The organism is Corynebacterium sp. HMSC062E11 (genome assembly GCF_001811845.1).
GTDB classification, from domain to species: Bacteria; Actinomycetota; Actinomycetes; order Mycobacteriales; family Mycobacteriaceae; genus Corynebacterium; species Corynebacterium hesseae.
On the sequence record NZ_KV806839.1, the window covers coordinates 1 to 53944 of the forward strand.

The window sequence follows — 53944 nt, forward strand, 5'->3', positions numbered from 1 at the left end:
GAACAGGGGCCTAGCCCTCGTCGAATCAAACGGCGACACCACTCCAAACAGTCGGAAGGGAAAGAACCCAAGAACACACCCACCGTCGGAAAGAACGACGACCCCATAGCTCCAAGTGCCGAGCTCTACACTGACACCGTCGAAAAGAACGACGGGTAAAGCCCGTCGCTTGGGCAGAAATACCGAAGCCTTCCTACACGGCTCTTGCGTGTTAGGAAGGCTTGGGGAGGGGCAGGAAGAGTTATGCAGTCGTGTTGACCGGCTGTGTCTCGGGCTCGTCTGCGTCTTGGTCCTCGTTCATTATGTGTGAGACTCCGTTACCAGCAGCATCCCAGACGGCTTCGTCTTGAATGCCGGCGCGCTTGGCCACGATGGTGGCACACAGTGATTGGCCGGTGACGTTGACGGCGGTGCGTCCCATATCAATGATGGGTTCGATGGCCAGCAAGAGGCCCACGCCGGCGAGCGGAAGACCCAACGTGGAGAGCGTCAGCGTCAGCATGACGGTAGCGCCGGTCGTGCCGGCGGTTGCTGCGGAACCAATGACGGAAACGAAGATGATGAGCAGGTACTGGGTGAAGGAGAGATCAACGCCGTAGAACTGTGCAATGAAGATGGCGGCGATGGCCGGGTAGACGGAGGCGCAGCCGTCCATCTTGGTGGTAGCGCCCAGCGGGATGGCGAAGGAGGCGTATTCTCGGGGCACGCCCATGGCCTTTTCCGTAAAGCGCTGGGTAACTGGCATGACGCCCATGGAGGAGCGGGTGACGAAGCCAAGGGAGAAGACGGGCCAGACTCGCTTGTAGAAGCCAACTACCGGGATCCGGTTGAATGCGAGCACGGCGGGGTAGACCACGAAAATTACGAGTGCAAGGCCCACATACATAGCGAGGACGAACTTGCCCAAGGAGCTAAGCGCATCCCAACCATAGGTGGCCACGGCTTTGCCGATAAGAGCGGCGGTGCCAATCGGGGCAAGGCGGATGATCCACCAGAGGACCACCTGGATGACCTTGAGGAAGGATTCGGTGAAGCGCAGGAAGGGATCGGCGGCTTTGCCAGCCTTGACGGCGGCGATTCCCAGCACGAGGGAAATGACAAGGAGCTGAAGGGCACCGAAGCTGAGGGAGATTTCACCGTCGCTCAGCGAAGCGGTGAGCCCGAAGAAGTTGGCGGGGACAAGTTGCTGGAGGAAAGCGGTCCAGGAGCCGATGTGGGATGGGTCGGCGGCGGTGGAAGCATCGACAGTTGTGCCTACTCCCGGCTTCATTACTAGGGCGACCAGAATGCCGGCAAGCACGGAGAAGAACGCCGTAATGGCAAACCAGACCAGAGTGGAGATCGCCAGCGAGGCTGCATTAGCCACCTTGCGCAGGTTGGCAACCGAGGTAACGACGGCCGCGAAGATGAGCGGCGGGACCATCACCTTGAGCAATTGGACGTAGGCGCCGCCGACGCCGGACAGGGTATCGGAGAGCCACTCGGACTCCATGCCGGAAGCGATAAAACCGAGAATGAGGCCGATGATGAGACCGGCGATAACTTGGGCGCCAAAGCCGGTGGCCCAAGAGGGCAGCGTGCGCGAGGATGCACGAGAGGAAGTGTCTGACACGAGATTTTCCTTCTAGACAGTGTTGTATAGAAATGGACCATTTAGTTCGGTACTCTCGTACCGATCGGTTCACTTGAACTTATAACACCGTACGCTGCCCAGAAATTCCCCCGCAAATTATGGGATACGCTTGGTCCATTCATCGTTGAGGAATTTGGTGTCGACGAGGTGGCGGGCGGCGGCGAGGGAGTCGTCGGAAAGCTCGGCGTCGATGGCGCCATAGCGGGTGGCGAACTCGCGCGCCATGGTCTCGATGATCTTCTCGCGGGGCACGCCAGTCTGGCGGCGGAGCGGGTCGACGCGCTTCTTTGCGCTGGCAAGACCCTTGGACGAGACCTTGACCTTGCCGATGCGCAAGACCTCCATCATCTTGTCCGCATCGATGTCATAGCTCATCGTGGTGTGATGCAGTACCGCGCCCTTACGGCGCTTCTGGGCGGCGCCGCCAATCTTGCCGCCGTCCGAGGTGATGTCATTAATCGGCACGTACCATGCATTGACGCCAAGCTTGTTCAGCGCCGCGAGCACCCACTGGTCCAGGTATTCGTAGCTGGCCTCGTAGGAATAGCCGGCCACGAGCGACTCCGGGGCGTACAGGGAATAGGTCACGCAATTGCCACCCTCCATGAACATCGCGCCACCGCCGGAGATTCGGCGCACCGGAACAATGCCGTGCTTGTCGACGCCCTCCTGATCCAGCTCATTGGCATAGGACTGGTAGGAACCGAATACGACGGCACGATCTTCCCATTCCCAAAATCGGAGCGTGGGCCCGCGCTTTCCTTCAGCAACTTCGTTGAGGAGAACCTCGTCAAGTGCGACATTTACGGGCGTGGGGAGAACACCTGGGCGCAGGATCTCCCAGTGGTGGTCGGTGAAATCGGTGCCACCAGACAGCGCGCGCTTAACGGTGACGGCAAGGTGGTGGGTGTCAAAGCCATGGAGAGCTACGGGTGAATCGATTCGTGCAAGGGCTGCATCGAGGCGGGACTGGATCTCTTCTGTCGAGGTGGCGGTGGTGGTGCCGACCAAGGCGGGGGCTAGTGCCTCATAGGCCTCCTCAGGCTCGAGGAAGAAGTCACCGGAAACCTTCGCGGCAGTGACGGTGTTGTTGGTGTCTAAATCGAGGTCAACGACGAGCAACTTGCCGCCGGGGACCTTGAGTTCAAAGTGTTTATTCGTGCTCATGATGTTCAGGGTACCTAGGGGGGATAAAAGCGCACGTGAGGATATAGACCTTTAATGGAGTTCTGGCGGTGTTGGGGCTATTGGTGTTTTATTAGAATTTCCTGTGGAGGGGGTAAAGGCTTGCGTGGAAAGTGGACACTATTGCGAGAGGTTGGGGACAAAGGTTTTCTGATTGCTCTGTAGGGTGGCGATGCTTTGTTGCGTCGCTTCGGATTAGGGGGGCGAGAAAACAGGTCATTATGATGCATGGATGATTGCGTTATTTAATCGTTATAAGTCGTATGACCTGCGATAAGGGTGTGGAAACTGGTCAATTCGGGGCGCAACGGTGGCGCGTTGTTGATTTGTCCGTATTGTGGAGCGCGGAGCAAGCGAAAAAGCAAATCGCCACCCCTTTAATCTTAAGCTTTGGGGGTGGTGATTGGTTGGACGTATTTGCTGGCGACAGGTAGACCAATTATAGAAAGGTTTAAAGAACAATGGACAAGAACATCAAGTATCTCTTCGATGCAACCGCATACGACAAGGCCGGCGAGAAGCTTGGCTCCGTCAAGGAGGTCTTCGTCGATGAGCAGACTGGCCAGCCGACCTTCGTTGAGGTCAACCACGGTCTCTTCGGTATGAACTCCAGCCTGGTTCCGCTCCGTGGCCACGACTTCAACGGTGATGACCTCAAGCTGGCCTTCTCCAAGGACCGTATTGAGGATGCTCCGGACTTTGACTCCGATAAGCCGCTGACCCCGGAGGCTCAGTCCGACATCTTTAAGCACTACAACTTGGAGAACGCGCAGGACGTCACCACCTACCGTGACGAGCGTGCTGGTGCCACCGGCGCCGGTGTTGCGGGTGCAGGCGTAGGTGCGCACGCTAAGGACGAGACAGTCACCACTGACCGTGTTGAGACCGACCGCGCCGCTGCTACCGACACGACTGCAGGTGCTACCGCTGACCACAACGTCACCAACAACGATGGCGAGCTCATCCGCTCCGAGGAGCGTCTCGATGTGAATAAGGAGCGCGTTGCTACCGGCGAGGCGCGCCTGCGCAAGTACGTCGTGACTGACACCGAGACCGTTGAGGTTCCGGTCGAGCGCGAAGAGGTTCGCGTCGAGCGCACCCCGATCTCCGAGGCCGACGCAGCTAACTTCACCGGCACCATCGGCGACAACGCCAGCGAAGAGGCTTCTGTCACCCTGCATGAGGAGCGCGTCAGCGTAGAGAAGAAGACCGTGCCAGTTGAGAAGGTCAACCTGTCCAAGGAGGCCGTCCAGGACACCGAGACCCACACCGAAGAGCTGCGCAAGGAACAGATTGATACCGATGGTATCAATGACGTCCGCAAGTAAATCGGGATAAAGATAAGGGCTTGAAGCCTCAGGGCTTCAGGCCCTTTTTGTCGTTGTAGAGGGTGTCTAGCAAATAGACGTAGAAGGAAGTAGATTTGAGGGCATGTCTCGATTTAGTCCACTGAACTGGCCCGTCGTGCGCCAGATCCGGAACAAGGATGCCTTCGGTCGCGATGTGTCTACGCAGTCGGCTAAGAGCGAAGATCTGCGCGGACGCACCGTAGACGCGGACCGCGTGGTGCAATCGGTGTGCCCCTATTGCGCGGTGGGCTGTTCCCAGCGCGTCTATGTCAAGGATGACAAGGTCATCCAAATCGAGGGCGATCCGGACTCCCCAATTTCCCGCGGACGTCTGTGTCCTAAGGGCTCGGCCTCTGAGCAGCTCATTAACTCCTCGACTCGCGTCACCACGATCAAGTACCGAGCACCCTATGCCACCGAATGGCAGGAGCTCGATGAAGAGACCGCGATGAACATGATCGCGGACCGCTTCGTGGAATCGCGCGCAAGGCACTGGGAGGACGTCGATAAGCAGGGGCGTCCCCTTAACCGCACGATGGGTATCGCTGGGCTGGGCGGTGCGACGCTGGATAATGAGGAGAACTACCTCATTAAGAAGCTGTTTACTGCCACCGGCGCCATTCAGGTGGAAAACCAGGCGCGCATATGACACTCCGCCACCGTTCCTAGTCTAGGAACTTCGTTTGGCCGCGGCGGCGCAACCCAACCGCTGCAGGATATGGCGAATGCGGACTGCATCGTCATCGAGGGTTCTAACATGGCGGAATGCCACCCAGTGGGTTTCCAATGGGTCGTTGAAGCCAAGAAGCGCGGCGCGCGGATTATTCACGTTGATCCGCGTTATACGCGTACGTCTGCCTTTGCGAACCGCCACATCGGCATTCGCGGTGGCACGGACGTGGTACTGCTCGGCGCGATTATCAAGTACGTGTTGGATAATGACCTGTATTTCCACGATTATGTGGTGAATTACACGAACGCGGCGTCGATTATTTCGCCGGATTTCCAGGACACCGAGGATTTGGAGGGCTTGTTCTCCGGATACGACGCAGAGAAGGGCAAATATGTCACGGACTCGTGGCAATATGTCCAAAAGCCCGAGGGCTCCTCGTGGAACGTGGAGAAGGACATGACGCTGGAGGACCCGAACACGGTCTTCCAGATTCTCAAGCGCCACTACTCGCGCTACACCCCGGAGATGGTGGAGGAGACCTGCGGTATTTCGCCGGAGGACTTCTACTACTTGGCGGATTCCATTGCGCAGAATTCCAACCCGGAGCGCACGACGTGCTTCGCCTACGCGCTGGGCTTTACCCAGCACACTTTGGGTGCACAGTTCATCCGCACCGCGGCAATCCTGCAGCTGCTCATGGGTAACGTGGGCCGCCCCGGTTCCGGCATCATGGCGCTACGCGGGCATGCTTCGATTCAGGGTTCGACGGATATCCCGACCCTGTTCAACTCGCTTCCGGGCTACCTGCCCATGCCGCATGTGGACCAGGAAACCTGGGCGGATTACCTGGATTCTTTCCGCGCGGCGGACCAGAAGGGCTTCTGGCAATTGGGCGAGAACTACGCGGTCTCGCTCATGAAGTCCTACTGGGGCGATGCTGCTACCAAGGAGAACGACTGGGGCTTTAACCTCATGCCGCGCCTCTCTGGAGCACACTCGACCTATGAGACCTTGCTGGCCATGCTGCGCCATGAGGTAGAGGGCTACTTTGTCTTCGGTCAGAATCCGGCGGTGGCGCAGTCCAACGGTGGTATGCAGCGCCGCGGTCTCGCTTCCCTGAAGTGGCTGGTGGTACGCGACTTCCAAGAGATTGAGACCGCAAGCTTCTGGAAGGATTCGCCGGAGATTAAGAACGGCGAGCTGAAGACTGAGGACATTGCTACTGAGGTCTTCCTCATGCCGGCAGCTACCCACGTGGAGAAGTCCGGAACTTTTACCCAGACTCAGCGCATGGTCCAGTGGCGTTTCCAAGCGGTTCCGCCGCCTGGGCAAGCGCGCAGTGAGGCGTGGTTCTTCTACCAGCTGGGCAAGAAGATTAGGGAGCGCCTCGCGGATTCGACTGATCCGCGCGACCTGCCAATCAAGTCCGTAACTTGGGACTACACCGAAGATGAGCACGGCGATCCGAGCTCGGATGAGATTTTGCGGGAGATCAACGGTTACTATCTCGACGGCCCGAAGAAGGGGCAGCTCTTGCCTGCCTTTACAGAAATGCGTACCGATGGCTCCACCTCCGGCGGTTGCTGGATTTACACCGGTGTGTACAAGGACGGCATCAACCATGCCGCGAAGAAGGTTCCGGGTTCGGAGCAAAACGAGGTTGCTCTCGACTGGGGTTGGGTCTGGCCGGCCAATCGCCGCATCTTGTACAACCGTGCTTCCGCAAAGCCGGATGGAACTCCGTGGTCGGAGCGCAAGAAGTACATCTGGTGGGATGAAGAGCAAGGAAAGTGGGTTGGCGATGACGTGCCCGACTTCCCGTTGACGAAGCGCCCGGACTACGTGGCACCTGTCGACGCCATTGGCCCTGATGCCCTCGATGGCGACGATCCGTTTATCATGCAGGCCGACGGCCTAGGCTGGCTGTTCGCGCCGAAGGGATTGTCTGACGGCCCGCTGCCGACTCACTACGAGCCGCAAGAATCACCGGTACACAATGCGCTGTACAAGCAGCAGCAGTCGCCGACGCGTCTGACAATTAAGCGCGAAGACAACCTCTCCCGCCCGGAGCCGGGGGAGCGCGGTGCTGATGTTTTCCCGTTCGTCTTCTCCACCTATCGCCTGACGGAGATGTATACCTCGGGTGCGATGTCACGCCGCCTGCCTTATTTGGCGGAGCTGCAGCCGGGACTCTTCTGCGAGGTGGACAAGGAGCTGGCCGCCAAGCGTGGATTGGTCAACGGTGAGTGGGCCACCATCGTGTCCCCACGCGGTGTCATCGAGGCACAGGTTCTGGTAACGGACCGCATGGAGATGCTTACTATCAATGGTGAGGACTTCCACCAGATCGGTCTGCCGTATCACTACGGAGAATCGGAGACCACCGAGGTAGCCGGCGATGGCGCCAACGACCTGTTGGGCCTGACCCTGGAACCAAACGTATTCATCCAGAATTCCAAGGTGGGCGCGTGCGATATCCAGCCGGGCCGCCGCCCGCGTGGCGAGGCACGTCTTCAGCTCTTGCACGAGTACCAAGAACGAGCACACCTCACCGTGGACTCCGGCAACCGGATCCTGGATGTTGACGATGCCTTCAGCACTGAGAAAGCAGCTACCGAGGACAACACGGGTGATGATGCGACTGCTGGAAACGTCGCCGACTATGAAGGCAAAGAAAGCTAAGGAGGACCAATGGCTAATCTTTTGACCGAAAAGGCTGATAAGCACGGCTATGAGTCCTATCAGCGCATGGCTTTCTTTACGGATACCTCGATTTGCATTGGCTGCAAGGCCTGCGAGGTGGCGTGTAAAGAGTGGAACCGAAACCCGGTTGAGGGGTACGCGGTCACCGGTGACTCTTATGACAACACTGGTTCGCTGGGCGCCAATACTTGGCGCCACGTGGCCTTCATTGAGCAAAGCAACGAGCGTATTCAACAGGCTCGCGAGGAGGGACGGAAACTTGTTTCGCTAGGCATGCCCAAAGCTTCCGCCCCAAGCATGACCCCGGATACCGATGATTTCCGGTGGTTGATGTCCTCCGACGTGTGCAAGCATTGCACCAACGCTGGATGCTTGGACGTGTGCCCGACAGGCGCGCTGTTCCGTTCCGAATTCGGCACCGTCGTGGTCCAAGATGATGTGTGCAATGGTTGCGGGACATGCGTGGCCGGTTGTCCGTTCGGCGTGATTGAGCGCCGCGATGACGGCGGCGTGACGCTGAAGGCGGATAAAACGGCCACCGTGGACTACCAGGTTCCGGACCACGCGGGCGTAAACGTGTTGGCAAAGCTGAAGCAACTCAAGCCGCAGGGCCCCGACCATACACCGGGACAGGCCATGCCCATTAAGAATCTGGGCGTGGCCCAGAAATGCACCATGTGCTATGACCGCCTGAAAATTGGTGAGCAGCCTGCCTGCGCCAAGACCTGCCCGACGGACTCCATCCAATTCGGCCCCTACGAGGAGATGCTTGCCGCAGCGCGGGAGCGCGTGCGCGTCCTCCACGAGCAAGGGCTGACGGAGGCTCGTCTCTACGGAGCAAACTCGCAAGATGGTGTTGGGGGAACGGGATCAATCTTCTTGTTGCTCGACTCTCCTGAGGTTTATGGGCTGCCGCCGGATCCGCGCGTGCCCACGGCGGATTTGCCGCAGATGTACAAGACCGCAGCGAAAGCTATCGGAGGAATGGCGCTGGCTGTGGCCGGGGCATTCATGTTGGGAGGCCGCAAGTGAGCGAGTTTGATGAGTACCGCCCGCCGCAGGAGCCTAGGCGCAGGCGTGGCGGCGGCAAGAAGCGCCGGCGTGGACGAGTCGGAGCCGGCGCACAGGATGGTTCCAAAGAAGAGCGCATGGCCGAGGACTTCGAGTTCTCCTCGTATTACGGCAAGCCAGTAGTCAAGGCCCCGCCGTGGGAGTGGCCCATCGGCGGCTATTTCTTCCTCGGCGGCGTGGCCGGCGGTTCTGCGATGTTGGCCGCCGGTGCCCAGGCCACTGGGAACGCACCGCTGAAACGCTCGACGCGGTTGACGGCTTTCTCCGCGGCGTCGGTAGGTTCGGTCTTTTTGGTGCTGGACCTCGGCCGCCCAGAGCGCCTGCTCAACATGTTCCGCGTCTTCAAGGTGACCTCGCCGATGTCCATCGGCTCGTGGATCCTGGGCAGCTTCGCTTCCGCCGCGGCCCTGCCCGCGGTCGTGGAAGCGGACGAGCTGGTCGGTGGTGTGCTGCCGGAGCCGCTTCGCCGCCTCCTCAATAAGGCCGCGGGCCCAGCAGGCGCTGTCGCCGGCGTGCTTGGCGGACCGCTGGCGGGTTACACCGCGGTGCTGTTGGCCAACACATCAAACCCGACGTGGAATGACGCGAAGAAGCACCTGCCCTATGTGTTCGTGTCCTCGGCCTCGGCAGCGGCGTCGGGTGCTGTCATGGTCTTTACCCCGGTGGAGAATGCGGGCGCGGCACGAGCGCTCGGTATTACTGCCGCAGCGGCCGATCTGGCCGCGACCCGTGTCATGGAAGCGAACATGGAGCCTGAGCCTCTTCGCCCGCTGCACGAAGGCACGCCCGGGAAACTCATGAAGGCCTCTGAGGCGCTCATCGCCGCGGGTGGGGTGGGAACCGTAATCGCGTCGGCGACAAAGTCGCGCGCGGTGTCGGTGGTATCCGGCGTGGCGCTCATGGCGGGATCCGCGTGCACGCGCTTTGGCGTGCTCAACGCTGGGCTGGAGGCGGTGAAGGATCCGTCGACAAGCATTGGCCCCCAAAAGCGGCGCGCTGAAGCCCGCCGCAGGGCAGAGGGCCTCAGCCATTCGACGGTGACTAGCGGATAGAAATCCGTGCATCGCCCGGCACAGTCCGGCCAATGACTGGGTAGCCGGGAACCTCGCCGATGACGAGGAGTCCACCGGATGTTTGGGCATCGGCGAGGAAAATCAAGTCTTCCTCGCTCAAATCTGTGTCGAGGTGGGGGCGCACCCAATCCAGATTGCGGCGCGAGCCACCCGGGATGAAGCCATCCGCCAAGGCATCCTTGGCACCTTCAATCGCAGGAACAGCTGAGAAGTCCAGCTCTGCGCCTATACCGGAGGCGCGGCACATCTTGTAGAGATGGCCCAGAAGACCAAAGCCGGTGACATCGGTTGCCGCGCGCACCCCGGCCGCCACGGCTGCCGCAGAGGCATCCCGATTAAGCGCGGTCATGGAGTCCACCGCGGCCTGGGAGACCTCACCGGTGGTTTTGTGCTTGTTATTGAGGATGCCCACGCCAATCGGCTTGGTCAGCGTGATGGGAAGTCCAGCTTCGGCGGCGTCGTTGCGCAGGATTTTATCCGGGTGGACGATACCCGTGGCTGCCAAACCATAGGTGGGTTCCGGTGCGGTGATGGAGTGGCCGCCGGTAATGGAGATGCCGGCCTGAGATGCCACGTCCATGCCGCCGCGCAGGACCTCGCGCAAAATGTCGAGACCAAGCACCTCGCGCGGCCAGCCAACCAGGTTGATGGCGGTAATGGGGGTGCCGCCCATGGCGTAGACGTCGGAAAGCGCATTGGCAGCAGCCACGCGGCCCCAGTCGTAGGGATCATTGAGCATCGGCGTGAAGAAATCCGCGGTAGAGATGACCGCCAGGCCGTTGGGGATGCGCACGGCGGAGGCATCGTCGCCGTCGTCAAGCCCGACCAGCACGTTGGGGTCTGCGGTGCCCACGAGGCCTTCCACAGCAGACTCGAGCTCTCCCGGGGGAATCTTGCAGGCGCAACCGCCACCGGCGGCAAAGGACGTAAGTTTAATGTCAGTCATAAGTCCTACTTTAGCCCCGTGTAAGGTGAGCAGACGGAGGCGTACGTGTCCTGGTGGGCGCCCCGGTCTTCAAAACCGGTGAGGCCGAGCATCTCGGTCTGGCAGGTTCGATTCCTGTCCGTCTCCGCCATGTGCGCAGCTAGGAGGAACTTTGATGACTGACCCCCGCCGCTTTATCCCGAAGATGGATGAGATCCTCCAGTACCCGGCGGTGCAGGATGCCCACCACCGCCTGGCACCGCACTCGGTGCGCGCGATCATCGACGCCGTGCTTGCCGACGCCCGCTCCGGCTCCCTCGCCCCCTCCCAGATTGAGGAGGAGCTGGCCGCCAGGCTCGATGCTGTGCAGCCATATTCCTTGCGCCACGTCATCAACGCCACGGGCGTCATCATTCACACGAACTTGGGCAGGGCTCCTTTACCGCCGGCTGCGGTAGATGCGCTAGTGTCCGCGGCATCGTATACGGACGTTGAGATGGATCTGGACAGCGGCCTGCGCTCACGCGATAGGGGCCGCGCGGCCGTTGATGCGGTATTGGCTGCATGCCCCGGCGCGGAGGATGCGCTGATAGTGAACAACGGTGCCGCCGCGCTGCTGTTGGCTACGGCGGCCTTGGCCCCTGGCAAGGACGTCATCATCTCCCGCGGTGAGCTCATCGAGATTGGCGCGGGATTCCGCTTGCCCGAGCTCATCGAGTCCACGGCCACCCGCTTGCGGGAGGTGGGCGCGACGAACCGCACCCACCTGGCGGACTATGAGCGGGCGATGGGGGAGGACACGGGAGCCATCTTGAAGGTGCATCCCTCCAACTTCCTGATCAGTGGGTTTACCTCGTCGGTATCGGTTGCTGAGCTTCGTGCGCTCACCGACTCGCCGCTCATCGTGGATATCGGATCAGGGCTACTTAGTCCGGACAACGCGCTGCCGGCTGAACCCTCCGCCAGCGAGGCTCTTCGCGATGGCGCCGACGTTGTTCTCTTTTCAGGGGATAAGCTGCTCGGCGGCCCGCAAGCCGGGGTGCTCGTCGGTACAAAGGAAGCGATTACTGCGTGCAAGAAACATCCGTTGGCGCGGGCGGTGCGCATCGATAAGCTACGGCTCAACGCGCTTGAGGCCTCCCTGTCCACGCCCTCCAACGCCGTGCAGGACGCGCTCCACATTGATCCGCAACGCCACCGCGAGCGCACGGAGAAGGTGGCAGCGGCAGTTGGCGGTGAGGTCGTCGAACACGCCGGACGCGTCGGCGGTGGCGGGGCACCCGAGGTGCCGCTACCGGGGTGGGCCGTGGCGTTACCAGAAGAGCTAGCGCGGCCGTTGCGGTTGGGGCAGCCTCCTGTGGTGGCGCGCGTGAATCAGGGACGCTGCCTGGTGGATGTGCGCTGCGTGCCGGAGGTACAGGATGCAGAACTCATCGCGGCATTGCGGGCGGTGATCTAGGTGCATGTAGTGGCCACTGCGGGGCACGTGGATCACGGCAAGTCGAGCCTGGTCAAGGCGCTGACGGGGATGGAACCGGACCGCTGGGAGGAAGAAAAGCGGCGGGGATTGACCATCGACTTAGGTTTTGTGTGGACGAGGCTGGACTCCGGCGCGGACGTCGCATTTGTCGATGTGCCGGGGCACGAGAAGTTCTTGGGCAACATGCTGGCCGGGGTGGGGCCGGCATCGGTGGTTCTCTTTGTGGTGGCGGCCGATGAAGGCTGGCAGGCGCAGTCCACCGACCACCGCGATGCTCTGCGCGCTCTGGGAATCGAGCACGGCGTGGTGGCGCTGACTCGTGCTGATAGGGCTGATACTGCCCGCCGGGCTGAGGTAACCGCGCAGGTTCGGGCAGAACTGGCTGGAACAGCGCTTGCCGACGCCCCCATTGTCTACGTCTCCGCAAAGACCGGCGAAGGCGTGGAGAAGCTGCGTGCCGAATTGGATAGCGTGCTTGCTGCTATGCCTGCGCCGGATCCGCAGGCGCGCGTGCGGTTGTGGGTGGATCGCGCCTTCAGCGTGAAGGGCGCTGGAACCGTGGTGACGGGAACGCTGGCGGGCGGGACGGTATCGGTCGGCGATGACCTTGAGCTCAGTGGACAACGCGTCACGGTGCGTGGGGTGCACAGTGAGAACAGGGCAGTGGACAACGCTGCACCCGTCACGCGCGTGGCGCTCAACCTGCGCGGGGTGGCCGCGGACCAGGTTCATCGCGGAGATGCTTTGCTTAGCCCTGGATGCTGGCGCGTGCTCGACACCGTGGATGTGCGGCGAACGTTCGGTACTGACATGAGCGAGCTTCCGCAGAACCTCGTGGTGCACATCGGCACCGCGGGAGTGGGCGCGCGGCTGCGGCCTTTAAGAGGCGAGTTCGCGCGGTTGACTCTGGAAAGCCCGCTACCGCTTACTTTGCTCGATAGGTTTGTGGTGCGTAGTCCGGGCGGGCGGCACGTCGTGGCCGGTTTTGAGGTGGTCGATGTACACCCAGCTGAATTGAATAGGCGCGGCGATGCCAAGAAGCGCGCTGTTGAGCTAGAAACTTTAGAAGCAACGAACCCGGCCCAGTGGCTCAAGCGCTGTGGCTACGCGGAGCTGCGTGGTCTTGTGCGCGATGGCTTTTCGGTGACAGAGAAGCCGGCGGGAGTCATTGAGTTCCGCGACTGGTGGATCGCCGCCAGTCAGACCACTGCGTGGAAAGGGGCTTTGATTCAGGCTGTGGAAGCCCATGCCGAGGCGAATCCGCTCTCCCCGGGGCTGGCGAAGGCAGCGGCCATGGATGCACTGGGACTGACCGAGCCGACCTTGTTAGGCCTAGCGGTAGCAGCTGCCAAGCTCGAGACAGTTGATGGCGTGCTGCGCATGCCCGGGCAGACCGTCGACCTTGGCCCCGCGGAGAGGGGAGTGGCGGAGCTCGAGCGGCGACTGCGCGAGGACCCCTTTGCCGCCCCGGAAGCGGAAGACCTCAAAGAGCTGGGACTGGGGTCCAAGGAGCTGGCCGCTGCTGAACGCGCCGGGCGCTTGCTCCGGCTGGCCAACGGTGTGGTGCTTTTGCCTTCAGCTCCGCGCGAGGCACTCACCGTGGTCTCACAGTTGGAACAGCCCTTCACCCTCTCGGAGGCGCGCAAGGCACTTGGAACGACGCGCCGGGTTGCCATCCCGGTGCTGGAGCACCTCGACGCCACGGGCGTGACGCGCCTAGTCGACGGAAAGCGATGCGTGCGCGCGGCAGGGGCAAAGAAACCAAAGTAAAGGCACCATTTGTGGGCGGTTTCCGGTGAAACCCCAGGTCAGTGTATTAGCGTAAGCGCATAAGGTGCTAGCTAAAAGGTGTCTTTGGGGGAGACGAAAGCGCGTGGACCGGTCGGCAGCGGTGAGGCAAGGGGATCGGCCGGGGCAGTGAACTCCCAATCGGCATTAGGGTTGAGCACTGGCGGGATGGCAGGCTTGTTCGGGTCGATCGGCAACGGCGGGACTGCGGGGGCGAAGAGCGCTTCGGGGTCTATTGGAAGGTCCACGGCGATGCGGCCCGCGCCAGCATAAGCACGGGCAGCAAGGGAGGCGCCGGATTGGGAGGCGGCCGCGAACGCGGCGGCCAGCGCTGTGGCATCGGAGAGCTCCGCGCACGGCCCGAGGACGAGGTTGTCGTGGGTGGCGAGGACGGTGTCGTCGAGAAGCACGAGCGTCACGAAGAGCTGTTCCGTGCCCATCGTGCGGAGCTGATATGCGGTGAGCTCTCCTTCCGTGACGCGAACAAGTGCGCCCTGTCCGCCGTTGAGCAGCGCGGTTCCCGCCGGTTGGTTGTTGGCGGGAACCATCCACGGGTCGAGCCCCAAAGCGATGGCGATCTCCACCTCGCCGTCGACAATGTCGACGGTGGCATGCGTCGCCGGGTTCATTGCCGCCATGCGCAGTCGATTCAGGGCGGGATACTCTGCGGACTCCTCGCCATCGAGTGAGCCCAAGAAGCCGAAATCTGAATGCACGCGCCAACCCCCGGTGGTGGGGTCGGGGAGCAAGGAAACGTCGACGAGCGCAGGCTCCTGCGCCAACCCAGGGATGCTCAACGCGGTGGAGAAGTTCACGTGCTCAAGAACTGCGACGTGCTCGACACCAAAATAAGAAGGAGCTAGCGGATACAGCGCCATGGTTGCGACAGTCACCTCGTGGGTCAGATGGGAATCGACGGACTTGTCTCAAGCTTACGCAGGAGCCGGAACTCGGATACGGTCGATAGAAGACTTAAACAACAACATATCGAATAAGGAGTGAAGACCCATCACGGCTGATTCTCGTAGTTCGGTGAATAATACCGATCAGAGCAAGAAGCGTACGCGCGAGGCTAAGCGGATTCTTAAAGACATTATCTATCCGCACAACATCCATCCCGCCTTGGTTCCGGGCGTGTCCATCGAAGACCAAAAGGTGAAGTATGGGGTGGACAAACCCATTTTGATCGTCGTGGGCGGACTCATTGTGGCATTCGTTGCCTGGGGTGTCATCGCGCCCGAGCAGGTCTTTACCGCCTCCTCGGCGGCTTTGGATTGGGTCATGCGCAACCTGGGATGGATCTTTACCACGCTGGCAACATTCCTTATGTTCTTGCTCCTCATCCTCGCCTTTTCCAAATACGGAAAGATTCCCTTGGGCGTGGATGGAGAGAAGCCGGAGTTCTCTACTGTGAGCTGGGCAGCGATGCTCTTTGGAGCCGGCATCGGCATCGGAATTATCTTCTTCGGCCCCTTCGAGCCGCTGAGCTACTACCTGTCACCCCGGCCCGGCGCTTATGAGGCCGCCAGCGATGACGCCGTCATGGGTGCGATGGCTCAAGCAGCGATGCACTGGGGAATCAATGCGTGGGCAATCTATGCCATCGTCGGGCTGTGCGTGGCCTACGTGTCCTACCGCCGCGGGCGAGTGCCGTTGATGAGCTCTATCCTCATGCCGCTTTTTGGCAACCGCGAGACGGACTCCATGCCCGCGCGCACCATCGACGGGCTAGCAATCATCGCCACACTTTTTGGCACCGCGGCAACGCTCGGTATTGGAGCTTTGCAGATCGGTCGCGGCGTGGAAATCGTCAGCGGCTGGTCAACCACGGGCAACACGGCGGCACTGGTCATCATCATGGTGCTGTCCATCGGCACGATCTTCTCCGCGGTCTCGGGTGTATCGAAAGGAATCCGCTGGCTGTCCAACATCAACCTTGTTCTAGCGCTGGGACTCGCGGTCTTCTTCTTTGTCGTGGGGCCCACCGCCTTCCTGGCCAACATGCTGCCCGCCGTCATCATTGAGTACCTCGATGAGATGCCGAGCATGCTCTCCGCCAACATGGGACAAGGCGAAGAAATGGTGTCATTCTTGTCCTCCTGGACCACGTTCTACTGGGCCTGGTGGGTGTCCTGGGCGCCCTTCGTTGGTGTGTTCGTGGCCAAGATCTCGCGCGGACGTACCATCCGCCAGTACATCTTGGGCGTCTTGCTCATTCCTTCCGCCATCATCGTCTGTGCTTTCACCATTCTGGGCGGAACGACAATCTGGCTGCAGCGTCGCGACGGAGATATTGCGCCCGATGGAACGATTGACTCCATGCCGCCTGCAGAAGATATCTTCTTCACCGTTCTAGATCACCTGCCGGGGTCGCAGATCATGGCGCCGCTCGTGCTCGTCATGCTCATCGTCTTCTTCATCACCACGGCGGATTCCGCGTCCATCGTGAACTCACAGCTCACGCAACGCGGCAACCCGAAGCCGAAGCCTGGGGTCACCATCTTCTGGGTCATGTGCATGGCGGGAATCGCCGTAGTGATTCTTCTCGCGGGCGGCCGTAATGCGCTGCAAGGCCTCCAGAACCTCATCACCGTGACTGCATTGCCTTTCGCGGTCATCATTGTGCTCATGTGCATCGCGTTGATTCGGGAGTTGCGTCACGACCCCGCCGCGATCCGCACGTTCTATGAAGAACAAGCAGTGTCCAATGCCATCATCCACGGCGTGCGGGACCACGGCGATAACTTTGCGTTGGCCATTGAGTCCACAACGGATGATTCCGCCTACGCCACTGGTGCAGACTTTGATTCCACCGCGGCGGAAGTCACCGAGTGGTACGCGCGCACGGATGAAGAAGGACACGCCGTGGGCTATGACTACGAAACCGGCGAATACACCGACGACGACCCGACAGTCAAGGACGGCGAGTCACTTGCGCTACCGCCAGAGGACAGCACAGACAGGCTATAGTTTCCCACTATGGATCTAGCCACCATCGCCTTTGCTTTCAGCCTCGTGCTGTTGTCTGGCTTGTCGACGTCCATCGGTGCCGCCCTGGCCGTCGGCAAGCGCGAGCCCGGGCCGAAGTTTATGGCCGCAGCCCTGGGGTTGTCTGCGGGCGTGATGCTCTACGTCTCCTTTATGGAGATCCTGCCGCAGTCCCTAGAGAAGCTGGAAAGCACCCTTGGGGCAGAGGCCACTGCCACGTGGACGATGATGGCGGCGTTCTTCGCCGGCATTGCGGTCATTGCCATTATCGACCGCCTCGTTCCCGAGGAGATTAACCCGCACGAGCCGGCCACGACAGAGGAAGAAGCACGCCGCAAGAGGCTGATGAAGACCGGCATGTTCACCGCCTTCGCGCTGGCCATTCACAACTTCCCCGAGGGATTTGCCACATTTCTCTCGGGCCTCGAAGCCCCCGAGATTGCGATCCCTGTCGCCGTGGCCATCGCCATCCACAACATTCCGGAAGGTATTGCGGTTGCGGTTCCCTTGCGCAGCGCCATGGGATCGCGCACGAAGGCATTTTGGTGGGCCACGATTTCTGGGCTCGCTGAGCCTGTCGGCGCCATTATCGGATTCGCTCTGCTTATGCCGTTCATTGGCCCGATGACGTTTGGCATAAGCTTTGCCGTCATCGCAGGAATCATGGTGTTCATCTCCCTGGATGAGCTTTTGCCCACGGCGGAGGAGACCGGCGAACACCATTGCGCCATCTACGGCCTCATCGCTGGTATGGCGGTCATGGCAGTGTCCCTCGCGATGTTTATTTAACGCGCTCCGCGGTGGCCTTGACCGCCATGATGATGGTGACGATAACGGAGCCGAGAATAAAGCCGCACAACATGGACAAGCCGGTGTCCGCCAACCAGGCGAGCGCGCCGTTGTTGATGCTCTCGGTCACGTGATGGATGAAGCCATAGGGCTGCTCAGCACCGAACTCGCTCAAGCCCTTGACCACGATGTGGCCGCCGACCCACAGCATGGCGGCGGTGCCAATGATGCCGATGATGTTGAGCACGATGGGCATGCCCTTGACCAGGGCGGTACCCACGGCCGAATCGCCATCGTGGCGCTTGAGCAGGGCGAGGCCGATATCGTCCATCTTCACCAGAAGTCCGACGGCGCCATAAACACCTAAGGTCAAGAGAATGCCGACGGCAACCAAGGCGCCGAGGCGCAGCCAGAAGGGCTGGTCGATGACCTCGTTGAGGGAGATCACCATGATTTCGGCGGAGAGGATGAGGTCCGTGGTGATCGCGGATTTGACCAGGGAATCTTCGGCGTCGGGGCCCTTTTCTTCTACGGTCTGCTCCTCCTCCTCGCCGCGGTGGAGGACAGCATGGAAAATCTTTTCCGCGCCTTCGAAGCACAGGTATGTGCCGCCGCACATGAGGATAGGGGTGAGCGCCCAAGGAGCGATCCAGGACAGGATCAGGGCAATAGGCAGGATGATGACGAGCTTGTTGATGAGCGAGCCCTTGGTAATTCGCCAAATCATCGGCAGCTCACGCTGCGGTTTGACGCCTTGGACGTATTGGGGCGTGACAGCGGCGTCATCGACGACGACTCCCGCTGCTTTCACCGAGGTCTTTCCGGCCAATGCTGCTACGTCGTCGACGCTGGAGGCAGCGGAGCGGGCGATCAGGGCGACGTCATCAAGCAGGGCAAAAAGGCCACCGGCCATGGCTCACATCCTTGTGGTGTAGGGGTAAGTGTTTACCCTAGGCTACTCGGCAGGAACGAGCTCCACATTCTCTGCCCAAGTAAGGTCCATGCCCAGCGTGCGCAGCCAGCTCATGGCGTCATCGCCGTAGCGCGTGATGCCCTCGACGGCGGTAAGCGTGCGCTCCATGGCGCGCTCGGCCTCCTCGGCGCTGATGAGGCCGTTGGAGGTTGCGGCGGCTAGCTCGTCGATGTCGAGCACATCAACCGGCTCGCCGGAGGTGGAGACCAAGTCGACATAAAGATCGCGGGTAGTCCACACATCACCGTCGACGTCGATATCAGCGACGTCGATGTAGAAATCTTGGTGGACATCCACGCCCTCGCGGAAGTGGAAGATATTGGCGCGCAGGCCAAGGTCCGGCAGCAACCAGGATTCGAGGTAGCCGAAGCGCGGGTGGTTAGCGCCGCGGGCCATGTAGAGGCCAAAGTCGGTGACCCGGTAGGTGTCTACCTCCCGCTGAAAACCTTTCGGGTCGACGTTGATGTTGTCGGTGGTGTTAAAGGTTTCTTGCTTGACTGGGTGCAGGTCAGTGCTCATTAGTTAACCTCGAGGTAAGCCGCGGTAGGTGGGAAAGAACACGAGGATTCAGCAGTGTTGACCGCACCGGAGAGGACCGCCACGACGGTGCCCTTGCCCGTTGCTGCGCGGCCCGAGACCGTGGTCGGCCCATCGGCGTTGATGCCGTTGTTGAACAGGGGAGTGATGCCGAACTGGAAGGTATCCAGGTTGAACCACTGGACGCTCATGGCACCCTGCTGCTCAGCGGCGGTGGGGGTGCCCAGCGCGGTGAAGAGGAAGACGGTTTCTCCTTCGCCTGCGCCTGGGGCCGGCATATCGGTCGGGCCAGGCACGGCGATGGCGGAGCCCACCGAATCGCCCTGCCCGCCGATGCACTGCGCGGAGACCGTAGGCCAGTAGAACTGGCGGAAGCCGGGGTTGTTTCCCTCCGGCATGGCCACACCGCCTTCGCCGCCGTCACCGGCGGAGAAGTTAAGGGCGGTGAGGATGGCGCTGCGGGCCTCCTGTGGGATCCATGGCTGTGCCGCGAAAGCGCGAACACGCTCCTGCGTCTCCGGGGTGGGGCGGCCGAGGCTGTCCAGCGGGTTACTGCTCTGTGGAATGTTCACCAGCGAGGAGAGATCGGGGGCGCCGGCATGTGCTGGCGTGATGCTGAGGAAGCCCATCATCACGGCAGCAGTTAGTCCAGCGACGCCACGGCGGGCGGAGCGGGAAGAGCGCTGTTCGGAAAGGGCCATGGAAAATCCTTGTGTTTGGGTATGGGAACGTGGCGGCAGGAAACTAAATCACATGCGTCACAATAGTATCTGCTGCCACAATATTCACTTTTTTGGCGTAGTCAACTCTAAATAGAGACCTACTGTGCGGTATGTCGGCTGTTGATATCGTTTCGTTACATCGCGCGCTAAAGCGCGCGATGCGCACGATGCTGCACATGAAAGAGCTAGAGAGTATATTTAAGGGCCGTTCATACCGCTAACGCATCATGCTTTAAAGGAGCACCCCACACGTGAGTAATACTGAGTTCCGTAACGTAGCCATCGTCGCGCACGTTGACCACGGTAAAACCACCCTCGTCAACGGAATGCTGGAGCAGTCCGGCGCTTTCGGCGACCATGGCGAACACTCGGACCGCGTCATGGACTCCAATGATCAGGAGCGCGAGCGCGGCATCACCATTCTGGCGAAGAATACCGCCATTCACCGCAAGGGCCTGGGCAAGGATGGCGGTGACCTTATCATCAACGTTATCGACACCCCGGGCCACGCCGACTTCGGCGGCGAGGTCGAGCGCGGTATCTCCATGGTGGACGGCGTCGTGCTGCTTGTCGACGCCTCCGAAGGCCCCCTCCCGCAGACCCGCTTCGTGCTCACCAAGGCACTGGAAGCCAAGCTGCCGGTCATCATCTGCGTGAATAAGACCGACCGCCCCGACGCCCGTATCGACGAGGTTGTCACCGAAGCGCAGGATCTTCTGCTGGAAATCGCTGCCGGCCTCGAAGATGAGGAAGCAGCCGCTGCCGCCGAGGAACTCTTGGACCTGCCGGTTCTCTACGCTTCCGGCCGCGAGGGCAAGGCCTCGACCGAAAACCCGGGTGACGGCAATGTTCCTAACGCCGACGACCTGCAGGCGCTTTTCGACGTCATCTACGAGGTCCTCCCTGAGCCCTCCGCCAAGGTCGACGCCCCGCTGCAGGCCCACGTGACCAACCTGGACTCCGACGACTTCCTGGGTCGTATCGCACTGCTGCGCATCTACTCCGGCACCATCAAGAAGGGCCAGCAGGTGGCCTGGATGCACTACGACGACGAGGGCGAGATGCACGTCAAGCAGGTCAAGGTGGCCGAGCTGCTGCGCACCGTCGGCTTCGAGCGTCAGCCGGACACTGAGGCCATCGCCGGTGACATCGTGGCCATCTCCGGTATCTCCGACATCATGATCGGTGACACCATCGCCGACGTCGAGGATCCGAAGCCGCTGCCGCGCATTAAGGTCGACGAACCGGCTATCTCCATGACCATCGGCGTGAACACCTCCCCGATGGCAGGCCAGGGCGGCGGCGACAAGCTCACCGCCCGCATGGTCAAGGCCCGCTTGGACCAGGAGCTCATCGGTAACGTCTCCATCAAGGTGCTGCCGACTGAGCGTCCCGATGCTTGGGAGGTTCAGGGCCGTGGCGAGATGGCACTGTCCGTGCTCATCGAGAATATGCGCCGCGAGGGCTTCGAGCTGACCGTCGGCAAGCCACAGGTGGTGACCCAGGTCATCGATGGAAAGACCATGGAGCCCTACGAGATGCTCACCATCGACTCCCCATCGGAATTCCAGGGTGCTATCACCCAGCTGCTGGCCTCCCGCAAGGGCCAGATGCAGTCAATGGATGTCCGCGAGGGCGACTGGGTGCGCATGGTCTTCCGCGTCCCAGCGCGCGGCCTGATCGGTTTCCGCACCCAGTTCCTGACGGAGACCCGCGGTTCCGGTATCGCTAACTCCATCTCCGATGGTCTCGACGTGTGGGCCGGAGACATCAAGGCTCGCCCGACCGGCTCGCTCGTGGCCGACCGTTCCGGCCAGATCACCGCTTATGCTCTGCAGCAGCTGGCGGACCGCGGTGACTTCTTCGTGGAGCCGGGCATGGAGGCCTATGAGGGCATGGTCGTCGGTGCCAACAACCGTGATGAGGATATGGACATCAACATCACCAAGGAAAAGAAGCTGACCAACATGCGCTCCGCCACCGCCGACGCCACCGTCACGCTGGCTAAGGCCAAGACCCTGTCCCTCGACGAGGCTCTGGAGTTCTGTGGCACCGACGAGTGCGTCGAGGTGGGCCCGAAGGTCCTGCGCGTGCGCAAGGTTGAACTGTCTGCCACCGACCGCAAGCGCGCGGCCGCACGCGCTAAGCAGCTCAACAAGTAGGCCGCTGTGGGCGTCGCCAAGCGGCGCCCCACCGCTAGGACCACCTGCCCCGGGGTATTAAAATAGCGCGGAAGAGTTTTCCGGACGTAAAGGTTGTGTGGAGTGGACCGTTTCCTGCCCCGGCTCGGAGTCATTCTCGCAGCCGCCGTGCTGACTGCATGCCAAGCCAACCCCGGGCCGCCGCCGGTTGTGGACGAGGAAGATCGCAGCGCCACGCCCACGAACTCAAGCACCACCAGTCCGCCGCCGGAGAAAGCACCCGAGGAAGACGCACTGCCGAAGCGCAGCACCGTGGCCATTGGGGTGGACCCGCTGCGCGGCGGGCTTAACCCGCACCTCGTGGCGAATAATTCGGAACTGGTCAACCAAATCGCGGAGCTAGTGCTGCCCTCGGCCTTCCACGGGGACCAGATGGACACGGATGTCCTCGAATCCGCCGAGGAAATCGACGCTCCGGGCAGCATTGCCATGCGAGTGCGCTACACCATCGCCGCGCCAGCGCAATGGTCCGATGGGACGCCGATCAGTGGCTCTGATTTCAATTATTTGTGGTCGCAGATCACGCGCACTCCGGGTGCTAAAAACGTGTCCGGTTACCGGGCAATTTCGGCCGTGCGGACTTCCGGTAATGGGCGAGTGGTCACCGTGGACTTCGACCACCGCGTGGAGGACTGGCACAAGCTCTTTGCCCACCTATTGCCCTCCCATGTGCTGGAGGACAAGGACTTCACCTCGGCCTTAGCTGAGGGTATCCCAGCCTCTGCTGGACGCTACCTCGTAGAAGGGATGGACCGCGGGCGAGGGATTATCACGCTTAACCGCAATGACCGGTTCTGGGGAGAGGATCCCGCACATATCGACGTGATCCAATTGCGCGCTGTGCGCGATACCGCACAGGCGGTGAACATGCTGCGCTCGCACCAGATTGGGTTTGCTGACTTCACCCCGCAGCAGACCACCCTGGAGAATTTGAGCCTGCTCAGCAACGTCAATACCGGTGTGGTGACCCGGCAGCGTCAGCTCCGCCTGGAGATGTCGGCCGCCGAGGGCGCACTCGAGGAACAGCCGCAACGCCGCGCCTTGGCTTCGCTGCTCAACACCGACCAGCTGGCCCGGCTTGCCACCGGCCGCGCTTCGGAGCTCGAACCGGGGGAGAACCCCTTCGATAGCAACGCAGAACTTGCCCCGCTGCGCGAGCGTGCGGGCCGCAAACCCGTGCGCATCGCCGCGGATCCCCTCAATCCAACTGCCCTGGCTGCAGCCACCACCATCGTGGACGTGTTGCAAGCCAAGGCCATCGACGCGGAGCTCGTCACCGAACGCCCGACCACCATTACTTCTGACTTGCTCCCGGCTGGCAAGGTAGATGCCGTGGTGGCGTGGGACGAAAACGGCAGCGATGCGCTGAGTTTGGCTAACTACTTCGTGTGCGCAACGCCCACGCGGCCTGCGGCAACGCAGTCGGAGTTCTGCCCTGAAGAGTCCGCGAAGACTGCTACCGATATTTTGTCGGGAAAGCTCGATTCAGCAGCGGCTCAAGAGCAGGTGGAGCACCTCAACAAAGAAGAAGTTCTCTTCGTCCCGTTGCTTAATGAGGTGCGAATCCACGCTTTGGGCAAGGGTATTGTTGGCCCCGGACAAAGCATCAAGGACTGGGACTCCGGTCTGATTAGTGCACCGCAGTGGAGGAAAGACGATGAATAAGGATCTCACCGGCTACCGTGTCGTGGCCGTTCACGCGCACCCGGATGATGAGGTGCTCTTTACAGGCGGCACGTTGGCGGACTTGTCCGCGCGCGGTGCGGAGGTCACCGTGATTACCGCGACGCTGGGGGAGGAGGGCGAAATCATCGGTGAGCCCTACCAAGGCCTCGCAGAAACAGATCAGTTGGGCGGGTTCCGCGCTTGGGAGCTCAAGCACGCACTCGACGCCTTGGGCGTTGATGGCATCCAGCTGGGCGGCTTCGGGCATTTCCGCGATTCTGGGATGGAAGGTTCCCCCGCCCATGATCACCCGCGGGCCCTGGTCAACCGTGTGGAGGAAGCAGCAGACCTGTTGCGCGGCCACCTTGAACAGCTGCGCCCGCACGCGGTGCTGACCTATGGTCCGGACGGCGGCTACGGTCACCCAGACCACATCGCCGTGCACAAGGCCGTGCACGCGGCCGCAGTACCTGATCAGCGCATTTGGTGGGCCGTCTTTGAGCGTGCCGCGCACTATCGGGGTCTCGACGCTATTACTCCTCCGGATGGCTGGAGCCTGCCGGACAAGGCGTACCTGGACAACTTCACCAACGCCGGCTGCGACGTGACCTACGAGCTCAGCGACGTAGCACTTGCTGCCAAGCGCGCCGCGATGCTGGCCCACGCCACGCAGATCTGGCTTGCCGACGGCTCCCTCACCACCGTCAACCCCCACGCCGCCCAGGCGGGTCTTAAGGACCCCGCCCAAGTCCCCGCCGCCTATGCCTTGTCCAATCTGCTCACGATGCCGCTGCTGCGCCAGGAGTTCTACCAGCTTGGCCAGGGAGAGCCGCAGGATTCATTGCTGGGGGAGAAGTGAGCGAGCGCGCCATTCGCACTGATTTCTCCCGGGGCGAGCAAATAGGTGGCTTGGTGTGGCTGGTCTTGGGAGCGCTCTGCTCGCTGACCCTCGAGGTGGTTTATCTCACCGCGCGTCTGCCGTGGCCCGGCGAGTCCGGGATGGCCTTTCCCATCACCATCCTCATCGCCTTCTGGTTCAACGGGGTGTTGACCCGCACAGCGCGTCTGTGGAGTGAGAATCCCTACATCGCAGGCTTGCCAGGACTGGCCTGGGTGGGTGGTTTTCTCGCATTCATGCTGGGAGCCGCCATCGGGGATGGCAGCCTGCTGGCCAATAATATTCTCAGCCTGCTGCTGTTCGCTGCGGGAATCGCGGGCAGCGTTTGGCCATTTTTCGCCTCGGAGTAGCATACTGTTATTCGTAGAAAACCCGTGACACACAGGAGTTTAAACACCTTATGACTTACACCATCGCGCAGCCCTGCGTCGACGTGATGGACCGCGGCTGCGTTGAAGAGTGCCCGGTCGACTGCATCTACGAGGGCAAGCGCATGCTCTACATCCACCCAGACGAGTGCGTGGACTGCGGCGCCTGCGAGCCGGCTTGCCCGGTGGAGGCCATCTTCTACGAGGATGACGTCCCGGATGAGTGGCTGGACTACAACGACGCCAATGCCGCCTTTTTTGATGATCTCGGCTCCCCGGGTGGCGCGGCAGCACTTGGACCGCAGGACTTTGACGTCCCGATGATCGCTAAGCTCCCACCCCAGAACCAGGAGTAGAGCATGAGCCGCACGCCGCTTGGACGCACGCTTCCGGATTTTCCGTGGAACTCGCTCGCCGGCGCCAAGAAGAAAGCCCAGGCACATCCGGACGGGATCGTTGACCTATCGGTGGGCAATCCCGTTGATCCAGTTGCCCCTGGCGTGCAGTTAGCGCTGTCCGCAGCGGCCGAGGCTCCCGGCTATCCGCAGACTCAGGGCACTCCGGAGCTGCGCGAGGCCATCGCGAAGGCACTTGAGCGCCGCTACACCATGAACGTGGACGCGGTGCTGCCGGTCATCGGCACCAAGGAGGCTATCGCCTGGCTGCCCACTTTGCTGGGCATGCGCGGTGAGACCGTGGCTTTCCCGACGGTGGCTTATCCCACCTATGAAGTCGGCGCCCTCTTGGCCGGTGCTAAGCCGTTGCGCGCCGACGAAAATTTCCAGGATGCGTCGCTCGTGTTCATCAACTCGCCGTCGAATCCGACGGGCAGGGTGCTGGGCGTCGAGAAGCTGCGCGAGATCGTCGCATGGGCCCGCGCGAACAATGCCATCGTGGCCTCGGACGAGTGCTACATGGGCTTGGGTTGGGACGATGAGAACCCGCCGGTGTCCATCTTGGACCCGCGCGTGACCGATGGCGACAATACCGGGCTTATCGCCATGCATTCGCTGTCCAAGAGCGCGAACATGGCCTCCTATCGCGCCGGTTTCTTTGCGGGCGATGCCAAGCTCATCGCCGAGCTGCTGGAGCTGCGTAAGCACGCAGGGCTCATTGTTCCAGGCCCCATCCAGGCGGCGATGGTTGCCGCGCTTGACGACGACCCCTCCGAAGCCCTCCAGCGCCAACGCTACGCCGCGCGCCGTGTGGAGCTCATGCGGGCGCTGACCGGAGCTGGTTTTAGGATCGAGCACTCCGAGGCTGGGCTCTACCTGTGGGCAACGCGCGGTGAGAACTGCCGCGAGACCGTCGACTGGCTGGCCGAGCGCGGCATCCTCGTTGCTCCCGGTGATTTCTATGGTTCAGCGGGCGAGCAGTTCGTGCGCATTGGCCTCAACGGTACGGACGAGCGCATTGCAGCGGCCGTCGCGCGCTTGGCTGAGTAAGTGGCCTTTCGCCCGCCGGCGCGGGAGGGGATTAGCCCGCGCAAGGTGATGCTCACCGGCATCGTGCCCGCCACTCCTACCTATTGGGCAGGTGAGGCGGGCGATTCCGCGTTTTCTCCTGGCACGCGCTTGGAGCCCGGCACTCTACTTCCTGGCCCTACGCTGGCGTGGTATCACCCCTCGGTACCTTCCGAAGAGCCCATTCCCTTTGATTACCGGGTGGTATATGAGGACGGGGACCTGATAGTCGCGGACAAGCCGCACTTCTTACCCACGACGTCGAATGGTCGCATCGTCCGCGAGACGCTCCAGACACGCTTGCGCGTGGACTTTAATGAGGACTCCATCGTGCCGCTGCAGCGGCTGGACCGGTTGACCTCGGGGTTGGTGCTGTGCTCGCGCAATCCCCGCACGCGCGCTGCGTATCAGCAACTCTTTCAGGAGCGTGCGGTGGTGAAGCACTACCGGGCTCAGGTGGCCGCGCCCTTCTCCTTCGACGGCACTGTACGGCTGGGGATGCGGCGCGTGCGTGGTGAACGTCAGGTCCTCGTGGATTCCACCGGTACGCCTACGGTGACCCGCGTGCGTGCTAGTGGAACGACTGCCGATGTATGGCCGCTCACCGGCCATACCCACCAAATTCGCGTGGTACTTAACCACCTGGGACATCCGATTGTGGGGGATGATACTTATCCCGTGGATCGAGGCTTGGATCTTTATGATTTCTCCACGCCGCTGCTGCTTTCCCATGTCGCTTTGAGTTTTAGCGATCCAGTTACCGGCCGCAAGCGTGAGTTCAAGCTGTGAGATTGGGCGCTAATGCAGCGTGCGTTTTAGTTTGTGCTGATTGAACGACTAAACTCAAATGAAGTTTTATTCATCATAATTGAGCATTTTGTACGAAGGGCGTGTCCATGGCGGATCTGAGCTTTGCTCGCTTTGCCTCGAATTTTGGCCAGTTCATTAAGTTCGGTCTGGTTGGCGGTTCGGGCGCGTTGGTCAATATTGCAGTTTCAATCCTGGCCGCAAAGTGTGGGTTGGCTTGGTTCGGCGCTACGCCGCATGACGCGATGTTCAACCTCTTCGGCACCCAGTTTCACGTGCGCTGGTTCATGCTCTTTTCCACCATCGCCTTCCTCGTTGCGAATACGTGGAATTACCAGCTCAACCGCATGTGGACTTTTAAATCCGTTAGCAAAGTCTCGTGGTTGCGGGGTTTCTTCCCGTTCCTCATTACGGGCATTGGCGCGTATTTGGTGACTCTTGCTGTGCAGTACTTGCTGATGAATCCGACCTCGCCGTTGCAACTGCCGCCCGATATTTTCAATGACTCCACGGGCTTCCGCACGATGTATTACTGGGCCAATGCCATCTCAATCGTGGTAGCCATGCCGATTAACTTCATCTTCAACAAGCTGTGGACCTTCCGCTCGAAGCCCAAGGCGCCGGTCGTGGTCCACGAGACGGAACCGGCTTAAAATCGACCCTTCGCGCTCACCAGCGACGGCCGGTGGGGTCTTTTCGATGCTGCGGTGAGCGGGAAGGGGGCGTCGGCAAGCACATGCTCCCTTCGCGCTCACCGGAAACACGACGAGGCAGCGCTCCATCGCCCTGGTGAGCGCTTAGGGGTAATTGGTGGAAATGCCTCCTTCGCGCTCACGGGCGTCCAATAGATTCGGTAGCTACTGCTGCCGGTGAGCGTGAAAGGGCGTGTTAGCGGTTTGACCGGTGAGATGGCGGGGTGAGATGCACTTCGACGCCTGGTTCGGCGTGGCCCTATTCTCCCTTGGCGCTCACCGGCGCCTGCAAAATAGAGGAACCCGCCGTCCGCGGTGAGCGCGAAGGGCGGGATGGAGGAAGGTGGGCGGGGAAGAGCTGCCTAGTCGTCGAGCTCGGCGTCGAGGCGCTCTTGGTCGCGGCGGTGCTGATGGCGGCGGATGAATGGGGCGAGGATGAGAACGGCGATAGCGCCAACTGCGGTGCCGGCTAGATAAGCGGTGGGATTGTGGCCGTCGGCAGGCGCATAGGCGTTATAGGCGATTCCCGCGAACATCGCGATTGCCGGTATTAAGTAAACGGCCATGGCGGACCAATTACGACCCACAAGCGGGGTAGCGACGCGTTTTCGCAGCCACGCCGTGCCGATGGCATTGCCGATGACAGACGGCACTATGGCGAGGAAACACAACATGCTCATCTGGCCGGGAAGTACCCAAGCAAGGATGGCAGCGATGACGAGCTCCAAGAACTGCACAGGCGGCGCTGCGACGGCGCAGGCTTTGTAAAAGGTTTCGCGTTCGTATTCGTCGCGGGAGGCGCGTTCGATCTCGTTGAGGGTGTAGTTGGCCAGGGCGTTAATCATGTTGTTCATCTCCAAAGACTTCTTCGACGGTTTTTCCTAGTTCGCGGCAGATGTCTAGCGCTAGGTAGACGGAGGGGGAGTAGTTGCCGCGTTCGATATTGGCGATAGTTTGACGGGAAACGCCCGCCCGTTCAGCGAGGTCAGCTTGTGACATCTCGAGCCACCGACGCCATTTGCGAACCATGTTTTGGTGCTCGGCCATCTGGTCTCCTTTACGATGTGTCGTGCTTACATGTCTTAGTGTAAAGAAAACTTGTCAGTAGAGCAAGAGTTACATGCAAACATGCCATGTCCAGTAGGGCTGCATCACCACAGCCGGCAGCTTCGGTTTACGGCCTTTGAGCTGTTCAAGTGTGGTTTTGATGAGTAGAACTGCATCGTCGAGGTGGTAGCGGATATCGTCGGCAGTAAAGCGCAAAACCGTATAGCCATGTGCCACTGCGGCGTTCTGCTTCGAGCGGTCTGCTTGAAAAGCGCGACTGTGTTTGTGGTGCTCCCAGCCGTCGACCTCGACTATGAGCTTGCCAATCTTCAAGTCAAAGCGGTAGCCCGCGATGAGCGCATTGTGTTCAGGGAAGATTCCGTCCGTGCGCAGTCTTCGACTGAGCTGGCGCTCCGGCACGCTGTCTGTGCCGATGGGCGTGCGACGGATAGTTTCCTTCAAGCGTTGTGGGACTCGCTGCATTCTCCGCCGGTCATCTTCGAGGCGAGCAGGGCCTGTCTTGCCGCGATAATGCTCTTCCAGCAATTGACCACACGCTGCGGCTATTCGCCGCGCCGCCCAGAGAACCTGAATGACCGGAAGTCCGTTGACCAGGGTTGTGGCCGAAAGCCGCGAATGCGTCACCCGAAAGCTCTTCCCCTTGAGCGTTCGCGGCCCCTCGGCCTCCAGCGGAAACGTCAAATTCCGCCCCAAGTGAATCTCCTGCGCGGTCTTACCCGTGAAATGTATTCGACTCAGCCCGTGAGCCAGGGCCTTTGCCACAGCTAACGGCGACCACTCGTCGCTATAGATCCCCCGATGCACGCGAAACAGCTTTCCCGCGCGAAGCTTCCGCCGGATTGCCTCCTTGCTCAACCCCATCTCGCGGAGCTCCGCGGTAGTCCATGCCTTCATAAAACTCAAGGTATGCAGTGCTTGGCGACGAGTCGATAGTCAATTCTCCGCCTGTGGATAACTCTGCCTCAAAGCCAGATTTTGAGGGTTTATGTTGACGCGTCGTCATCCTGTTTCGCGCTTTCCCTGTCGTTTGAGCTTTGCAGTGTTTGGACCACCGCATCGGTTCGGAGTTGTCGTCCAACACAGCCCCTTAAATCCCTCCGTGCCCCTGGCGCTCACAGGGCTCGCTGATTAGCTGCTCGAGCTTTCGGCGGTGACCGCGAAGGGCATAGGCTTGGTCGGGAATTGCATCGGTGAGGTTGGGAATTGCATCGAGCGCCGTTCGGGTCCACCTACCTTTTGCGCTCACGGGGCAGGCGCCTGTCATTGTCCGCCCTTCGTTGGTGAGCGCGAAGGGCGCTTGCTGGGGTGACAGCTCATGCGGCATGCCCTTGGCGGCCACAGGGAGCGGAGATACGGTGCTACGCAGTGAGCCGGTGAGCGCGAAGGGAGTGAGGTGGGTGCGAGGAGGAGTGAGGAAGGGACGCGAAGGGCGTGGGGTTGCAGCGGGAGGGGCGGCTAGCGGGCCTCCAGCTCCTCGGCCGTCGGTAGGGGCAGGCGCGAGGTCGGGGCGATGCCGCGGGCCTTCGCGTTGATGACGCCGGCGATGGCGAGCACAGCGAACATGGCGGCGGCGGAGTAGAGCTGGATGCGGGCGGAGGCGTCGCTAAGCATGAGCACCGCAATAGCTGCAAACAGTGCCAGCGCGAACCACGTGAGGTAGGGGTAGGCCCACATGCGCACCGGCAGCGGGTGGATGGCCTCGAGCTGTGGGCGCAGGCGCAACTGGCTCACTGCAATGAAGACCCACACGATGAGCAGCGAAGCACCAGCGGCGTTCAGCATGAAGGAGAGTAGCCATCCGGTATCCGCATAGTTGAGAACAACCATGACTGCGGAGAGCACAACGGACAGCGCAATGGCGGCGGTTGGCACGCCGCGACGATCTGTTGCGGCGAAGAGCTTGGGCGCCTCACCGCGGGAGGCCAGCGAGTGCATCATGCGGGAGGATGCGTAGATTTGCGCGTTGAACGCGGAGAGTAGCGCGAGCACGATGACCACTTCCATGATGGCCGCAGCACCAGGGATTCCAGCCCGGTCCAAGACCATGGTGAACGGAGACTCGGCGGCAGACTGCGCGGAGCCGAGCGAAGAGTAGGGCAGGAGGAAGGTGATGACGAGGACCGAGCCCAAGTAGAAGACCGAAATGCGAGTAATGGTGGTGCGCACCGCGTTGACGAGGGACTTCTCGGGGTCCTCGGATTCCGCCGCGGCGATGGCGACGACCTCGATGCCGCCAAAGGCGAAGGCCACGGCGAGCAGGCCGGCGGCCACGCCGCCGAGGCCGTTGGGCATGAAGCCGTCGGCAAGGAAGACGGACGTCCCGATGAAGGTGTGGCCGGGGAGAAGGCCGAAGATGAGCAGCGCGCCGATGACAAGGAAGGCAATGATGACGGCGACCTTGATGAAAGCGAACCAGTACTCGAACTCGCCGAACAAGCGCACGCGCAAGAGGTTGATGGTGCCGAAGAGCGCCACGCAGATAGCGGCGGGGATCCACGGCGGGCAGTCGAACCATGCGCCGATGAAACCAGCAGCGCCCGTAATTTCCGCGCCGAGGACGGCGACGGTGGCAAGCCAATAAATCCAGCCTTGCGTGAAGCCTGCCCAGCGTCCGATACCGTGCTCGGCGTATTCGGAGAAGGAACCGGAAGCGGGGATGACCGTGCCCATCTCACCGAGCATTTGCATGACCAAGATGGCAAGGAAGCCAGCGATGAGGTAGGCCAAGAGAACCGCGGGACCGGCGGCGGAAATACCTACGCCGGTGCCTAGGAAAAGACCGGCACCGATAGTGGAGCCCAGCCCCATCATGGTCAGGTGGCGGACTTTCAAGCCGCTGCCGAGTGAGCTAGGAGAGGAATCGTTTTGAGCAGTCACCTTTAGCATTGTAGGCAGCTGCCAAGGCGTTTGGGCATAAAGGGGCCATTTTATAGCGCTTGTGCACAATGCGGAGGGCTTAAGTCCACGATCGCGAAAGGCCCCCGCAGAAACGGGGGCCTCAAGCAGCAGTGCTTAGTTCTTGTGCAGATCCTCGTTGAGGGCCACAGCCTCAGACTTCCAGTCCACGGCCTCGACGGCGCCGGTGACGGAGTTGCGGCGCAGCAGAACGCCGGAGACGCCGGAGAGCTTAGAGCCCTTGACGGTCTCGCCCTCAGACAGGCCTAGTGCCTGCGCAATCTTGCCAAAGACCGCAATCTTGGTGCCGGCGGTGACGTAGAGGCCGGCTTCGACGACGGAGTCGTCGCCAAGCGAAATGCCCACACCCGAGTTCGCACCGAGCAGGCAGCGCTCGCCGATGGAGATGACCTCCTTGCCGCCGCCGGAGAGGGTGCCCATGATGGAGGCGCCGCCGCCGATATCGGAACCATCGCCCACGACGACACCCGCGGAGATGCGGCCCTCGACCATGGAGGCGCCCAGGGTGCCGGCGTTGAAGTTAACGAAGCCCTCGTGCATCACGGTCGTGCCCTCGGCGAGGTGGGCACCCAGGCGTACTCGGTCGGCATCGCCAATGCGCACGCCGGACGGGACGACGTAGTCCACCATGCGCGGGAACTTATCCACGGAATAGACCACGACCGGGCCGCGGGAAGCGAGGCGGCCGCGGACCATCTGGAAATCGGCAACCGCGCAGGGGCCGTAGTTGGTCCACACCACGTTGGCCAGCTTGCCGAAGATCCCGTCCACGTTCAGGCCGTGAGGCTTGACTGCGCGGTGAGAGAGCAGGTGCAGGCGCAGGTAAGCGTCGTAGGTATCGGCGGGCGCCTCGTCAAGGTCCGCAATTTTAGTCTCCACGGCGATGCGGGCGACGCCGCGCTCCTCATCGGGGCCAACCAGGTCAGCGAACTGCTGCGGAACCTCCTCCAAGCGCTCGGTGCCGCTGGCGTCTACAGAAATATCGGTGTGAACTGCCGGGAACCAAACGTCCAGGACGGTGCCGTCGTGGGTAATGGTTGCCAGGCCGCGTGCGGATGCTGAAGTCATAGGCTCACACCCTAGCAGCTACGCCTCTGTCGTGCGCCGTGAGTTACCCGGTAGTAGGTGAAAGATCACAACCAGGGCCACGGTCAGGATGAGGACGGCGAGGACTTGGTTGCGGGCGGAGGCGTCGAAAAGCATAAGAATTGTGAGGCCGACCAGCGCTAGGGCGGTGAGCCACGGCAGCCACGGGAAGCCCGGGACGCGCAGCGTGGTGAGCTCGCCGTTGGCCTGCATCTGTGGGTGCAGCTTGATATAGGAGGCCACGATGAAACACCAGATGACCAGCAGGCAGCCGCCAACCGCGTTGAAGAGGAAGGCCAACAATCCCGGCGGGTTCCAGTACTGCAGCACCACCGATGCAAAGGCGAAGATGATGGAGAGCACCACCGCAAAAATGGGGGAACCGGAGGTGTTCGTCCGAAGGAAGATGTGGTGCGCGCTATGGTCCTTCGCCATGTCATAGACCAGACGGGAGGTGGCGTAGATCTGTGCGTTGAAGGCAGAGAGCAGCGCTAGGGCGATGATGGCTTCCATGAATCCCGCAGCGAAGGGGATTTTCGCGGCGGCGAGGACCAGCGTGAAGGGCGAGTCCGCGGCGACGTCGGCGTCCTGGATGGAGCTGAAAGGCAAGGCCAGGGTGATAACCAGGATGGAACCGATGTAAAAGACCATGATGCGCACGATGATGGCGCGCACGGCAGTAGCGACGTTGTGGGCTGGGTCTTCGGATTCCGCCGCGGCAATGGTGACCAGCTCGATGCCACCGAAGGCGAAAGCCACGGCGAGCAGGCCGGCAGCAAAACCGGGGCCGCCGTTGGGCAGGAAGTTCTCTGTAAAGTTGTGGCCCGCCAGTGAGAGGTCCATTCCGGGCAGGATGCCTAAAGCCATGAGCACGCCGACGCCCAGGAAGGCCACGATGGTGGCCACCTTGATAATGGCGAACCAGAACTCGAATTCGCCGAAACCACCCACGGCGGCAAAGTTGACCACGGCGAAGAACACCACAGCCACCAAAGCCGGTATCCACGGATCGACCCCGAACCAATTCGAGATGATAGCCGCGGCACCGGTAATCTCCGCGCCCATCACCATGACCAGCATGAACCAGTAAATCCAGCCCAACGTAAACCTGGCCCACGGCCCAAAAGCCTGTCCTGCATAAGTGGAGAAAGCGCCCAGCGAAGGCCGCGCCGCGGCCATCTCTCCGAGCATCCACATCACCAAGGCGATGAGCGCGCCAGCTACCGCATAGGAGATGAGAACGGAGGTGCCGGACACCTGAATGCCTAGGCCCACGCCCAGGAAGAGCCCCGCACCCACCGCGGATCCGAGACCCATCATGGTGAGGTGGCGGGTTTTAAGTTGTGTGGCCGCTGCCATAGGGTGATCACCTTCAACGCTATTGATTGTTTGTAATGGGAAGTACTTTACGCAATGCGCTGAGCATCCGGGGGCGCTAGCATGGCGGGTTGTGACTTTAAATCTCTTCTCCGATCCCATCGAGCTCACTAAGGCCCTAGTGGATATCCCAAGCCCTTCCCATCACGAGGAGGCTATCGCCGACGCCGTCGAGGAGGCCCTGCGCGATCTGGACCAGGACACGGTGGAGGTGCAACGCTATGGCAACACCGTGTGTGCCCGGACGAACCGGGGTTTTGAAAGCCGCGTGGTCCTAGCCGGCCACATCGATACTGTGCCCCTGGCTGATAACGTCCCCCACACCATGTCGGAGGACGGGGAGATCATGTACGGCTGCGGCACCGTGGACATGAAGTCGGGCATGGCGGTCTACCTCAACGCCTTTGCACAGCTGTACAACTCCGATGATCTCAAACACGACCTCACCGTCATCGCCTACGAGGGCGAGGAGGTTGCCACCGAGTTCAACGGCCTGGGCCACCTGCAAAAGGATCACCCGGAATGGCTGAAGGGGGCCCTCGCTCTGCTGGGGGAGCCTTCCGGCGCCATGATCGAGGCCGGCTGCCAGGGCACCATTCGCGTGCGCGTCACCGCCCATGGCACCCGTGCGCACTCGGCCCGCGCCTGGCTGGGGTCCAACGCCGCCCACACCTTGGCGCCGGTCATGCTCAACGTGGCCAACTACCAGCCGCGCGATGTGGAGATTGACGGCTGCACATACAAGGAAGGCCTCAACATCGTCCACCTCGAATCCGGCGTGGCCACCAACACCATCCCGGATGAGGCCTGGATGTTCGTCAACTTCCGCTTCGCCCCGGACCGCAGCTCCGAGGAGGCGCTGGCGCACCTGATGGAGGTCATCGGCGAACACGAGAACATCACCGTGGAGGTCGATGACATCGCCGGCGCCGCCCTGCCCGGTCTGGGCCAGCCGGCGGCACGCGCGCTTGTCGACGCCGTCGGCGGCAACGTCCGCGCCAAGTATGGTTGGACCGACGTGGCCCGCTTCTCCGAGATGGGGACCCCAGCCGTCAACTTCGGCGCTGGTGACCCGGGCTTTGCCCACAAGAAGGACGAGCAAGTGCCCGTCACCCAGATCGCCGAAGTCTCGACCGCACTCTTGAACTACCTGAAGGGATAAGACCACCATGACGCCTGAGCAACTGCGCACCCTGCGCGGACCTCTTCTCGTGCGCACCGCCGGAGAGCAGTCCTCCACCTTTGACCAACGGCTGCTGCAGTCCGGCGCGGATCACGAATGGCAGCACGCCGATCCCTGGCGCGTCCTGCGCATCCAAGGCGAGTTCGTCGACGGCTTTGACGCCCTGGCCAAGTTGCCCAAGGCCGTGACCGTCTTCGGTTCCGCTCGCACCCCGGAGGAGGATCCGAATTATCAGCTAGCCGTGGGCTTGGGGCGCCGCCTCGTGGAGGCTAAGTATGCCGTCATCACCGGCGGTGGTCCCGGCATCATGGAGGCGGCCAACCGCGGCGCGCACGAGGCCGGAGGGTTGTCTGTGGGCTTGGGCATCGAGCTTCCGCACGAGCAGGGCCTGAACCCCTACGTAGATCTGGGACTTAACTTCCGCTATTTCTTCGCCCGCAAGACCATGTTCCTCAAGTACTCCCAGGCCTTCATCTGTCTTCCCGGCGGCATGGGCACCATGGATGAATTCTTCGAGGTCATGTGCATGGTCCAAACTGGCAAGGTGACCAACTATCCCATCGTGCTCATGGGTACTGAATACTGGTCCGGACTGGTGGAGTGGATGAAGAAGACCCTGGCTGAGGGTGGATTCATCAGCGCCGAGGACCTCGATCTCTTCCTGGTTACCGACGATATCGATGAAGCCGTCGCCCACATCCTGGCCGCGCACAAGGTCATGTCGGACAAGCGCCTGCGGGAGCAGGAGAGCAAGTGACCCAAGCGCACAACCTCGCGCGGGTCATGGCGATTGTGAACCGCACCCCAGACTCCTTCTACGACAAGGGCGCCACCTTCGAGCTCGACCCAGCAATCCAGCGCGCGGAGCAAGCGCTTGACGACGGCGCCTCCATCATCGACATCGGAGGCGTCAAGGCCGGCCCGGGTCAGCATGTCGACGCCGCCGAGGAAATCGAGCGCGTCGTGCCCACCATCGCGGAGCTGCACCGCCGTCGCCCTGACGCGCTGATCTCCGTGGACACGTGGCGCGCTGAGGTAGCAGATGCCGCGATCGCTGCGGGGGCCGGTTTGGTCAATGACACGTGGGCCGGCTGGGACCCGGAGCTCATCGAGGTGGCCGGCCACCACAAGGTGGGCTACGTGTGCTCGCATACTGGCGGTGTCACACCGCGCACCCGCCCGCACCGCGTGCACTTCGATGATGTGGTTGCCGATGTCATCAGCGAGACCACGCGGCTGGCCGAGCGAGCCGCCGACCTCGGTTGCCCGGAGGAGCTGACGTTTATCGACCCCACGCACGACTTCGGCAAAAACACCTTCCACGGCTTGGAGTTGCTGCGGCGCATCGACGAGATCGTGGCGACCGGCTGGCCGGTGCTCATGGCATTGTCGAACAAGGACTTTGTGGGTGAGACCCTCGACCGCGCCGTGGACCAGCGCGTCGCGGGCACGCTGGCAGCGACGGCATGGTCGGCGGCACGGGGCGTGGCGGCCTTTCGGGTCCATGAGGTGGCCCCGACTCTCGACGTCATCCGCATGACCGCCGCCATCCAGGGCCAGATGGCACCCTTGGCCACGACGCGGGGGCTGGCCTAAGCCATGACCGACAGCGTTTCCGTGGTTATCCCTGCGCTTAATGAGGAGCGCACCGTCGCGCACGTGGTGCGTGCTTGCCTGGCGGATGAACCTCTAGAGGTCATCGTCATCGATGCGGACTCGAGCGATGAAACTGCGGCTGAGGCCCAGGCGGCAGGGGCTCAGGTGCTCAATTGGCGGGAGATCCTGCCTGAGGAGCCCCGACCCGGCAAGGGTGAATCCCTCTGGCGCGGCGTGGCGGCAGCTGAGGGCGACATCGTCGTCTTCATCGATGCGGACCTAGAATCCGCCGCGCCCGGAATGGTTACAGCGCTCAGCGAGCCCTTCGTGGATCCGCACGTCCAGCTGGTTAAGGCCCGCTATGCGCGAAGCTTGAACGGCAAGCCTACCGGTGGCGGGCGGGTTACTGAACTCAGCGCCAAGCCGCTTTTGCGGCAGTTCTTCCCGGAGCTCGCACACATTGACCAACCACTCGGCGGCGAATACGCCTTAAGACGCGCGGCCGCCATGGAGCTGCCGTTCGTGGAAGGGTACGGGGTGGAAGCGGGGCTGCTGATAGACGTCGCCAAGCGCTATGGCCCCTATGCCCTCGCCGAGGTTGACCTGGGCACCCGCACCCATCGTAACCGTCCATTGGAGGAGCTAGCCCCGATGGCCGATGTGGTTGCGCGCACCATCCTGTCCCGTGCTGGCGTGGTTGGGCCTGTTGCCCAAAGGCCACCATTGCTGGGTAGGATTTAGCGCATGATGTCCTGGATTCTTCTTATCGTTGTGCTCATTGCCCTCATCATCATCGGCACGTGGGCGTGGGGAAGCTTCGTGGGCCGGGGGCCTGTCATGGACGCTCCCGACAAGGCCGTGGATACCGATCGAGAGAATCTTCGGGCCCTCGAGGAGGGGCGCTTCGATGACCTGCGCTTTGACGTGGTTGCGCGCGGCTACCGCCAGGACCAAGTGGATGCCCTGTTGGCGGCAGTGGAGCGCCGTTCGGGTGCTAAGGCGGCGTCATCGGGCGAACCTTCAGAACCTTCGGTCCAGGCCTAGGCCGAGCCTACAACGACGAGTCTGCCGCCGGCAGCCGAAAAAGAGCTAGACTAGAAGGACGTACAAAATACAGTCGAAGGAGACTCAATATGGCAGCGATGAAGCCCCGTACCACTGGTGGAGAGATGGAAGCGGTAGAGGAGTCCCGCAAGATCGTCATGCGCATTCCTTCTGACGGGGGTGGACGCATTGTTATTGAGCTCAGCAAAGAAGAAGCAGCGGAGTTGGGTTCACTCCTCGTAGCAGTTTCTAGCTAGTCTAGGGAGCATGCTTTCACATATCGTCGATATTCTGGCCGATCCCGCCGATGGCAGCGCCCTTGAGGGCGCGGATGATTTTTCCCGCCTCGTGTCGGAGACCGGCCATTCCTATGACGTGGCCAAGCAAGGCTACGTCACGTTGGCAGCTGGTGCGGGTCTGAAGCATCAAGGTGACGATGCCGCGATGGTCACCGCCCGTGAAACCTACCTGGCGATGGGGCATTTCGCGCCCTTCGTGGAGGCAGTCACTGGAGCGGTGCAAGATTCTTTGGAGAGTCAGGACGCGGCTCAGCAAGCAGGCCTCAATGAGGACACCGCCCCCTCGCTCCTGGAGGTAGGCGCTGGCACGGGTTACTACCTGGCGCACACGCTCGATTCGATCGAGGGCGCTCGCGGCGTGGGCCTCGATATCTCTACGCATGCGGCAAAGCATCTGGCAAGGTCGCACGAGCGCGTCGGCGCCGTGGTTGCGGATGTGTGGGAGCGCCTGCCCTTGAAGGATGATTCAATCCATGCCATCTCGGTGGTCTTCGCGCCGCGCAATCCGGCGGAGTTCCAGCGCGTTCTCGCACCCGGCGGGGAGGTCATCGTCTTGACCCCGCAGTCCGGTCACCTGGATGAGCTGCGAGAGCCGCTGGGAATTCTCGGCGTGGAAGAAGGCAAGGTGGATCGCCTCTACACGCAGGCGGAAGGGTTCCTTAAGCAGGCAGCGGATCCGGTCGATATTTCTTTCCCCATCGTCTTGGATAAGGCGTCCATCGCTGCGCAGGTGGGGATGAGCCCCTCGGCGCGCCACATTAGTCCGGAAGAGCTGGCAGAGCGCATGGCCTCCTTGCCGCAGACGTTGACTGTGACGGCCCACGCCCGTCTGGATCGTTTGCGCTCGGCCTAACTCATCGCTTGCGCTCGGCTTCTCATTGCCAGCCCTTGCTTTTCAGCCCCGGGGAACGGCCCTTCTTTCTTCGGAACGTCCCTTTTCTCTCCGGAACGACCCTTCGCGCTCACCGGCAATGGGTCCGTCGGAAGTTTTTAGCTCCTCCGTGAGCGCGAAGGGCGGGGCGGCCTGTGATGCAACCACCCCTGGGCCTGTTTGCTCACTGTGATCTGGAGCTTGCGCTGACGCGCTGGCTATTTCGCTGAACCCTTGCCTCGAAGCCACCCATCGAATTCTCCCCTCGCGCTCACCAAGAGCCTCAATCAGCCGTCATGACCGCTCCCGGTGAGCGCGAAGGGCGGAAGGGGAGCGAGTGGAACTGATGAGGCATGCGCGAGAAATGATGACCGCGAGCGCAGCGGCGCAACGTGGCCACACAACACAGTGGGCCCGCACACAAAAGGAGGCCCGGTTACCCCGGGCCTCCTTCTATGATCGTCGTTCGATGCTCTTAAGAGAGCTTGGTGCCCTTCCTGTTCCAGGACTGCTCAATAATAGCCTCGCCCTCGGTGCTGATTTCGATAGCAGAGCAACCACCCTCGAAGTAGACGCGGGAGCTCATGGCGACCAATCCGCCGTCTACGAACACCTCAACGCTGGCACCATCCTGAATGACGGTGAGGGTATCCGAATCGCCCTCGGCCAGCTTGGCCACTGCTGGCGCGGAATCCTTGAAGTAGTTGTCGAAGGACTTCGACATGGAGCGATCCAAGCTGATTTCCTCGCCCGTGTGGCGGATGACCGCAGCGGCGTCACCGGAGCCGTCCTTCAGCGTGACAGTCACGCTCGAGCCCGCCGGTACCTCCAATACACCTGTCCAAGACCGTGCGTAGTTCGAGAGCTTCACAGCATCCGGCAGCCCCTCCGCCGGAGTCTGGTAGAGCACACCGCCCTGCAGCGTGACTGCACGTGGCAGTGACAAGCTATTAGCCCAGTCCTCAGCCTCCCACGTGGGGTGCTTGGTAGCGTCATCACCGCGGCCATTGCCATTGAGCAGGCCGAGGATGACTGCGCGGTCGTAGCGGCGCTCCTGCGGAATCGTTCCGGTCGTGGTGTTGGTGTTGCGTGGCCGGGAGAAGTCATGGCCATAGTCCACACGCTGGAAACCTCGTGCCACGGTGAACACGGTGCCGTCGAGGCGGCCCACGATGTAGCCAGAAACGTCGCGGCCCTCGCGCTCTAAGGTGACAAAGAGGACATCGTAGATTTCCCTATCTACCTCGTCACGAAGGCGCACCAAGCGCGGTGACACCACCGGCGGGATGGGGGAGGTAGCCGGGACCTCGCCGTCTTCAAAGCCAGGGTCGCCGTCGAAGCTCAAGGGCCCAAGAAGAGTCCAAGATTCGCCATTGGGGCTGTCCAGAATTACCGGCATCGGGGCATCGGAATGACCGGTCAGCGCCAGCATCAGCCAGCCATCGTGTCCCTCTTCGCGGTCTTCCTTGGCCCAATCCGGGACCACGGAAGGCGAGCGGAAGCGGTCATAGTTGGTGTGGGCGCCCACCGCCTCCCCAAAGCGGACGACATCCGGATCGAGCGCAGAAGGGTCATCAGACACGATGCATTCATCGGCGTAGTCGGTATACCGCGCCAAGCGCACGCTGGTGCCCACCGAGGTCACCGAGGTGAAATAAAGGTTGAGGGCGTCCTTGCCCTCCGCCACTGAGCCTGCGCGTAGTGACAGCTCGCCACCGACGGGGGCGAGGACGTCGTCGCAGTCCAGCCACGCGAAGGCTGTTTCCTCGGAGGTGGAATGGCCCCAGCGCGCAGGCTGGCCAGCGTCAGGGCGGTACTGGTGGAACAAGTGCCAGGTATGACCGTCCCGGACGATTCCCGCGGGGGCGTCGAGGATCCCGCTATCGGGAACGAAGTGAAGTTCTGGGCGATGGTGCGTTTCTTTATGCGTCACGGCAGTCCTTCCTACATTAACGAGCGGTAAATGTCCACGGTCTGCTGCGCGATGGTGGCCCACGAGAAGTCCTCGATGGCGCGCTGGCGGCCCGCAGCACCGAAGCGTTGTGCCAGCTCTTTATCGGCAGCAACGCGGTTCACGGCGGCGGCAATATCGGCCTCAAAGGTCGCGTCGTCATCTGCGTCATAGTTGACCAAAACACCAGTTTCGCCGTCGACAACGACCTCGGGGATGCCGCCCACATTGGACGCCACCACGGCGGTGCCACAAGCCATTGCCTCAAGATTGACGATTCCCAAAGGCTCATAAATTGAGGGGCAGACGAACACGTCGGCGCCGGAGTAGACCTGCTTAATTTCCTCGCGCGAGAGCATGTCCTTGACCCAGAACACGCCGTCACGCTGGGCGCGCAGCTCCTCCACGAGGGCCTCGGTCTCCGCTGCAATCTCCGGCGTATCGGGTGCGCCGGCACACAGCACAAGCTGAATGTCTTGGTCAAAGTTCTGGGTAGCCTTCAGCAGGTGCTTCACGCCCTTCTGCCGGGTGATCCGCCCCACGAAGGCGACGATGGGACGCTGCTTGTCGACGCCCAACTTATCCAGCACCGCCGACTCACCCGGTTGCCATACCTGAGTATCGATGCCGTTGAGGACCACGTGGACCTTGTCGGCGTCGATGCGGGGGTATGCATCCAAGATTGAGTCTTTCATTCCGGCCGACACCGCGATGACGGCGTCAGCGTACTCCATGGCGTTCTTTTCCGACCACGAGGAGATCTCATAGCCACCACCAAGCTGTTCGCGCTTCCACGGGCGGTGGGGTTCGAGCGAGTGTGCGGTGACCACGTGGGGGATGCCGTACAGGCGGCTGGCAAGGTGCCCACCCAGTCCCGTGTACCAGGTGTGGGAGTGAGCCACATCAATATCGGAGGCGGCGTTGGCCATGCGCAGCCCTGTGGAGAGTGTCTGCAGCGCGGCGTTAGCCTCCTTCAACGAGGGATCAACGCCATGCACAAACACATCCTTCTCGTCGCGCTCAGAACCCATGCAGTGAACTGAAACATCGATGATCTCGCGCATGAAGCGCGTGAGCTCTGCAACGTGGACGCCCGCTCCGCCATAAATCTCCGGCGGATACTCCTTAGAAAAAATTCCGGCTCTCATAATCGCCAGAATACGGATTATCCACAGCTCGCGCTAAACCTTGAGAGGCCATGTGGCACGTTGGCCCGCGGGGGCGGCGAGAGGTCATCAAAAGGGGGTAAAAACAAGCACTCTTCGACTGCGCGATCCAGAAAACGTCTATAGATTGGGTGATGTGAGAAGCCTTCCAAATGTCCTTGCCATTGTCCTTGCCGGCGGTGAGGGAAAGCGCCTTTTTCCTCTGACGGAAGACCGCGCTAAGCCCGCCGTTCCGTTCGGCGGTTCCTATCGCCTGATCGATTTCGTGCTGTCCAATCTTGTCAACGCCGGATTCCTCAAGATCGCGGTGCTGACCCAGTACAAGTCCCATTCTCTGGACCGCCACATTTCCCAAGCGTGGAACCTGTCTGGACCCACCCCGCAGTACATCGCTTCCGTTCCGGCTCAGCAGCGTCGCGGTAAGCGCTGGTACAACGGTTCCGCCGATGCCATCCTGCAGTCGCTGAACCTGATTTATGACGAAAAGCCGGACTATGTCATCGTTTTCGGCGCCGACCACGTCTACCGCATGGACCCAGCGCAGATGGTGGAGGAACACATCGCGACTGGCCTGGACTGCTCGGTGGCGGGCATCCGCGTCCCGCGTTCGGAGGCTTCTGCCTTCGGCTGCATCCAGGCGGATGGGATGGGAACGATTACGGAGTTCGTCGAGAAGCCTGCCAATCCTCCGGCGACCCCGGATGATCCGAACATGACCTATGCCTCCATGGGCAACTACGTCTTCACCACGCAGGCGCTTATCGACGCGTTGCTGCAAGACGAAAAGGATGAGGATTCCGCTCACGATATGGGCGGCAACATTATCCCTTACTTCGTGAAGCGCGATCAGGCGCACGTCTATGACTTCATGGCTAACGAAGTTCCCGGTTCCACGGAGCGTGACCATGGCTACTGGCGTGACGTCGGTACCATCGACTCCTTCTATGAGGCGCACATGGACATGATTTCGGTGCACCCAATCTTCAACCTGTACAACCGTTCGTGGCCTATTCATTCCACGGATGACTCCAACTTCCCGCCGGCGAAGTTTGTGCAGAACGGTATTGCGCAGTCCTCGATGGTGGCTCCGGGTTGCATCGTCTCCGGTGGTACGGTGCGCAACTCCGTCCTAGCTTCGGACGTGCATGTGGCGGATGGGGCGACGGTGGAAGGCTCCGTCATCCTTCCCGGCGTGCGCATCGGTCGTGGCGCGGTAGTCCGCCATGCCATCCTGGATAAGAACGTGGTGGTCAGTGACGGCGCCATCATCGGTGTGGACCGCGAGCGCGATGAGGAGCGCTTCAAGGTCTCTGAAGGCGGAGTCGTGGTTGTGGGCAAGAATGTAAAGGTCTAAGTCGCGTTATTTCTGTCCTAAAGCGGGCGTGCGGGTGGTGTGATTGCCACCGTCGCGCCCGCTTTTGTGGTGCTTGGTGGGCTAGAGCTTCGTGATGAGTGTCAGGCCCGCGCCATAGGGTAAGCGGGTGACGGCGGCGTCGTCGAGGGAGCGAGCAAACTCGTCGGCCTCGCGGGCGGCGGCGGTGTCGCGGTCGGTGCGGGAGGGGTCGGCCACGGTGCCGTCGAGAAGCGCATTGGCCAACACCAAGGTGCCGTGCTGATGGAGCAGAGGCCAGGCGGCCTTGAGTAGTGCAGGCATGTCGAGGGCGGGGACCTCGGCGTAAATCACCTGGTATGTGTCATTAGCCAAGCGGCCCATGATGTCGAGCGGGCGGGAAGGAAGGAAGCGCCCGCGGCTAGGGGAGTAGCCAGCATCGCGGAACGCCTGCTTAGCGCTGGCCTGGTGCTCGGCCTCTGGGTCAATGCAGGTCAAGATACCGTTGTCCGGCATCCCCGCCAACAGGTAAAGGCCCACGACAGAGGCAGCGGGGGTAATCGCCACCGCTTGGGGGCGGGAGGCGGTACCGGAAGAAACCGCGGCGAGCGTGCTGAGCAGCTGGCCGGTGGCCTCATCCGGCGAAGGCAGTCCGTACTCCTCCGCGTGGGCGCGGGCGGCGGCGAGCACCTCAGAGCTCTCGCTGGTGGATTCGATATAGGTTCGCATTGCGTCATAAGCCGTAGTAGTCACAATAGAAAACCATAGTGAACTCGCTGCAGCTGCGCGCCGAGAATCGCCCGCGATTGTCCTCTCCGTGTGGCACAAGAAGCGCATGTAAGAGGAGTGACGGATTCACAGGCTGCTCACAGTGCGCTGGCTGGAGTTTCGGCCCGCACTATAGAATGATGATCCTCATGACCACACAGCAGCGCAGTGTTGAGCCCGCTCAAAGCACTCGTGATTCTTCTTCCACCGTCAGCTCTTCCGAGAGTGCAGAAGCCCAAGAGCTGACCGGAACCGCAGCGTTCGACGCCGGCCAGGGCGACATGCCCTCTTGGGGGGAACTCGTTGCCGAACATGCTGATGGTGTCTACCGTTTGGCCTACCGCCTCTCCGGTAACCAGCATGACGCCGAGGATCTTACGCAGGAGACCTTCATGCGCGTCTTCCGCTCCTTGAATAAATACCAGGCCGGAACCTTTGAGGGCTGGCTGCACCGCATTACCACGAACCTCTTCTTGGACATGGTCCGCCACCGCTCTAAAATCCGCATGGAGGCCTTGCCGGAGGATTATGAGCGTGTCCCCGGCACTGACATGACCCCGGAGCAGGCCTACTCGGTGGCTAACCTCGACCCGGCGTTGCAATCGGCACTGGATAACCTTGCGCCTGATTTTCGTGTTGCGGTGGTGCTCTGTGATGTCGTTGGCATGAGCTACGACGAAATCGCCGAAACCCTTGGCGTGAAGATGGGTACCGTGCGTTCTCGAATCCACCGTGGCCGCTCCCAGTTGCGCGCCGCATTGGAAAAGGAAGCACAGACCAACGCGGACACCCGCAGCCTGCTGCGCACGCGCTAGACTGGGCAGCGTTTAGCCTTAGGACTGCGAAACTCGCAGCTAAGTGAAGGCCTAAAGCACGCGCTGAGTTGAGGTGACGTTGAGGTGAAGGAATCAGGGCATAAGAAGTCCTCGGGGGATCAGGAACATGGCCACTACCTAGGCTCGTCCGGATTCTTTACTGAGGCCCAAGCCAAAGTCCGCGATAAAGCCAAGTCACGCGCGCAGCGCGCGGATACGATCGGCCACTTGGGGCCCGAGGCGGTCGTCGCCTTTGTCGATGGTGAAATGCCGGCCAAGTATGCCCACCGCGTGCGCGTTCATCTCGTGCACTGCGCGGAGTGCCGAGCGGACATTCACCACCAGCGCAATGCCGCCGAATGGATTCGGGAATGCAGCGTGGATTCCCACGTCAAGGCGCCGGATTCCCTCATGGCTAAACTTGCGGGTATTGCTAATCAGGGCGCTGGGCCTGGGCCGGACGCGGAGATGCCCGCCCATCGGCCTCGCCAAGACTTCCTTGACAAGGTGGAGATGGTCGTCCGCGCTATTCGCCATAACCAGAGGAGCTGAGCCCCCAAAACCCCAAAGGTTGTGGGGCGCGCCCTACACACCGGTCCTGCCTGTCACATACAGCGAAGTGGTTAAGATAGTTTCGTGTTTTCCTCAATTGGTTGGGTAGAGATCCTCGTCATCGTGCTGCTGGGTCTGGTGATCATCGGACCTGAGCGCTTGCCCGGTGTGATTATGGACGTGCGTGCGGCGATTTATGCGGCGCGCAAAGCAATTGCCAACGCTAAGGCGGAGCTCAACGGTGAGATGAGCGGTCTCGGCGCGGAGTTCGATGATCTTCGCGTACCTCTGAGCCAGGCGGCGGAGTGGACGCGCATGGGGCCGCGCGGGGTTATCACCAAGGCGCTTTTCGACGGCGACGAGTCCGCCTGGGACGATTTCAACCCGAAAAAGATGGCTGAGGACATCAAGAAGAGCACCAGCCCGTACGAGCACGACGCAGAAGTAAACAACCAACCCGCGCCGCAGAGACCAGCGCAGCCCGCGCCACAGGAGAACCCCGCGCGGCCGACGTTTGATTATTCGCAGGTCTACCCGGACCTGGGTGCGCAGCAGTCCGTGGAAGAGCGAGCGACTAACAAGAAAACGACACAGCCCCCGCGCGGCGGGAATGCATCCGCCGGCGAGGGCAGCTCCTCCTGGGAGGATGTCACCTAAGGCCCGATTAGTTCTTGCGGGTCACGCCCAAGCCGAGCTTCTTGCCCACGAGGGAATCGGAGCGCACCGCAATGGAATCCGCCACCTTGGTGATGGCTTGGGTAGCGGGGGAGTCGGGCGCGGAGATGACGATGGGGGTTCCGGCATCGCCAGCCGCGCGCAGGCTTGGATCGAGCGGAATGCTGGAGAGCAGAGGAACCTCGTGGCCCAGCAGGACGCTGAGGCGCTCGGCCACCACGCTGCCGCCACCGGAACCGAAGATATCCATGGTGGAGCCATCCGGCATGACCATGGCACCCATGTTCTCAATCACGCCGGCTACGCGCTGGCGCGTTTGTTGCGAGATGGAACCGGCGCGCTCGGCCACCTCGGCCGCGGCCGCCTGCGGGGTGGTTACGATGAGCAGCTCCGCATTGGGGATGAGCTGGGCCACCGACAGGGCCACGTCACCGGTACCGGGAGGCAGGTCCAGCAGGAGCACGTCAAGATCACCCCAGAAGACGTCCGCGAGGAACTGCTGGAGGGCGCGGTGCAGCATGGGCCCGCGCCAGACGACGGGCGCGTTACCCTCCACGAACTGGCCAATGGAAATGTGCTTGATGCCGTGGGAGACGGGGGGAAGCAGCATTTCGTCGTCAAGCACTGTGGGGCCCGCCGTGGAACCCAGCAGGCTGGGCACGGAGTGGCCGTAGATGTCGGCGTCCACGATGCCCACCTTGAGCCCCTTGTTGACCAAGGCGGCGGCCAGGTTCACCGTGACGGAGGACTTACCCACGCCGCCCTTGCCGGAGGCCACCGCGAATACGCGGGTGGTGGACTCGGGCTTGGCAAAGGGGATCTCCGGCTCGGCCTGTCCACCGCGTAGCTTCTGCTTGAGCTCTTTACGCTGCTCATCGCTCATCGGTGTCATGGAGATGGTGATCTCGCCGACCCCGTCTAGTTCGGAAACGGCTGCGCGGGTATTGGACTCGATGGTGCTCTTCATCGGGCAGCCTGCGATGGTGAGATAAAGCTCGATATCCACGTCCGAGCCGGTGACGGTCACGGACTTCACCATGCCGAGCTCAGTGATGGGGCGTCCAATTTCTGGGTCATCGACGCGCGTGAGCGCGTCGCGAACGGAAGATTCAGTAATAGCGCTAGTCATAACCCGCACCAGTCTAGTCACCCGTGGCTGAGGAGAGCCACACCGCGTCAGGGCAATGGGATGTGTAAAATTCAGCCAGATGCTGCACCTGAAGCGCTGCAGCTGCACAGTAGTGACATGTTGTGGTTTATGTCCTGCGCCATGTCTGGTTTAAGAGAAAGAATGCGCCTTATCTTGATGCCCCGCCATACCTCACGTTCTCGAACCTTCGCCCGCGTTGCTGGGGTGGCCTTGGTGGGGGTTGTGGGGGCGTCGCTCAGCGCTTGCTCGGGATATGAGCCCAAGCCAGATCCCAAGCCTGTTGCATCGGCGCCAATCACCATCATGATCGACCCGACATCCCATGAGCAGCGCGTATTGGCTGAGATCTACCGCCAGACCCTCCGCGATGAGGGGCGTGCGGCCACCGTTTCCCAGGAGCCAATGATGGTCCGGCGCGGCGGTGAACACGTCAGTGGGGTAAGCACGAACGGAAACTTCTTCGTTGGCTGTACGGGCGAATTTTTAAACGTCTACAACCCGGTGGAGGCCCGCGAGATTTCAAAGGATTATGTGGCCGCCAAGGATGAGGGGACGAAGGACGTGGATTTCCTGGAGCGCACCCACGTTGCGCTCATGGCGTCGATGCCTCCGGAGATGTCCGTGGTCGAGCCCGCCGGCGCTGAGGGCTGCCCTAACTCCAAGCCGGAACTGCCGCAAAACTACGTCGTGGTCTACCAAGACGGGCTTTTTAACCGCGATGAGAAACTAGAGATCGCGTCCTTTACCAAATTCCTGACGACGCAGGACCTCGATGAAGTCGTTGAGGAGGTGGAGGAGTCTGAGGATTTCGAGGGCGCCGTGCGCGCCTGGATGGAGGCCAACCTCTCGCAGAACCTCAACGAGGAGGGCGACTCCAATTCCTCCGGTGGCTCGGATTTGGTTCACGAGGAATCCTAAACGGTTGCGCCTACCGCTTGATCGTGTGCTTCGCATGACGGTGGGCACGCTGTGCTTGGCGACGTCTCCCCGTGCCCTACATGCAGAAACCTAGTCCTGTCTCATAGGGTGGACGATTCAGCGAATTTTCAGCTTTTAAAATGCTGTGAACTGTCGTCAATAAATGGCTGGTGAGTAGGTATTTTTCCTTGCTTTTCTCCTCTTTGGTAGGTATTATTTTGAACGATAACCTGTCTATTCCCTGTCTGTTCTCTCGGGTATTTGTGGGGAGAGCGCTTGGCAAGCCCTAAGACCAACGCTTTCCCGCGGGGGGGCGAGGCAGAGTTTTGCATTGGAAAGGTCTATTGAAATGAATGCACAAAGCAGTAGTTCGCCCCACCGTCGCGCCTCTCGCAGGGGAGTGGCCGCTCTCTCCGCCATTACTCTCGCGCTCAGTGGGCTAAGCGTCACGTCTTTTAATACTGTGTCCCCCGAGGCCGCAGCCGCAACGCTGACCGGCGGCATCCGCGATAAGTCCGGCGCGGTGGAGAAGGACGCGCAGAAGGCCTCGGACCTGCCGGCTGGTTCGTGTGTGATCAATGAGAATTCCCCAAGCGGCAGCCAGGCGGGTTTTACCTGGTATACCGTGGAACCGAGCTCGGGTACGCCTGTTGAAAAGCAAAAGGATTGGGGTCTGAGCCTATCTTTTGACAACTCGCAGGACCGTACGTTCGCGGATTGGGGTTTTACTAATGCTGGAAACTTGGGAGCCGTACTGAATGCTGGCTCAGTTTCCTCGAAGGACCCCGGAGAGACCCCTCTTGGTGATTTGGGGCCTGCCACTGCGAAGGCCGATGAAAGCATCAGTATTACGGCATCACGTACTCAGAGAAACCTGAATCTTTACGCCGACCTGACCGAGGAAGAGGTCACACAGTTCGCTGAGGCCGGTAAAGATAACCCGGTGCGCTACGTCTGGCAGAGCAAGTACACGAAGGAGAATCCCAACGGCCTGAAAGCGACTCAGGGCCCCAATGCCCTGTACACGGCTGTCGTGAACCCTTGGCCGAGCGAGAACATCGAATGTAACCCGATTACGGTCTCGTGGGAGAGCTTCGAAAAGCACGTCATCGTCCCAGGGGAAGAGACCAAGGTCGGTCACATCAACGTTCCGGAAGTTGTTAACGGCGGCACGGACGATTCAATGTCGCGCATGCTTGTGGAAGCTTACGACGGCAACGGTAAGTTCATTGGAACTACGGACCCTGCAGCGTCTGGCGGCGAGCAGAATCTACGCATCGACGACAACGGTGACATTTACTTCACGTGGCCTGAGTACCGCGGTACCGACCTGGCAACTGACAAGAACGTGAACTTCTCCGTTCTGGCGAAGCCGCGTACCGTCGATCAGCTTCAAGCTGCTGTCGAGAATAACAATTTCGGAGGTGGTCAGGCCTTCGAAAGCTCCAACTCGCTGACGCGCTACAACAAGGCGAACGTCATCGACTCGAAGGCGTTCTCCCTGGACGACACCGAGTACCACACCCCGAAGTACGACAAGACCGACGCCTCGATCATCTCCGGCGTCGATAGCGCCACCGGGCCGCTGGCTACCGAGCCACAGAAGGTTACCTTCACCCAGACCCCGGACCTGATCAGGGACCTAGCGAAGAAGAAGGGCGAAAAGGGCTTCGAAGCCAAGGTCAAGCTGGATGAGAAGTACGTCTACGAGGGCTGGACTGTTGAGACGGACGAGGACTACAACGTCACCGTCACCGCTCCAGAGGAGCCAAAGCCAGGCACCTTCGCTCGTCCGAAGGTTATTGTGGAGTACTCGAACGGCTCCACCGATGAGCTTGAGTTGCTCGTAGTCGTTGAACCGAACCACACCCAGGTCACCGACCTAGTGCGCCCAGGTATTTCGAAGGGCAAGGTGGGCCAGAGCATTACGGCTCAGGTTGGCACCAAGTCCATCATGAAGGGCCATGGCCCGGTTCACCCCGCGAAGTTTGAGGTTGACCCGGATACCGTTCCGGATGGCTGGACCGTTACCGTCGATGAGACCGGTAGGGTTACCGCGAAGGCGGACGAAACCGTCCCGCCGGGCAGCATCATCACCCCAAAGATCAAGGCCACCTACCCGGATCAGACCACCGATGAGATTGAGACGCAGTTCCAAGCCATCGTGGACATCAAGATCCCCGACTATGACACGGTGACCAACAAGCCGACCGCAAAGGTGAGCCTCAAGCCGAAGCTCCCGGAGCGCGGCCTGAGCGGTAACACGAACGATGAAGCCCCGAAGCGCTACACGTTTGAAGGCGGCAAGACCGAGTACACCGTCACGGATGACAGCGGTACGTGGACCGTCAAGATCGATGAGAACACTGGTGAAATCACCACCACCATCCCACGGACAGCGCCCGAAGGATACATCCTGGACGTTCCGGTTCTTGCCTACTACGACAACACCGCTAAACCGCAGCAGGTCAAGGGCACCGTTGTCGTGCTCAAGAGCGACATCGCCCCTACCTACGACGTACAGGTCACAGGCCCGAACCAGTCTGTGGAGCACCATGTTGAGGACGCCCCGAAGGGATCGAAGTTCTCCTTTGGTAAGAACGACGATGGATCGCCGATCACCGAACAGGATGTTGACGGTTGGAAGTACACGATCGACCCGAAAACTGGTGTCGTGACCTCCACTCCGCCGGCGGATTCCAAGCCGGGTGAGCAGAAGACCATCAGCGTCACGGTTGAAACCCCAGACGGATCCACCCCGAAGGTGCCCGTGACCACCGTGGTGAAGCTGACCAACAAATGGGAGGCCGATCCAACCTACCCCGAGGAAACGGTCTACCCGGGTGACACTGCGAAACTGCCGGTGACGATTGAGAAGCCGGACAACGTCAACGTTGCGAAGGAAAACCCCTACAAGTTGGGTAAGGTTCCGGCAGGTTGGACCGTCAGCATTGATGACAATGGCCAGATCACCGCAACCGCACCTAAGGATGCCAAGCCGGGTGACCAGGTCAAGATCCCGGTTACTGTGACTTACGAGGATGGCTCCACGGACACCGCTTACGGTGTTGTGAACGTTGTTGACGTTCCGACGCGCGAAGTTCCGTTTGACGTCGTCTACAAATACGACGACACCGTCCCGGCCGGTACCTACACGGTTGAAACCGAAGGCAAGGCGGGCTCGGAGAAGCAGAACAAGGACGGTAGCTGGGAGCGCACCAAGGCGCCGGTTAATGAGGTCGTTGTCGTCGGCACCAAGCCTGCCGAGAGCGCCAAGGACGTGACCTGGACGGTCCCGATTCCTTTCCCGACTGAGGTTCGCGAGAACCCGGACCTGAAGCCTGGTGAAACCCGTGTTGTCCAGGAAGGCGCGGACGGCGAGAAGACCTACACAGCCAAGTTCACTGCTAAGGGCGACAAGGCCGAGGTAGCCGAGGAAGAGACCACAAAGGAACCGGTCAAGCGCATCATCGAGTATGGCCCGGGTCTGGCCCCGAGCGAGCTGGTGACCAAGACCGAGAAGCCGATTCCGTTTGAGACCAAGGTTGTCTTCGATGACACCCTGGAAGAGGGCAAGCAGGTCGTCGATCAGAAGGGCGAGCTCGGCACCGAGGTTGAGACCTCCACGCAGAAGCTTGTCGACGGCAAGCCCTCCGGCGACCCAACCGTCACCACGGAGCGCACCAAGGAGCCGACCGAGCAGATCATCCGCGTCGGTACCAAGACCACCGGTGAGAACACCGAGACCTACAAGGCTGAGGCCCCGTACAAGGTTGTAGTGAAGTATGACCCGAACATGCCTGCTGGCGAGTCAAAGGTGACCACCAAGGGTGAGCCGGGTGAGAAGACGGTGACGATCAAGCGTGACATCGTCAACTCCAAGCCGGGCGATCCCAAGATCACCGAAGAGATCACCAAGCAGCCTGTCGACGAAGTCATCACCGTTGGCACCAAGCCGTCTGAGGCCTCTGAGAAGGTTACGTGGACCGCTCAGGTTCCGTTCGATGTTGAGACCCGTCCGAACCCGGAGTTGAAGCCGGGTGAGATCAAGGTTGTCCAGAAGGGCGTCCCGGGTGAGAAGACCTACACCGCGGACTTCACCGCGAAGGGTGACCAGGCAACGGTGACCCCGGAGGAGAAGCAGACCAAGGCTCCTGTCAACGAGATCATCGAGTACGGCCCTGCGGCCGAGGACACTTCTGTGGTGACTAAGGTTGAAAAGCCGGTTCCGTTTGAGACCGAAATTGTCTTTGACAACACGTTGAAGGAGGGTGAGCAGGTCGTCGACAAGCAAGGCGAGCTCGGTAGCGAGACCGTCACCTCCACTCAGAAGATCAAGGACGGCAAACCGGATGGCGAGCCGACTGTGACCACTGAGCGCACCAAGGAGCCAAGCAACGCGGTGATCCGTGTTGGCACCAAGACCGAGGGTTCTGAGACCTCCGAGTACGAGGTCGATGTGCCGTTCGAGACCGAGTACATCTTTGATGACACGATGGAAGCCGGTACCCAGGAGACCGTTCAAGAGGGCAAGCTGGGCAAGGACAAGGTCACCACGACGAAGAACATCGAGAATTCGAAGGTTACTGGTACGGAGACCACCACTGAGCGCGTTAGCGATCCAGTTAAGAAGATCGTCAGGGTAGGCACCAAGGGCAAGCCTGCATCCACGGTCATCGAATGGAATGAGCACACTCCGTTCGAGGTTGAGGTCCGCGTTAACCCTGCGCTGAAGCCTGGCGAGACCAAGGTTGTCCAGCAAGGCAAGCAGGGCGAGATTAAGCACACCGTCACCGTTAACGCTGAGAACGGTGAGGCGACGAAGGATGAGTCCACTGAGAAGATCAGTGATCCGACCACGCACATTATCGAGGTTGGTCCTGCGACCCACCACGAGACTGAGCTGACGGATAAGCACAAGGAGAGCACTCCGTTCGACACCATCATTGAGTATGACCCGAACCTGGAAGTTGGCAAGGTTGTTGAGGACCAGGCAGGCGAATTTGGTGAGAAGGAAGTAACCAAGACCTGGAAGCTCAAGGACGGCGTGCCGGAAAGCGATCCGGAGACGTCTGAGGAAGTCATTAAGGAGCCGACCCCGCGCAAGATTCGTGTGGGTTCCAAGTGCAAGTGCGAAGTGCCGACGGACGACCCGACAGTTGATCCCACCGAGGACCCGACGGACGATCCGACGGT

46 protein-coding genes and 1 tRNA gene are annotated in these 53944 nt (G+C 61.2%); 30 read left to right on the plus strand and 17 right to left on the minus strand.

Annotated elements, in window-relative coordinates; all coding sequences use genetic code 11:
* Positions 1–241: 241 nt before the first annotated feature.
* Both HMPREF2822_RS11775 and HMPREF2822_RS11780 read right to left on the minus strand, forming a co-directional pair.
* Positions 242–1612 (minus strand): dicarboxylate/amino acid:cation symporter, encoded by a 1371-nt coding sequence (locus tag HMPREF2822_RS11775; protein WP_070524862.1) that lies wholly within the window; start codon positions 1610–1612, stop codon positions 242–244.
* Positions 1613–1729: 117 nt separating this feature from the next.
* Positions 1730–2800 carry a lipoate--protein ligase family protein gene (locus HMPREF2822_RS11780; RefSeq protein WP_070524864.1) on the minus strand — a complete coding sequence of 357 codons (1071 nt, stop codon included), beginning with the start codon at positions 2798–2800 and terminating at the stop codon, positions 1730–1732.
* Between the two features lie 479 nt (positions 2801–3279).
* Here HMPREF2822_RS11780 and HMPREF2822_RS11785 point away from each other — a divergent pair, with 479 nt between their 5' ends.
* From HMPREF2822_RS11785 to nrfD, 4 genes are all read left to right on the plus strand, one after another.
* On the plus strand, positions 3280–4146 hold the full coding sequence (locus HMPREF2822_RS11785; RefSeq protein WP_070524867.1) for a PRC and DUF2382 domain-containing protein: 867 nt from the start codon (positions 3280–3282) through the stop codon (positions 4144–4146).
* Positions 4147–4249: 103 nt separating this feature from the next.
* Positions 4250–7522 (plus strand): formate dehydrogenase-N subunit alpha, encoded by a 3273-nt coding sequence (gene fdnG, locus HMPREF2822_RS11795; RefSeq protein WP_232748427.1) that lies wholly within the window; start codon positions 4250–4252, stop codon positions 7520–7522.
* A gap of 9 nt (positions 7523–7531) precedes the next feature.
* Positions 7532–8575, plus strand: a complete 1044-nt coding sequence (locus HMPREF2822_RS11800; RefSeq protein WP_070524873.1) for a 4Fe-4S dicluster domain-containing protein — start codon at positions 7532–7534, stop codon at positions 8573–8575.
* Positions 8572–9666 (plus strand): NrfD/PsrC family molybdoenzyme membrane anchor subunit, encoded by a 1095-nt coding sequence (nrfD, locus tag HMPREF2822_RS11805; RefSeq protein ID WP_070524875.1) that lies wholly within the window; start codon positions 8572–8574, stop codon positions 9664–9666. Before HMPREF2822_RS11800 ends, nrfD begins: the two co-directional genes overlap by 4 nt.
* Here the strand turns inward: nrfD and selD are convergent.
* Positions 9656–10633 (minus strand): selenide, water dikinase SelD, encoded by a 978-nt coding sequence (selD, locus tag HMPREF2822_RS11810; RefSeq protein WP_070524877.1) that lies wholly within the window; start codon positions 10631–10633, stop codon positions 9656–9658. The two genes, nrfD and selD, sit on opposite strands and share 11 nt — an antisense overlap.
* Positions 10634–10668: 35 nt before the next feature.
* Here selD and HMPREF2822_RS11815 point away from each other — a divergent pair.
* The 3 genes from HMPREF2822_RS11815 to selB all read left to right on the plus strand — a co-directional run bounded on the left by HMPREF2822_RS11815 (position 10669) and on the right by selB (position 13862).
* Positions 10669–10763, plus strand: a tRNA-Sec gene (locus HMPREF2822_RS11815).
* A gap of 24 nt (positions 10764–10787) precedes the next feature.
* On the plus strand, positions 10788–12071 hold the full coding sequence (gene selA, locus HMPREF2822_RS11820) for an L-seryl-tRNA(Sec) selenium transferase (RefSeq protein WP_196060521.1): 1284 nt from the start codon (positions 10788–10790) through the stop codon (positions 12069–12071).
* Positions 12072–13862 (plus strand): selenocysteine-specific translation elongation factor, encoded by a 1791-nt coding sequence (gene selB, locus HMPREF2822_RS11825; RefSeq protein WP_070524882.1) that lies wholly within the window; start codon positions 12072–12074, stop codon positions 13860–13862. It abuts the gene before it with no gap.
* Between the two features lie 71 nt (positions 13863–13933).
* On the opposite strand, the gene HMPREF2822_RS11830 is transcribed toward selB, so the two are convergent.
* The gene (locus tag HMPREF2822_RS11830; protein WP_070524884.1) at positions 13934–14758 is read right to left on the minus strand and encodes a hypothetical protein; all 825 of its coding nucleotides are present in this window, start codon (positions 14756–14758) and stop codon (positions 13934–13936) included.
* Positions 14759–14912: 154 nt separating this feature from the next.
* Between HMPREF2822_RS11830 and HMPREF2822_RS11835 the strand changes: the two genes are divergently transcribed.
* Positions 14913–16850, plus strand: a complete 1938-nt coding sequence (locus HMPREF2822_RS11835) for a BCCT family transporter (RefSeq protein WP_070524886.1) — start codon at positions 14913–14915, stop codon at positions 16848–16850.
* Positions 16851–16859: 9 nt separating this feature from the next.
* Entirely contained in the window at positions 16860–17657 is a 798-nt protein-coding gene (zupT, locus tag HMPREF2822_RS11840; protein WP_070524888.1) for a zinc transporter ZupT, read from the plus strand.
* Here the strand turns inward: zupT and HMPREF2822_RS11845 are convergent.
* The 3 genes from HMPREF2822_RS11845 to HMPREF2822_RS11855 are packed head-to-tail and all read right to left on the minus strand — an operon-like array spanning position 17650 to position 19868.
* The gene (locus tag HMPREF2822_RS11845) at positions 17650–18570 is read right to left on the minus strand and encodes a DUF808 domain-containing protein (protein WP_070524890.1); all 921 of its coding nucleotides are present in this window, start codon (positions 18568–18570) and stop codon (positions 17650–17652) included. The genes zupT and HMPREF2822_RS11845 overlap by 8 nt on opposite strands.
* A 42-nt stretch (positions 18571–18612) precedes the next feature.
* The gene (locus HMPREF2822_RS11850) at positions 18613–19149 is read right to left on the minus strand and encodes a ribonuclease FAU-1 family protein (protein ID WP_070524893.1); all 537 of its coding nucleotides are present in this window, start codon (positions 19147–19149) and stop codon (positions 18613–18615) included.
* On the minus strand, positions 19149–19868 hold the full coding sequence (locus HMPREF2822_RS11855) for an Rv1157c family protein (protein WP_070524895.1): 720 nt from the start codon (positions 19866–19868) through the stop codon (positions 19149–19151). Before HMPREF2822_RS11855 ends, HMPREF2822_RS11850 begins: the two co-directional genes overlap by 1 nt.
* A gap of 272 nt (positions 19869–20140) precedes the next feature.
* Between HMPREF2822_RS11855 and typA the strand changes: the two genes are divergently transcribed.
* From typA to HMPREF2822_RS11895, 8 genes are all read left to right on the plus strand, one after another.
* The gene (gene typA, locus HMPREF2822_RS11860) at positions 20141–22051 is read left to right on the plus strand and encodes a translational GTPase TypA (protein ID WP_070524897.1); all 1911 of its coding nucleotides are present in this window, start codon (positions 20141–20143) and stop codon (positions 22049–22051) included.
* 102 nt (positions 22052–22153) lie between these two features.
* Positions 22154–23755: an ABC transporter family substrate-binding protein gene (locus tag HMPREF2822_RS11865; RefSeq protein ID WP_070524899.1), complete on the plus strand. Its 1602-nt coding sequence runs from the start codon at positions 22154–22156 to the stop codon at positions 23753–23755.
* Positions 23748–24614 (plus strand): PIG-L family deacetylase, encoded by an 867-nt coding sequence (locus HMPREF2822_RS11870; RefSeq protein WP_070524901.1) that lies wholly within the window; start codon positions 23748–23750, stop codon positions 24612–24614. Before HMPREF2822_RS11865 ends, HMPREF2822_RS11870 begins: the two co-directional genes overlap by 8 nt.
* On the plus strand, positions 24611–25003 hold the full coding sequence (locus HMPREF2822_RS11875; protein ID WP_070524903.1) for a hypothetical protein: 393 nt from the start codon (positions 24611–24613) through the stop codon (positions 25001–25003). The genes HMPREF2822_RS11870 and HMPREF2822_RS11875 overlap by 4 nt, the downstream gene beginning before the upstream one ends.
* 50 nt (positions 25004–25053) lie before the next feature.
* Positions 25054–25377 (plus strand): ferredoxin, encoded by a 324-nt coding sequence (gene fdxA / locus HMPREF2822_RS11880; RefSeq protein ID WP_070524905.1) that lies wholly within the window; start codon positions 25054–25056, stop codon positions 25375–25377.
* Positions 25378–25380: 3 nt separating this feature from the next.
* Positions 25381–26466, plus strand: coding sequence for a succinyldiaminopimelate transaminase (gene dapC, locus HMPREF2822_RS11885; protein WP_070524907.1), 1086 nt, complete (start codon positions 25381–25383; stop codon positions 26464–26466).
* Positions 26467–27273 carry a pseudouridine synthase gene (locus tag HMPREF2822_RS11890; RefSeq protein WP_070524910.1) on the plus strand — a complete coding sequence of 269 codons (807 nt, stop codon included), beginning with the start codon at positions 26467–26469 and terminating at the stop codon, positions 27271–27273.
* A gap of 107 nt (positions 27274–27380) precedes the next feature.
* Positions 27381–27944: a GtrA family protein gene (locus tag HMPREF2822_RS11895; protein ID WP_070524912.1), complete on the plus strand. Its 564-nt coding sequence runs from the start codon at positions 27381–27383 to the stop codon at positions 27942–27944.
* Between the two features lie 401 nt (positions 27945–28345).
* On the opposite strand, the gene HMPREF2822_RS11900 is transcribed toward HMPREF2822_RS11895, so the two are convergent.
* The 6 genes from HMPREF2822_RS11900 to HMPREF2822_RS11925 all read right to left on the minus strand — a co-directional run bounded on the left by HMPREF2822_RS11900 (position 28346) and on the right by HMPREF2822_RS11925 (position 34412).
* On the minus strand, positions 28346–28837 hold the full coding sequence (locus HMPREF2822_RS11900; protein ID WP_232755710.1) for a transcriptional regulator: 492 nt from the start codon (positions 28835–28837) through the stop codon (positions 28346–28348).
* Complete coding sequence (locus tag HMPREF2822_RS13585; RefSeq protein ID WP_070524916.1) at positions 28821–29030, minus strand: helix-turn-helix transcriptional regulator; 210 nt, start codon at positions 29028–29030, stop codon at positions 28821–28823. Before HMPREF2822_RS13585 ends, HMPREF2822_RS11900 begins: the two co-directional genes overlap by 17 nt.
* A 69-nt stretch (positions 29031–29099) precedes the next feature.
* The gene (locus HMPREF2822_RS11910) at positions 29100–29945 is read right to left on the minus strand and encodes a DUF559 domain-containing protein (RefSeq protein ID WP_070524918.1); all 846 of its coding nucleotides are present in this window, start codon (positions 29943–29945) and stop codon (positions 29100–29102) included.
* A gap of 561 nt (positions 29946–30506) precedes the next feature.
* Entirely contained in the window at positions 30507–31937 is a 1431-nt protein-coding gene (locus HMPREF2822_RS11915) for an amino acid permease (RefSeq protein ID WP_070524920.1), read from the minus strand.
* A gap of 126 nt (positions 31938–32063) precedes the next feature.
* Positions 32064–33035 (minus strand): 2,3,4,5-tetrahydropyridine-2,6-dicarboxylate N-succinyltransferase, encoded by a 972-nt coding sequence (gene dapD, locus HMPREF2822_RS11920; protein WP_070524922.1) that lies wholly within the window; start codon positions 33033–33035, stop codon positions 32064–32066.
* Between the two features lie 18 nt (positions 33036–33053).
* Positions 33054–34412 (minus strand): amino acid permease, encoded by a 1359-nt coding sequence (locus HMPREF2822_RS11925; protein WP_070524924.1) that lies wholly within the window; start codon positions 34410–34412, stop codon positions 33054–33056.
* Positions 34413–34503: 91 nt separating this feature from the next.
* Between HMPREF2822_RS11925 and dapE the strand changes: the two genes are divergently transcribed.
* The 7 genes from dapE (at position 34504) to HMPREF2822_RS11960 (ending at position 39405) form a co-directional block, all read left to right on the plus strand.
* Positions 34504–35592: a succinyl-diaminopimelate desuccinylase gene (gene dapE, locus HMPREF2822_RS11930; protein WP_070524926.1), complete on the plus strand. Its 1089-nt coding sequence runs from the start codon at positions 34504–34506 to the stop codon at positions 35590–35592.
* Between the two features lie 7 nt (positions 35593–35599).
* Positions 35600–36370 (plus strand): LOG family protein, encoded by a 771-nt coding sequence (locus tag HMPREF2822_RS11935; RefSeq protein ID WP_070524928.1) that lies wholly within the window; start codon positions 35600–35602, stop codon positions 36368–36370.
* A 26-nt stretch (positions 36371–36396) separates the two neighbouring features.
* Entirely contained in the window at positions 36397–37209 is an 813-nt protein-coding gene (gene folP, locus HMPREF2822_RS11940) for a dihydropteroate synthase (RefSeq protein ID WP_198530994.1), read from the plus strand.
* 3 nt (positions 37210–37212) lie between these two features.
* Positions 37213–37950: a glucosyl-3-phosphoglycerate synthase gene (locus HMPREF2822_RS11945; RefSeq protein ID WP_070524932.1), complete on the plus strand. Its 738-nt coding sequence runs from the start codon at positions 37213–37215 to the stop codon at positions 37948–37950.
* A 3-nt stretch (positions 37951–37953) separates the two neighbouring features.
* Complete coding sequence (locus HMPREF2822_RS11950) at positions 37954–38253, plus strand: DivIVA domain-containing protein (protein ID WP_070524934.1); 300 nt, start codon at positions 37954–37956, stop codon at positions 38251–38253.
* A gap of 89 nt (positions 38254–38342) precedes the next feature.
* Positions 38343–38510 carry a DUF3117 domain-containing protein gene (locus HMPREF2822_RS11955; RefSeq protein ID WP_010187237.1) on the plus strand — a complete coding sequence of 56 codons (168 nt, stop codon included), beginning with the start codon at positions 38343–38345 and terminating at the stop codon, positions 38508–38510.
* Between the two features lie 10 nt (positions 38511–38520).
* Positions 38521–39405 carry a methyltransferase domain-containing protein gene (locus tag HMPREF2822_RS11960; protein ID WP_070524936.1) on the plus strand — a complete coding sequence of 295 codons (885 nt, stop codon included), beginning with the start codon at positions 38521–38523 and terminating at the stop codon, positions 39403–39405.
* A gap of 493 nt (positions 39406–39898) precedes the next feature.
* On the opposite strand, the gene HMPREF2822_RS11965 is transcribed toward HMPREF2822_RS11960, so the two are convergent.
* Both HMPREF2822_RS11965 and glgA read right to left on the minus strand, forming a co-directional pair.
* A complete protein-coding gene (locus HMPREF2822_RS11965; protein ID WP_070524938.1) occupies positions 39899–41356 on the minus strand; it encodes a GH32 C-terminal domain-containing protein in 1458 nt (485 codons plus the stop codon).
* Between the two features lie 11 nt (positions 41357–41367).
* The gene (glgA, locus tag HMPREF2822_RS11970) at positions 41368–42522 is read right to left on the minus strand and encodes a glycogen synthase (RefSeq protein ID WP_070524941.1); all 1155 of its coding nucleotides are present in this window, start codon (positions 42520–42522) and stop codon (positions 41368–41370) included.
* 154 nt (positions 42523–42676) lie between these two features.
* Here glgA and glgC point away from each other — a divergent pair, with 154 nt between their 5' ends.
* A complete protein-coding gene (gene glgC / locus HMPREF2822_RS11975) occupies positions 42677–43894 on the plus strand; it encodes a glucose-1-phosphate adenylyltransferase (RefSeq protein ID WP_070524943.1) in 1218 nt (405 codons plus the stop codon).
* Between the two features lie 81 nt (positions 43895–43975).
* Here the strand turns inward: glgC and HMPREF2822_RS11980 are convergent, their stop codons facing one another.
* Positions 43976–44623 carry an O-methyltransferase gene (locus HMPREF2822_RS11980; RefSeq protein WP_070524945.1) on the minus strand — a complete coding sequence of 216 codons (648 nt, stop codon included), beginning with the start codon at positions 44621–44623 and terminating at the stop codon, positions 43976–43978.
* A gap of 164 nt (positions 44624–44787) precedes the next feature.
* Between HMPREF2822_RS11980 and sigE the strand changes: the two genes are divergently transcribed.
* The 3 genes from sigE (at position 44788) to HMPREF2822_RS11995 (ending at position 46662) form a co-directional block, all read left to right on the plus strand.
* On the plus strand, positions 44788–45453 hold the full coding sequence (sigE, locus tag HMPREF2822_RS11985; RefSeq protein ID WP_070525260.1) for an RNA polymerase sigma factor SigE: 666 nt from the start codon (positions 44788–44790) through the stop codon (positions 45451–45453).
* A gap of 84 nt (positions 45454–45537) precedes the next feature.
* A complete protein-coding gene (locus HMPREF2822_RS11990) occupies positions 45538–46005 on the plus strand; it encodes an anti-sigma factor family protein (RefSeq protein WP_070524947.1) in 468 nt (155 codons plus the stop codon).
* Positions 46006–46089: 84 nt separating this feature from the next.
* Positions 46090–46662: a twin-arginine translocase TatA/TatE family subunit gene (locus tag HMPREF2822_RS11995; protein ID WP_070524949.1), complete on the plus strand. Its 573-nt coding sequence runs from the start codon at positions 46090–46092 to the stop codon at positions 46660–46662.
* Between the two features lie 7 nt (positions 46663–46669).
* Here the strand turns inward: HMPREF2822_RS11995 and HMPREF2822_RS12000 are convergent, their stop codons facing one another.
* Entirely contained in the window at positions 46670–47809 is a 1140-nt protein-coding gene (locus HMPREF2822_RS12000; protein ID WP_198530990.1) for an Mrp/NBP35 family ATP-binding protein, read from the minus strand.
* 162 nt (positions 47810–47971) lie between these two features.
* Between HMPREF2822_RS12000 and HMPREF2822_RS12005 the strand changes: the two genes are divergently transcribed.
* The gene (locus HMPREF2822_RS12005) at positions 47972–48748 is read left to right on the plus strand and encodes a hypothetical protein (RefSeq protein ID WP_070524953.1); all 777 of its coding nucleotides are present in this window, start codon (positions 47972–47974) and stop codon (positions 48746–48748) included.
* 349 nt (positions 48749–49097) lie between these two features.
* The coding region (locus HMPREF2822_RS12010) for a G5 domain-containing protein (protein WP_083315709.1) at positions 49098–53944 on the plus strand (4847 nt) is incomplete at its 3' end.

Bases quoted from the DNA above. Each gene is read 5' to 3' on its own strand.
- HMPREF2822_RS11780 (WP_070524864.1), bottom strand. From the start codon at position 2,800: ATGAGCACGAATAAACACTTTGAACTCAAGGTCCCCGGCGGCAAGTTG.
- HMPREF2822_RS11785 (WP_070524867.1), top strand. From the start codon at position 3,280: ATGGACAAGAACATCAAGTATCTCTTCGATGCAACCGCATACGACAAG.
- HMPREF2822_RS11800 (WP_070524873.1), top strand. From the start codon at position 7,532: ATGGCTAATCTTTTGACCGAAAAGGCTGATAAGCACGGCTATGAGTCC.
- selD (WP_070524877.1), bottom strand. From the start codon at position 10,633: ATGACTGACATTAAACTTACGTCCTTTGCCGCCGGTGGCGGTTGCGCC.
- selA (WP_196060521.1), top strand. From the start codon at position 10,788: ATGACTGACCCCCGCCGCTTTATCCCGAAGATGGATGAGATCCTCCAG.
- HMPREF2822_RS11830 (WP_070524884.1), bottom strand. From the start codon at position 14,758: ATGGCGCTGTATCCGCTAGCTCCTTCTTATTTTGGTGTCGAGCACGTC.
- zupT (WP_070524888.1), top strand. From the start codon at position 16,860: ATGGATCTAGCCACCATCGCCTTTGCTTTCAGCCTCGTGCTGTTGTCT.
- HMPREF2822_RS11845 (WP_070524890.1), bottom strand. From the start codon at position 18,570: ATGGCCGGTGGCCTTTTTGCCCTGCTTGATGACGTCGCCCTGATCGCC.
- HMPREF2822_RS11850 (WP_070524893.1), bottom strand. From the start codon at position 19,149: ATGAGCACTGACCTGCACCCAGTCAAGCAAGAAACCTTTAACACCACC.
- HMPREF2822_RS11855 (WP_070524895.1), bottom strand. From the start codon at position 19,868: ATGGCCCTTTCCGAACAGCGCTCTTCCCGCTCCGCCCGCCGTGGCGTC.
- HMPREF2822_RS11870 (WP_070524901.1), top strand. From the start codon at position 23,748: ATGAATAAGGATCTCACCGGCTACCGTGTCGTGGCCGTTCACGCGCAC.
- fdxA (WP_070524905.1), top strand. From the start codon at position 25,054: ATGACTTACACCATCGCGCAGCCCTGCGTCGACGTGATGGACCGCGGC.
- dapC (WP_070524907.1), top strand. From the start codon at position 25,381: ATGAGCCGCACGCCGCTTGGACGCACGCTTCCGGATTTTCCGTGGAAC.
- HMPREF2822_RS11895 (WP_070524912.1), top strand. From the start codon at position 27,381: ATGGCGGATCTGAGCTTTGCTCGCTTTGCCTCGAATTTTGGCCAGTTC.
- HMPREF2822_RS11900 (WP_232755710.1), bottom strand. From the start codon at position 28,837: ATGAACAACATGATTAACGCCCTGGCCAACTACACCCTCAACGAGATC.
- HMPREF2822_RS13585 (WP_070524916.1), bottom strand. From the start codon at position 29,030: ATGGCCGAGCACCAAAACATGGTTCGCAAATGGCGTCGGTGGCTCGAG.
- HMPREF2822_RS11910 (WP_070524918.1), bottom strand. From the start codon at position 29,945: ATGAAGGCATGGACTACCGCGGAGCTCCGCGAGATGGGGTTGAGCAAG.
- HMPREF2822_RS11915 (WP_070524920.1), bottom strand. From the start codon at position 31,937: ATGCTAAAGGTGACTGCTCAAAACGATTCCTCTCCTAGCTCACTCGGC.
- dapD (WP_070524922.1), bottom strand. From the start codon at position 33,035: ATGACTTCAGCATCCGCACGCGGCCTGGCAACCATTACCCACGACGGC.
- HMPREF2822_RS11925 (WP_070524924.1), bottom strand. From the start codon at position 34,412: ATGGCAGCGGCCACACAACTTAAAACCCGCCACCTCACCATGATGGGT.
- HMPREF2822_RS11935 (WP_070524928.1), top strand. From the start codon at position 35,600: ATGACGCCTGAGCAACTGCGCACCCTGCGCGGACCTCTTCTCGTGCGC.
- folP (WP_198530994.1), top strand. From the start codon at position 36,397: ATGGCGATTGTGAACCGCACCCCAGACTCCTTCTACGACAAGGGCGCC.
- HMPREF2822_RS11945 (WP_070524932.1), top strand. From the start codon at position 37,213: ATGACCGACAGCGTTTCCGTGGTTATCCCTGCGCTTAATGAGGAGCGC.
- HMPREF2822_RS11950 (WP_070524934.1), top strand. From the start codon at position 37,954: ATGATGTCCTGGATTCTTCTTATCGTTGTGCTCATTGCCCTCATCATC.
- HMPREF2822_RS11955 (WP_010187237.1), top strand. From the start codon at position 38,343: ATGGCAGCGATGAAGCCCCGTACCACTGGTGGAGAGATGGAAGCGGTA.
- HMPREF2822_RS11960 (WP_070524936.1), top strand. From the start codon at position 38,521: ATGCTTTCACATATCGTCGATATTCTGGCCGATCCCGCCGATGGCAGC.
- glgA (WP_070524941.1), bottom strand. From the start codon at position 42,522: ATGAGAGCCGGAATTTTTTCTAAGGAGTATCCGCCGGAGATTTATGGC.
- sigE (WP_070525260.1), top strand. From the start codon at position 44,788: ATGACCACACAGCAGCGCAGTGTTGAGCCCGCTCAAAGCACTCGTGAT.
- HMPREF2822_RS12000 (WP_198530990.1), bottom strand. From the start codon at position 47,809: ATGACTAGCGCTATTACTGAATCTTCCGTTCGCGACGCGCTCACGCGC.
- HMPREF2822_RS12005 (WP_070524953.1), top strand. From the start codon at position 47,972: ATGCGCCTTATCTTGATGCCCCGCCATACCTCACGTTCTCGAACCTTC.